Genomic DNA, 56,310 nt, shown 5'->3' on the forward strand with positions numbered 1-56,310 from the left:
TAATTGTTGCCCCCTTATCCTACGGGTGAGGGGGGCTGCTGCACCCGAAAGTGATCGGGTTAACAATGTGTTGTAAATACCTGGTTTTACCCCCCATTTCTACGTTTCAAAGTTGTTAAAAATGTCCCTGTGATCTAGAAACAAAATGTAACACCTCCTGTTTCACGCTAACGGACATCAACTATGAACAACTCAGGGAAATACCTCGTCTGGGCCATGCTCTCCGTAGTGGGAGCATTCGCGCTGGGCTACATCGCACTCAACCGTGGTGAACAGATAAATGCGCTGTGGATTGTGGTTGCCTCAGTCTGTATCTATCTGATTGCTTATCGCTTTTATGGCAAGTTTATCGCCCGCAATGTGCTCTCAGTGGACAGCACGCGCATGACGCCTGCGGTGCGGCACAACGACGGTCTGGACTATGTGCCAACCGACAAAAAAGTGTTGTTTGGTCACCACTTTGCCGCTATCGCCGGGGCGGGGCCGCTGGTGGGGCCGGTACTGGCCGCACAGATGGGGTATTTACCTGGCATGATCTGGATCCTCGCCGGCGTGGTACTGGCCGGTGCGGTGCAGGATTTTATGGTGCTCTTCGTCTCCACCCGTCGCGACGGACGCTCGCTCGGAGAGCTGGTTAAAGAGGAGATGGGGGCCACCGCCGGGGTGATCGCGTTGATCGCCACCTTTATGATCATGGTGATCATTCTGGCGGTGCTGGCAATGATAGTGGTAAAAGCCTTAACCCACAGCCCGTGGGGAACGTACACCGTCGCCTTCACCATTCCGCTGGCGCTGTTTATGGGGATCTATATTCGCTATCTGCGTCCTGGACGTATTGGCGAAGTGTCGATCATCGGTCTGTTCTTCCTGGTGTTCGCCATTATCTCTGGCGGTTGGGTGGCGGAGAGCCCGACCTGGGCACCGTACTTTGACTTTACCGGCGTACAGCTGACCTGGATGCTGGTGGGCTACGGTTTCGTGGCGGCGGTACTGCCGGTGTGGCTGCTGCTGGCGCCGCGCGATTATCTCTCGACCTTCCTGAAAATCGGCACCATCGTTGGGCTGGCGATTGGCATTCTGATTATGCGCCCGACCCTGACCATGCCAGCGCTTACCAAATTTATCGATGGCACCGGCCCGGTATGGACGGGTAACCTCTTCCCGTTCCTGTTTATCACTATCGCCTGCGGGGCGGTGTCGGGGTTCCATGCCCTGATCGCCTCCGGTACCACACCGAAGATGCTGGCCAATGAGAACCAGGCCTGCTTTATCGGCTACGGTGGGATGCTGATGGAGTCCTTCGTGGCGATTATGGCCCTGGTCTCTGCCTGCATTATCGATCCCGGCGTCTACTTCGCGATGAATAGCCCGATTGCGGTGCTGGCCCCGGCCGGTACGGCAGACGTGGTAGCCTCTGCGGCGCAGGTGGTGAGCGGCTGGGGCTTTGCGATCACGCCAGAAACCTTAACCCATATCGCTAATGAAGTAGGGGAGCAGTCCATCATCTCCCGCGCGGGCGGGGCACCGACCCTGGCGGTGGGGATGGCTTACATCCTGCATGGTGCGCTGGGTGGGCTGATGGATGTGTCGTTCTGGTATCACTTCGCCATTCTCTTTGAAGCGCTGTTTATTCTGACGGCGGTGGACGCGGGTACCCGTGCGGCACGCTTTATGCTGCAGGATCTGCTGGGGGTGATCTCACCCGGCCTGAAGCGCACCGATTCGCTGCCGGCGAACCTGCTGGCTACGGCGCTGTGCGTACTGGCGTGGGGCTACTTCCTGCATCAGGGGGTGGTGGATCCGCTCGGCGGCATTAACACGCTGTGGCCGCTGTTCGGTATCGCTAACCAGATGCTGGCGGGGATGGCGCTGATGCTTTGCGCAGTCGTCCTGTTTAAGATGAAACGTCAGCGTTACGCCTGGGTCGCGCTGGTGCCGACCGCCTGGCTGCTGATTTGTACCCTGACCGCCGGCTGGCAGAAAGCCTTCAGCCCGGATACGAAGATCGGTTTCCTGGCGATTGCCAATAAGTTCCAGGCAATGATCGACAGTGGTAATATTCCTGCTCAGTACACCCAGTCGCAGCTGTCACAGCTGGTGTTTAATAATCGTCTGGATGCCGGGCTGACCATCTTCTTTATGGTGGTCGTGGTCGTTCTGGCGTGGTTCTCTCTGAAGACCGCCCTGGCGGCGCTGAAGGTGGATACCCCAACGGCAAAAGAGACGCCGTATGAGCCGATGCCTGAAAACCTGGATGAGATCGTCACCCAGGCAAAAGGGGCGCATTAAACGAACCTCCCCCTCTCTCCGCCGGGGAGAGGGGTTAACAGAAGAGATATGGCATGTTCGACACCCTCTCCAAAGCAGGTAAATATTTAGGCCAGGCCGCCAAAATGATGATCGGCGTCCCGGACTACGACAACTACGTCGAGCATATGCGCGTCAATCATCCCGATCAGACGCCAATGACCTACGAGGCCTTTTTCCGCGATCGGCAGGATGCGCGCTACGGGGGCAAGGGCGGGGCGAAGTGCTGTTAACCCTCTTTCGGAAAGTAGAGGCTTATCTGCTCTTGTTTGCAGCCATAAATTGCGGCCAGTTTTTCGCGGGTGCGTTTTTGCGGGCGGGAATCAGGTGATTCAAGCTGTGAGACGGCAGACTGGCTGATGCCCAGTTTGTCGGCCACCTCCTGTTGGGATAACCCGCGCAGAATACGCCAGGCGGCCTGCAGACTGACATCCTGATAAGTCATGATACTGCATACCTCTGCGGGCAGTTCAACGTCATCATAACCGTCATGTTCAATTTCTATTTCTTCCAGATCGTCGTCGGTTTCATCGTCGATCTCTGCCATTTGTAAGCACATACGGAAGTATTCGTCATAGGGAATAACTGCGTACTGAGCGTTTCCTTCATCGTCCTTAATCAGTTGAACAGCCATAGGGCATATTCTCCTCGTGTGAATAAGTGGTCGTTGTACGACGCTTTACGGCAATCACATAGCAGTGCTTATCAGGTGTAAGCGCCTCTGCCGGGCGACAGAGGCTTACATCACTTGTGCGATCAGGCGTTCAACCCTCCATCCACGTCCAGACCCGTTCCGGAGATCTGCCCGGCGGCGGGACTTGCCAGGAAGGTGACCGCGGCGGCGACATCCTCCGGTTGGCCATAGTGACCCAGCGCAATGAGCTGGCGCTGCGATGCGGCCTGCTCGCCATGCTCCGGGTTCATATCACTGTTTGTCGGGCCAGGATGGACAAGATTCACGGTGATGCCGCGCGGCCCTAAATCGCGCGCCAGCCCGCGGGTCAGGGAGTTGAGCGCAGATTTGGTCATTGAGTAGACGGCAATGCCCGGCTGGGCGACGCGGTTTGCCAGGCAACTGCCGATATTGATAATGCGACCGCCCTCAGACATATGGACAAGGGCTTCCTGGATGGCAATCACCACGCCGCGAATATTCACGTTGATCAGGGCGTCGATATCCGCCAGGGTCATCGATTCCAGCGGGCCGCCGCGCGCAATACCGGCATTGTTGACCAGGATATCCAGCCCACCAAGGGAACGTGCTGCCTGAGTAACGGCTTCCTGGATCGCCTGCGCGTTGGCGCTGTCGGCCTGAATTGCCTCGCTGTGCCGACCTAGCCCCTTGATCTCATCCGCCACGGCCTGCGCTTTCTCGGCGGATTTTTCGTATGTGATAATCACATCGGCGCCGGCGCGCGCCAGCGACAGTGCGATGGCACGACCCAATCCACGGCTGGCGCCGGTAACCAGCGCCTTTTTACCTGTTAAATCGATCTGCATGATGACCTCGTTGCGAGAGTGGTGATAGCCATCATTAGTTATAGTCAATCTGTGCAACTATCGGTGGAAGGATTCGACCTTCTCAAACGCCGCGCGCAGAACCGCAGGGGTTAGCGCTACCGACAGATAATGAATCGACTCTACCGGACGCAGGGTGTGGGCGATCACCTTGTCCAGCGCGGCGGTATCGTTGATATCGACGTCCAGCTCACGCAGCGTGGTAGGCGGATTGAAGCGCTGATAGGCCGCCACCAACTGTGCCAGAACATCATCCTGGCCGAGCAGGGCGCTCTGCACCAGAATACCGTAAGCCACTTTTGTGCCGTGCAGATATTTGTCTGTTTGCGGCAGCACGGTCAGCCCGTTATGCACCGCATGCGCTGCCGCGACGCGGGTATAGCGCTCGCCCAGGCCGCCCACCATCCCGCCACCCGCAATGATGGCATCAACCACATCGCGAAAACGTTGCGTCTGCTCACCGCGCGCCTGGTCCGCCAGCGCCTGTTCGCTGCTTTCCAGTAACACATCGCGGATCGCCAGGGCGCCGTTGATGCCCAGCCGCACGGTTAACGGCAGGGTTTCAGGCTGCGGGGCCAGCACCACCGCCTCGTACCATTTCGCCAGCGTGTCGCCGATGCCCGCCAGCAGATACTCCGCCGGGGCATGAAGGATAATGTCAGGCTCGACCAGCACCAGGAAGTTAGCGTCGTCGAAAATCTCAAAGTGCAGGGCGGAACCTGCGTCGTTGTACCAGACCGAGAGCGGCGTCCAGGCGGCACAGGTGGCGGCGATGGTGGGAATGGCAACCACCGGCAGACCCAGACGTCGTGCCACGGCTTTCACCGTATCCAGCAGCGCACCGCCGCCAATGCCAATCACCACGCTGCGATCGTCGCCGGACTGTTTCACAAGATCTGCAACGTCGCGCTCACTGCAGTGGCCTTTAAACAGAATCTGCTTTGCCCCCTCAGCGTTAAAACTCTCTGGCAAGAACGGGCGTGCGCCTTCGATGGCACGTTCGCCATAAATCCAGACCGCCCGGGAGAGCTGTTCTGGAGTGAAAAAGTCGTGCAGGCGTTGCAGGCTGCCGTTGTGAGAGAAGTAATTGGCCGGACCCGGAACGACGCGAATATCGGTGTTACTCATGTTGTTATCCTTTTTGCGAAATGCTAACCTGATGTTATGTCTGGACATCTGGATGGCTAATAATATTTTGCTTTATCTTATGCCTTTTCCGTCGTTGTCAGTCAACCGTAGCTGTGAAAAATTCCATAAATCATAATATTAAAGAAGGATTTAACGCCGATGGTTTCAAGTCGCCTGGAGATGCGTGGCATTAGCCTGGCCTTTGCGGGCTTTCAGGCGCTGTCGCGTGTCGATTTCACCCTGATGGGCGGCTCTGTGCATGCCCTGACGGGCGCCAACGGTGCGGGGAAGTCCACGCTGATGGCGGTGCTTTGCGGCACCCACGACCATTACGAGGGCGAAATCAGCATTAATAACCAGGCGGTGACCATTCGCGAACCCCTGGATGCCAAACGGCTGGGGATTCATCTGGTACAGCAGGAGGTAGATGTCGCGCTGATCCCGGGCTTGAGCATTGCTGAAAATATCATGCTCGATCATCTGGCGCAGCCAGGGCACCGCTTTCGTTGGCGGAGTGTGCGCCAACAGGCGGAAGCGGCGCTGGCTCAGCTGGATGTTCAACTGGACGTACGCCGCCCTATCGACAGCTGTACGCTGGCGGAAAAACAGCAAATCTTGCTGGCGCGCGCCCTCTCGCATCACTGTCGTTTCCTGATCCTGGATGAACCTACCGCTCCGCTGGATGCGCATGAAAGCGAGCGCCTCTTTAGCGTGGTGCGCCGTTTACAGCAGCAGGGGATCGGCGTGGTGTTTATCTCCCACCGCATTCATGAGCTGAAGGCGATTTGCGATACCTTAACCGTGCTGCGTGACGGCAAGCTGATTGAGACAGGCCCGATGGCGGCCCTGAGCGTCGAAGCGATCGTTGAGAAGATGCTCGGCCATGAGCTGAGCGACATTTACCCGCCCGCCCGCCCGCGCGTCAGCGACGAAACCTTGCTGCGCATTGAGGGGCTGCATGATGACGCGCTGCTAAAAGATATCTCCCTGCATCTGCGCAAAGGCGAGATTTTAGGTATCGCCGGGCTCGCGGGCGCAGGCAAAACGGAACTCTGCAAGGCGCTGTTCGGCGCCAGTAAAAGCCGGGTTGACCGCGGTGAACTGAATAACCGGGCCTGGCGCCCCCGCGATCCCGCCGATTCGGTCCTGCGCGGGCTGGCGCTGGTGCCGGAAGAGCGGCGCAAAGAGGGCATCTTTATCGATGAGCCGGTGAGCATGAACCTGGCGGTCAGCGCCGATAACACCTTCTCTCGCTGGAGTCTGTTTGGCCATCGCCAGGCATGGCGCTGGGCGGAAGAGGTGATCGCCCGTGTGGGTGTGCGAGCGCGCGGGCCAGGACAGGTGCTGCGGCGACTCTCGGGTGGCAACCAGCAGAAGGTGGCGATCGGCAAATGGTTACGTGGCAACGCGCAGGTGCTCATTTTTGACGAACCCACCAAAGGGGTGGACGTGAAAGCCAAAACCGATCTCTTCCAGCTGATTGACGGCCTGGCGCGCGAAGGCAAAGGGGTGATCTACGCCTCTGGCGAATTTGCCGAGCTGGTCGGGCTTTGTGACCGCATCTGCGTCTTATGGGATGGGCGCATCGTGGCAGAGATTGCCGGGGCCGAGGCCCGGGAAGAGACATTACTTTACTATTCAACCGGAGGAACCGCGTCGTGAGCAAGGCCCTTTCAGTGAATGCGGCGGCGTCTGGCCGTCAGCAAATATTCGATTTTCTCTACAAATGGGGCATGTTGCTGACCGTTGTCGCCTTGATTGCGATATTTGGTATCGCATCAGACAACTTCCTCGATCCCTTTAACATTATCAATATCCTACGATCTATCGCCATTGTGACGGTGATTGCCATTGGCGTCTCCATCTCCCTGACCGTGGGCGGTTTTGACTTGTCGGTAGGCTCGACGGCCTCGCTTGCCAACGCGCTGGTCATTTCGCTCTTTGTCTGGCATGGCTTCGGCACCACGGAATCGATTCTGATCACCCTGGCGCTCTGTACGCTGGTAGGGCTGTTTAACGCCTTTCTGATCGTCATCCTGCGCATTCCGGACATGCTCGCCACCCTTGCGAGCCTGTTTGTGATCCAGGGGGTAGCGATGACATACAGTTACGGCGGATCGATTACCGAAAATATGGTGCTGCCGAGCGGAGATATGGCGGAAGGGACGATTCCGGCAGCTTTTGGCTCGCTGGGGCAGGTACCCACGATCGTGATCATCATGCTGGTGGTGACCCTGGTGGCGCAGCTGGCGTTGTCACTCACGACCCACGGCCGTCGCATGTACGCCATTGGCGGCAATCCGGAAGCCGCGCGTTTATCCGGAATTCGTACGACCCGCTATAAGGTCGCTGCCTACGTCATCGCCTCATTGCTGGCCGGACTGGGGGGTATTCTGCTGGCCTCGCGCATTGGCTCGTCACAGGTGAACGCCGGAGGCGGCTATTTGATGGATGCGGTGGCGGCGGCGTGGATCGGTTTCTCACTGGCAGGCTCGGGTAAACCCAACGCACTGGGTACGCTGGTGGGGGCGGTGATCCTCGGCGTACTCTCCAACGGACTGGTGATGCTTTCGGTCCCCTATTACGCCATGGACATTATAAAAGGGCTGGTGCTGGCAGCGGCGCTGGCGATCACCTACATACAAAAACGCTAATAATTCACAACAACACAACGGGATAACAGAATGAAAAAAATGGCGCGCTCTTTGGTGGCACTGGGATTACTTGCAGCCTTACCCGGCTTTGCCGCCACGCCGGCTCCGGTTCCGGCGGCGATTGCTAACCATGACGGGCAGATCCGCATCGCGGTGATCCGTAATCTCGGTTCGGACGACAACACCACCCAGTTTGTCTCCGGTGCGATTCAGGAAGGGAAAAAGCTCGGCTTCAAAGTCAGCACCTTTTTAAGTAACGGTGACGATGCCAAATTCCAGGACTTCGTTAACCAGGCCATCAGCCAGAAATATGACGGCATTATTCTCTCCCAGGGGCGTGACCCGTACTCCACGGGGCTGGTGAAAAAAGCGGTAGATGCCGGCATAAAAGTGTCGGTGTTCGACACCGCCGTAAAGGGCGATATCCCGGGCGTGACCGTCACGCAGCAGGATGATGCCTCCCTGACCCATCTCTCCTTCGGCCAGCTGGCGAAAGATTTCAACGGCAAAGCCAATATCATTAAGCTGTGGGTCGCTGGCTTCCCGCCGATGGAGCGTCGTCAGGCGGCGTACCAGGAATTACAGAAGCAGTATCCGGGCATTAAAGAGCTCGAATCTATCGGCGCGGTCTCGTCTGACGTGCAGGGCGACACCGCCAACAAAGTCGGCGCCGTGCTGGCGAAATACCCGAAAGGGCAGATCGACGCTATCTGGGGCACCTGGGACGCCTTTAGTCAGGGAGCCTACAAAGCCCTGAAAGAGAACGGTCGCACGGAGATCAAACTCTATAGCATTGATATCTCCAACCAGGATCTGCAATTGATGCGTGAATCCGGCAGCCCGTGGAAAGTGAGCGTGGCGGTGGATCCGAAGCTGATTGGTGCTACCAACGTGCGGCTGATTGCCAACAAGATTGCCGGGGAAACCACGCCAGCAACCTATGACTTTAAAGCGGCCGCCATCCCTCAGGCGCTGCTGACGGCGCAGCCTGGGGCAGTTAACGTGGCATCGCTTGGTAAAATCATTCCAGGCTGGGGCCAGACCCAGGACTTCATCGCCCCGTGGTTTGCTACGCTCGAAGCCAAAAATAAATGAGTACGCTTCCCACGCCTGAATACAGCCGCAATATGCGGCTGATTGGCCATAGCGATCAGGGCGGCCGCCCGGACGGGGTGCAGCTGATGGTGCACCGTGGCTTTGCCTATATTGGACATATGGTGTCGCAGGGTTTTTCGATTGTGGATGTGCGCGATCCCAAAAATCCTCGCGCGGCCGGGTATGTGCCCGCACCACCCGGCACCTGGAATGTCCACCTGCAGGCGCATGACGATCTGCTGCTGGTGATCAATGCCCGGGATCTCTTTGCCGATGCCCGCTTCGCAGACGAGAAGGTCTACTACACCCGACAGGTGGGGGAGACCGTTAGTGACGTGCAGGACAAAGGCTGGAGCGCCGGGCTGCGTGTGTTTGATATTTCGACCCCTGACAAACCACGTGAAATTGGCTTTTTGTCGCTGAACGGTATCGGTATTCACCGCATCTGGTATGTGGGTGGACGCTGGGCTTATGTTTCGGCGCTGATCGACGGTTTTACCGATTACATATTTCTCACCATCGATCTGGCGGATCCGCGCAGGCCAGAGGTGGCGGGGCGCTGGTGGCTGCCGGGCATGAATCAGGCTGAAGGCGAGAAGCCAACGTGGCCGGACGGTAAGCGCTATGCGCTACACCACGCGATTATCGCCGGCGATACCGCCTACGGAAGCTGGCGCGACGGCGGGCTGACGCTACTGGATGTGAAAGACAAAACCCAGCCGAAGCTGATCAGCCATCGCAACTGGAGTCCGCCGTTTGGCGGCGGTACGCACACGGCGCTGCCGTTGCCGGACCGGGATCTGCTGGTGGTGTTGGACGAAGCGGTACTCGACAATCAGGAGGATGGTGAGAAGCTCATCTGGCTTTTTGATATCCGCGAGCCGTCGAACCCGGTCAGTATTGCCACCTTCCCGCAGCCGGATGAGAGAGATTACGTAGCGAAAGGGGCGCACTTCGGTCCACACAACCTGCACGAGAACCGGCCTGGTAGCTTTGTTAGCTCGACGCTGATTTTTGCCACCTACCAGAACGCTGGTGTGCGCGCGTACGATATCTCGAATCCGTATCGTCCGGTGGAGACCGGGGCGCTGGTTCCGGCGGCGCCTGAGAGGATGATGGATACACGACCGAATCGCCCGCAGGTGATCCAGTCGTGTGATGTGTTTGTGGACGCGCAGGGGATTATCTACAGCACCGATTATAACGGTGGGCTGTCGGTGATTGAGTATTTGGGGTAAGTGCGGGTTGCTGCCCTCACCCCGGCCCTCTCCCACAGGGAGAGGGAGAAAATACCGGCCTCTCTTCTACAGGGAGAGGGAGAACTCAGCTGTACTGGCGCACCCGCGCCACCAGCTCTTCCGCGCTGTCGATGCGATCGGCAATCACAATCAGCGCTTTACCTAACTGAATGGCATGGCGCAGGCATTCATGGCGCATCGCCTCATCCTGAATGGTGTCGATATCCGCCACGTGCGACAGGCCGACACTACGGCGAATCAGCTCGGTGCCGCAGAAGCCAATGGCATCCTTCCAGACCTTTTTCAGAAATTCCGACGCATAGCCAGGTTCACGCAGGGCGGCATCGCGGGTTTTTTCGCTTGCCAGCGCCTGGAAACGCTCTGCGAAGGTATTCCACAGTGTCTGAATATCCCTCAGACGCTGTTCGCGGGCGGCGGCGGCATCGCGAATGCCCAGATGCCCCGGCAGGCCGCAGAAGTTAAGCAACAGGTTGCCGATGGCGGTGCCCACGTCAAAACCGATTGGACCAAAGTAGCCAAACTCGGCATCGATTGCCTTCAGGCTCTCTTCGGCGACAAAAATCGAGCCGCTGTGAATATCCCCATGCAGCAGCGCTTCGGCCTGCGAGAAGAAGCGGTGTTTCAGGGAGGCTACGGCAATTTTTAGCTGTCCATCGTTACGCAGGGCGGCAACATCATTTTCCAGCTCAGCCGGATAGTTGTTGCGCTCGTGCACCTGATACGGATCGTTAAAGAACAGATCTTCAGTAATCTCGCACATTTCCGGGTTGATGAATTTCGCCACCTGCGCTTTTTTATCGTGCGGGTGGAGGTAGAAATCGCTGGTATGGAACAGGGTATGCGCCAGGTACTCCCCAAGCTGGCGTGCGGCTTGCGGGTAGTCCACATTTTTTATCAATTCACCGCGCCAGATGCGGTGGCTGGAGAGATCTTCCATGACCATCACCGCCAGTTGCGGATCGTAATGGTGAATCTTTACCGTGTGCTGCGGGCTATGTTGATAGTGGGCAACCAGGGTTTCTGCCTCAAGACGCGCGCGATCCAGGGTTAATGGCCAGGATTCGCCCACGCAGCGTACGTATGGAAGCGCCTGTTTCACGATGATGCGACTGACGCCCTCGGTATCAAAAATTTTAAAGACCAGATTGAGATTGCCGTCGCCCACCTCTTTCGCCTCCACCAGCGATGACGGGTTATCGAGGCCGCCAAACTGTTGTGCGTACGCCACGGCGTCCTGAGCGGTAAAGGTACGGTATTGCGACATTGCCTGTTCCTCACTGATTCTGGTAATTAAGACATTTAGACGTCTATACATCTGAATTTTATCCTGACACAATGTTATACAACAACGCAACAGAGAATTAACGACATGCAGACATTACAGACGACCAGCCTGCGGGTGGTGGAAAATCAGTTATTTATTCTCGATCAACAGGCGCTTCCGCAGGAGAAACGCTGGCTGGATGCCTCCAGCGTAGAGGCGCTGGTCGGCCATATTCATGCCTTACGCGTACGCGGCGCGCCGCTGATTGGTCTGTCAGCCAGCCTGCTGTTGGCCCTGCTGGCCGAAGCGGGTAAAAACCGCGACGAGCTGGCGCAGGCGCTTGAGACGCTGCGCGCCTCGCGACCAACGGCGGTGAACCTGATGAATAATCTGGATCGCATGAAGCAGGCGTTGCAGCAGGAGAATTTTGTGCCAGCGCTGGTGACCGAAGCGTTACGCCTGATCGACGAAGATAAACAGCTGTGCGACGCCATTGCCCGCGCAGGCAGTCAGCTTGTGAAGCCGGGCAGTCGCCTGTTGACCCACTGTAATACCGGCGGGTTGGCAACGGCAGGCGTAGGCACGGCGCTGGGCGTGATTGCGCTGGCGCACCAGCAGGGCAATGTACGTAACGTCTGGGTGGATGAGACCCGTCCATTATTGCAGGGCGGCAGACTGACGGCGTGGGAACTGGGTGAATTAGGGGTGCCTTACCAACTGATCACCGATTCAATGGCCGCCAGTCTGATGGCGAAAGGGCAGGTGGATGCCGTCTGGGTGGGGGCTGACCGCATTGCCGCCAATGGCGACGTGGCGAATAAAATCGGCACTTACTCTCTGGCGGTACTGGCGAAGTTTCATGGGATTCCATTTTACGTTGCCGCGCCGCAAACGACGCTGGATCCGCACTGCCCAAACGGCGACGCGATCCCGATTGAACAGCGCGCCGCCAGCGAAGTCATGGGCGTGGCGGGAAGTTTTGGCGCAGTCCAGTGGGCCCCCGCGGATGCGCAGGTTTACAACCCGGCGTTTGACGTGACGCCAGCAGCCTTGATAAGCGGTTGGGTGCTGGATACGGGCGTGGTTACGCCGCAGCAGGTGGCAGAAGGGAAATTTTCCTGAGTCTTCGAAGGAACTGAAGCGGTAGTGCTTTTAGACCCCCTCTCCCCGGAAGGAAGAGGGGGAGATATCATGCGAGGCGTGGATAGCCGTCAGCAATCGCATCGCCCGTAAACTGTGCGATCCAGCCTTCGGGATTATCGAAAATACGAATGGCGGTAAAGTTCGGCTCCGAACCCATATCAAACCAGTGCGGCGTGCCGGCAGGCACCGAGATAAGATCGTTTTTCTCACACAACACCTGATACACCTGATCCCCGATGTGCAGGCAGAACAGCCCTGCGCCCTCGACGAAGAAACGCACTTCGTCTTCGCCATGGGTGTGTTCGTTGAGGAACTTCGCGCGCAGCGCCTCTTTTTGCGGGTTGTCGGCGCGCAGGCTGATCACATCCCAGCTCTGATAGCCTTTCTCTGCCACCAGTTTATCGATCGCATGCTGGTAGGCGTTGATCACCGCCTCCGGTGCCGGATCCTGGCCTAAATCACGATCCGCCGCCCAGCGTTCAAACCGCACACCTTTGGCGTTGAGCTGTTCGGCAATTTCGGCGGCATCGGTGCTGTGCCACTGCGGCTGGCTGGCGTCTTTATCAGAATAAATCGTTAATGCGCTCATGAAGGGATCTGCTCCGGGTTAATGTCGTCAAACTGGTGCACCTGATGGTGATGGCTCGCGCCGTCGTCATCGCCGCGAATCAGTTGCAGGGTGCGAAAACCGGCCTGCTCAGCGGCGTCCAGCTCCTGATGTATATCGGACAGGAAAAGGATTTGCGACGGTGCAACGCTAATCTGCGCCGCGATGTTCTGATAAGACTGAACGTCGCGCTTAGCGCCCACATGGGTATCAAAATAGCCGCTGAAGAGATGCGTAATATCACCCTCATCGCTGTAGCCAAATAACAGTTTTTGCGCAGCAACAGAGCCTGAGGAATAGACATAGAGATCAATACCCTGAGCTTTCCATTTCTCCAGTGACGGCAGCACGTCGGGGTAGAGGTGGCCGGTAAAATCACCGTTAATGTAACCGTCGTGCCAGATGATCCCTTGCAACGCTTTTAACGCAGTGGATTTGCGGTCTTCATCCATAAACTGCAACAGCGCGTCCGTTAGCTCGCTGGCGCTGGCCTGCGGTGCGCCGATTTCATCGCGTAGATTATCCAGAATGGATTTCACCGGCTCGGCGTATTGCTGGGCTGCGACAAACGCTGTCAGCCGCTCACGCGCGTAGGGGAATAACACATTATGGACAAAACGAATATCAGTGGTCGTTCCTTCAATATCCGTCACAATCGCGCGAATCATACTCTCTCCAGTTGGCGTAAACGCATTTCACATTCAAATAAGAATTCAAGACCTTCCAGGTGACGACGGGCCTCAGCCACGTCGCGTCCCCAGCAGGTTAAGCCATGGCCGCGCAGAAGAAAACCATAATTAAGAGGGCGCTCTTGTGCGTAGTGGGCGATTCGCGAGGCGAGGGCATCAATATCCTGATCGTTATCGAATACGGCGATGGCCAGCGTATCCAGATGCGTGGTCTGGCCGGTCAGGGATTTCTGCATTTCAAAACCGCTGATCTTCAGTTCTGCCGTTTTGACGAGACGTGACAGCACGGTGGCATTCACCGTATGGACATGTAGCACGGCGTTGGCATCAGGAAACAGACGGTAGATTAAGGTATGCAGACCTGTTTCCGCCGACGGCTTACGCCCGGAAGGGGCACGGTTCGTCGCGATCTCTACTTGCAGAAAGTCTTGTTCGGTCAGGCTGCCTTTATCTTTGCCCGATTCGCTAAGCCAGCAAAACTGCGCGTCCTGACGGACAGACATATTGCCACCCGTGGCAGGCGCCCAGCCTTTGGCGCCAATCCAGCGGCAGGCGTCGACCAGTTGAGTAAGTTGCAGGTTTTCTGTCATGTCCGTTCTACCTCTGTCTGTCAGTCAGGAAGCGTTATCTTATATAGACGTCTAAGCGTCTTGATTGCTAAAGACTAACATCGTGTTATAGTGGCAGCAACATAAGTATTACAAGCAGGCATAACACAATGAACGATAAACCATTGATTCCAGAGAGCAAACTCCCCAATCTTGGCACCACCATCTTCACGCAAATGAGCGCTCTGGCTCAGCAGCACAACGCCATTAATCTTTCGCAGGGGTTTCCGGATTTCGATGGCCCGGGCTATTTGCAGGCTCGGCTGGCGCATCACGTTGCCGCCGGCGCAAATCAATATGCGCCGATGACCGGCGTTCAGCCTCTGCGCGAAGCCATTGCCGATAAAACGGCTGAGCTCTACGGCTACACACCAGATGCGAATACAGAAGTGACGGTTACCGCCGGCGCGACCGAAGCGTTATATGCGGCCATTACTGCGCTGGTACGCGCCGGTGATGAGGTGATCTGCTTTGACCCGAGCTACGACAGCTACGCGCCCGCGATTGAACTGGCTGGTGGGGTCGTGAAACGCATTGCGCTGCAGCCGCCACACTTTCGCCCGGACTGGCAGGCCTTTGCTGCCCTGTTGAGTGACAAAACACGTTTAGTGATCCTGAATACGCCGCATAATCCGTCAGCCACGGTATGGCGCAAGGCCGATTTCGCCGCCCTGTGGCAGGCGATCGCCGACCATGAAATCTACGTGCTGAGCGATGAAGTCTATGAGCATATCTGCTTCGCCGAAGAGGGGCATGCCAGCGTGTTAAGCCATCCGCAGCTGCGCCAGCGCGCCATTGCGGTATCGTCCTTTGGCAAAACCTATCATATGACCGGCTGGAAAGTAGGTTACTGTGTGGCGCCGGCGGCCATCACCGCCGAGTTGCGCAAGGTGCATCAGTACCTGACCTTTTCGGTTAATACCCCGGCTCAGTTGGCGCTGGCGGATATGTTGCGCGCCGAACCGGGTCATTATCGCGAGTTACCGGCGTTTTACCGGACGCGCCGGGACTGTTTTGTTGACGCCCTCGGCAATAGCCGCCTGAAGCTATTGCCCTGCGAGGGTACCTATTTCTTGCTCGCTGACTATAGCGCCATCTCCGATCTCGATGATGTGAGTTTCTGTCAGTGGCTGACAAAAGAGGTGGGCGTGGCCGCCATTCCGCTCTCAGTATTTTGTGCCGGGCCCTTCCCACATAAGCTTATTCGGCTCTGTTTTGCCAAGCAGGAGTCAACGCTTCTGGCCGCCGCAGAACGATTAAATACGTTGTGAAACGCAGATAAAATAATGCGATTCTGATCCCGGTGTAATACCCGATCAGAATCGATTATTTTTATGGGCTAATTTGCGCAATAAAATGGGAGAAGCTGTTGCTGTTCAATGCGGAACGGTTATACATCATATGTATTTTCATTCGCGGCAGCTCAAAATCAGCATTGATCGCTCTCAATTCAAGAAAATCGGCATATCGCTGGAAAACAATTTCCGGGGCGATGCCAATCATATCCGAAGTGCTAACCATAGAGAGTATTGTCATATAGGAGTCGCTACGAAAAGCGACATTGCGATCCGGGAGCGCTTCCGCAATGGTTGACTGGAAGTTTTTAACTCCTGGCTCCTCGCTTAAAAAGGCGGTGAATTTCTCCAGCAGCAAGCTTTCGCGATCCGGGGCCTCTCCAATACGCGGATGATCTTTTCGGCAAAACAGAACGAAGGGTATCTCTCTGAAATCGGTACAGGTAATCGACCGGTTTTGTAATGGCGTGAAGGAGAAGATCAGGTCGGCTTTTCGGTAGGCCAGTAAATCTTCAGCCGACTCACGCGTCACCATCATGTCATGCAGTTCAATTTCATAATTATGTTCGCCTATCAGCAGCTTTAGCGGCTCCATAATCACTTTAGTGGTAATTATTTGCGGACAGTAGATGATGAAGTTTTTCTTCAACTTACTGTTGTGCATGATATTAATGGTCTGCTCCAGCTGGTTAAGATTCTGTTCCAGATGGATATGCAAATTGGTGCCAACCGTCGTGGGCGTAATACCTTTACCCGAGCGAATAAAAAGCGGATCGTTGAGTTGATTGCGCAACCGCTGTAATGACTGACTGACCGCCGAAGGGGTAATAAAAAGCGTTTCTGCCGCTTTGCTTATACTCAGATGCTGATAAATGCACTCAAATATCACCAGCAGGTTAAGGTCAAATTTCTTCAGATCATAAAGGTTAGCCATGTTTCTTCCTGATGTAGCTGTGCCGATAGCGCTTTTCGTATAAATGATAGCTATAGATTTAATTTAGCCATTTACAATCCATTTCAATGACTAGCTTAATTACGTTTGAACGTGAACTAAATATATCATGCCTGTGGATTTATTCGAGACGAAGATTTTTATTAAATTATCCACGAAAGGGGTGGTGGCGGAGAGAAATGGCCGCCACCGGGTAACATTATTGTTTACCCATCATCATATCCAATTGTTCTTTTTCGGGCAGCCCGGTCACTTGTTGTAATTCGTTGTCGCTGTTCATGTAATAAATGGCGGGGGTGGCGTTTGCTCCGAGGGCATCCATAATGGCCTCGTGATGCTTCAGCGTTTTAAGGTGTTCAGCAGAGGGGGAAGAGGGGACATCTAACGACAATTTGCCGCCTGAGCTTTCATACTCATGCCAGACTTTGGCCGGATCTTTCGCCGCCAGAATGGCCGCAGCGGTGGCTTTGCTCTCGGGTTTGATGACGCCTACCAGCAACGTACGAAGTTGTACTTTTCCTGCCTTTACCCAGGGCTGCGCTTGCTGCCAGAACTGTTTGCAGTAAGGGCAGAACGGATCGGCGAAGACATAGATAACGCGCGGTGCCGCTTTATCCCCCTCCAGGAGCCATTGTGCTTTCTCCATGCGCTGCCACAGCTCGCGGCCGGCGGGCGCATAGATCTCTTTCTGAATCACCTTTTCGCTAAGGTTGGTTCCTTTATCATCGTACATGTACCCGGATATAGCATGCTTGCCGTCTGGGGTCAGGTAGATGGTGACCCCCATATCCTGATATTTGCCCAGCCAACCCTTAACACCGCCGGGTGCCTCGAAGGGTTTGATAATGGTGATACCCTGTTTTTCAATAGCTTTAACAGGGGCGGGCAACTCCTCAGCCTGCACCAGAGCGGGAATGAGAGAGAGTAAAAGGGTACGTTTCAACATAAAAATCCTTATATATCAGAGGCCAGGCATCTGATTCGACAAAACCTATCGCAACCATAGGCACAAGTGCGGTGCCGGGTAATTGTCCTTTATCATACAGGATGGTGTAATCCATAGCGCTGTTACGACCTTGCTAAAGGTAATGTAGAGCGCAACACATCGCCAGCTTCGGCTGGCACTGAAGTTACCCACGGGTATTTCAGGTATCAGGGCCGCCCGTAAAGGCGGCCTTTTTACGTTTAAGGGTTGATAACCGGTTTCATGTGGGTTGTTAGGTATGGCTGATTGATTTGATAACGCCTACCCATTAGCCCCGATGAGCAAAGTTGGTTACCTTACACCTCAACGAAAACACGGAGGAAGTACAGATGTCTTTGATTAACACTAAAATTAAACCTTTCAAAAACCAGGCGTTCAAAAACGGTGAGTTCATTGAAGTAACCGAGAAAGATACCGAAGGTCGCTGGAGCGTCTTCTTCTTCTACCCGGCTGACTTTACTTTCGTTTGCCCGACCGAACTGGGCGACGTTGCAGACCACTATGAAGAGCTGCAGAAACTGGGCGTGGATGTTTACTCTGTCTCTACTGACACCCACTTCACCCACAAAGCATGGCACGGTAGCTCTGAAACCATCGCGAAAATCAAATACGCGATGATCGGTGACCCGACTGGCGCCCTGACCCGTAACTTCGACAACATGCGTGAAGACGAAGGCCTGGCAGATCGTGCAACCTTCGTTGTTGACCCGCAGGGCATCATCCAGGCAATCGAAGTTACCGCTGAAGGTATCGGCCGTGATGCGTCTGACCTGCTGCGTAAAGTGAAAGCGGCTCAGTACGTTGCTTCTCACCCAGGCGAAGTATGCCCGGCGAAATGGAAAGAAGGCGAAGCGACCCTGGCTCCATCTTTAGATCTGGTTGGTAAAATCTAAGTTTTACTACCCGTTCATCAATGGGCGCGCCCGCGCCCATTTATTTCAGCACCATGATGCAAGTTGCATTCAGGCGGCCCAAATAAGGCGGCTTGCATGATGACGTTTTAAGAGAGGGAAGAACAATGCTCGACACAAATATGAAAACCCAGCTCAAGGCTTACCTTGAAAAACTGACCAAACCTGTTGAGCTGATTGCCACGCTGGATGACAGCGCTAAATCGGCAGAGATCAAGGAACTGCTGGCAGAGATTGCCGAACTGTCACCGAAAGTGACCTTTAAGGAAGATAACGCGCTGCCAGTGCGTAAGCCCTCTTTCCTGATTACTAACCCTGGCTCTGTGCAGGGACCGCGCTTCGCCGGTTCTCCGCTGGGCCACGAATTTACCTCCCTGGTACTGGCGTTGCTGTGGACCGGTGGGCATCCGTCCAAAGAGGCGCAGGCGCTGCTGGAGCAGATCCGCGATATCGACGGTGATTTCGAGTTCGAAACCTATTACTCGCTCTCTTGCCATAACTGCCCTGACGTTGTGCAGGCGCTGAACCTGATGTCGGTGCTGAATCCGCGTATCAAACACACGGCTATCGACGGCGGCGTGTATCAGAATGAGATCACCGAACGTAACGTAATGGGCGTTCCCGCGGTCTTTATGAACGGTAAAGAGTTTGGTCAGGGCCGTATGACGCTGGCTGAAATCGTGGCGAAAGTGGATACCGGCGCGGAAAAACGCGCAGCAGACGAGCTGAACAAACGCGATGCTTACGACGTACTGATCGTGGGCTCTGGCCCGGCAGGTGCGGCGGCGGCGGTCTACTCGGCACGTAAAGGTATTCGTACCGGTCTGATGGGCGAGCGTTTTGGCGGCCAGGTGCTCGACACCGTGGATATTGAAAACTATATCTCTGTGCCGAAAACCGAAGGCCAGAAGCTGGCCGGTGCCCTGAAGGCGCACGTTAGCGATTACGAAGTGGACGTGATTGACAGCCAGAGCGCCAGCAAACTGGTTCCGGCAGCGGTAGAAGGCGGGTTACACCAGATTGAAACCGCCTCCGGCGCGGTGCTGAAAGCACGCAGCATCATCATTGCAACCGGTGCCAAATGGCGCAACATGAACGTGCCGGGTGAAGATCACTATCGCACCAAAGGCGTGACCTATTGCCCACACTGCGACGGCCCGCTGTTTAAAGGTAAACGCGTGGCGGTGATCGGCGGCGGTAACTCCGGCGTGGAAGCGGCTATCGACCTGGCGGGTATCGTTGAACACGTTACGCTGCTGGAGTTTGCCCCTGAAATGAAAGCGGACCAGGTCCTGCAGGATAAAGTGCGTAGCCTGAAAAACGTCGATATCGTTCTGAATGCGCAGACGACGGAAGTGAAGGGCGACGGTAGTAAAGTGACAGGTCTGGAATACCGCGACCGCGTGAGCGGTGATGTGCACGGCGTACAGCTGTCGGGGATCTTCGTGCAGATTGGGCTGTTGCCAAACACTAACTGGCTGGAAGGCGCCATTGAGCGTAATCGCATGGGCGAAATCATCATTGACGCGAAATGCGAAACCAGCGTGAAAGGCGTGTTCGCAGCGGGCGACTGCACCACCGTACCGTACAAACAGATCATCATCGCTACCGGCGAAGGGGCGAAGGCGTCACTGAGTTCCTTTGATTATCTGATTCGCACCAGGACGGCATAAAAAAAAGTAAGACTACACCTGCAAAGTGAAGAGGCTACCCCCAGGGTAGCCTCTTTTTTTACCTGACGACCAACACCGGAATAAAGGCGTGGCGGATGACGCTTGACGCGTTCGAACCCAGCAGGTGGGTGGAAATTGAGGGGTTGCGCGAGCCAATCACCACCACATCGGCATTGAGTTCGCTGGCGACTTCATTAACCACATCGCGCACATTACCAAAACAGACGTGCGTTCTGATCCTGGACGGGTCAATGCTGAAATGGCTGACCATGGTTTTCAGGCGCGTTTGTGCTTCGTGCTCAATGTGCTCTTCGAAGCGGCGAATGTCCGCGGCGAAACGATGCAGGCCGAAGCTGGATGATCCGGGCAGGACATGCAGTAAATGAATGATGCCATCCTGTTGTGCCAGGAATTCGGCGTGGCGAATCGCTTTATCACTCAGTTCCATTTCAAAAACATCCACCGGCATAATAATTGTCTGATACATGCGACTTTCTCCCTGTTTATTAACGCACTATCCATTCAATCACAAGAGAATGTCCGTTTCTGCCAGGCGGGTGGCACTTTTAATATCGTCTGAATAAATCTTTCAGGCAGAAAAGAGGGGCAAAAAAAGCCAATCGGGAGCGGGGAATTTATAGAGGTTAGTTACCAGTGCCGTTCAAGATAAAGCACAGCCATAATAATGACTGCCATTAACACCAGGAAAAAGAGTGAGATAACAAGCCCTTCGTTCATGACCGTCCCCGCGGCACTGAAACAAATTAAGCCTGGATTAACGGGAATTTACGCTCAATAGCACGAAAGTATGATTTTGCGGAAAGAGGATGCGCGGGCATCCTCTGTGCAAAGCGTCGGGACGCTTATTCAGAAAGGTTAACGCAGGTATTCACCGGCTGCTTCAGGTTGCCAGAGCAGTTCCAGCACCTCCAGATGCGTCGATGTGCCACCAGGTAATGCCCAGTTGATGGTATCTCCGGCGCGTAAACCAATCAGCGCTGCGCCAACCGGAGCCAGCACCGAAAGCTGGGTCGCGCTGTCGGTCATCTGCGCGGGATAGACCAGGGTGCGGACACGCACTTCCCCGGTGGTCAAATCGCGAAACTTTACCTTGCTGTTCATCGTCACCACATCATGCGGCATATTTTGCGGCGTGCACATCTGGGCGCGATCCAGCTCGGCATTGAGGGCATCAGCAACGGGCAGAGAAGCAAACGCCGGCTGCTCTAACAGGCGGTCGATACGTTCAGCATCGAGTTCATTAATGATGATTGTTGGTCGTGACATAATTTACTCCATGTCGTTAATGCTGCGACAACCGCAGAAAAGATCCCAAAAGAAAACCCTCGCCGTCTGGCAGCGAGGGTTTATCGTCTGATGATAATACTGACTCTGGCGCCATGTTTGAAGTGATCAAGCGCACATTCACAGAGGTGATTGTTCATAACCCGTCTCCCTGAGTCGTTTGTATGATTTTAGGCCCCGGCGCGTGATCCTTCGCCGTTTTGCATTATAGTTTTTAAGCGCCCGGATGGGGCGACTCAGGCAGACAGAAGACGGCCTGCCCGGGTGATAACGTCGTAAAATCTAACAGATTGCGTTACGCTGATTCTCCTGGGGGCAGGGGAATGAGCGAAGCGCAATTTACGCCCTGCCAGTCTCCATACTGTTCAGAGAGCGCTATGTACTTTTACCAACCTTCACAGGGGCACGGCCTGCCGCATGACCCGCTGAATGCCATCATTGGCCCGCGTCCGATTGGCTGGATCGCCTCTCGCAATGCGTCAGGGCAACACAACCTGGCACCCTACAGCTTCTTTAACTGCTTTAACTACCATCCGCCCATTATTGGCTTTGCCAGCAGTGGCTGGAAGGACAGCGTGCGTAACATCGTTGAGACCGGCGAGTTTGTCTGGAATCTTACGACCCGCACGCTGGCCAGCGCGATGAACGAAACATCCGCCAGCCTGCCGCGCGGTGAGGATGAGTTTATTCGTGCCGGGCTGACCAAGGCTGAAAGCCGGGTTGTACAGGTACCACGAGTGGCTGAAAGCCCGGTGAACTTCGAATGTCGCTTGTCACAATGTATTCAGCTCACCGCCGCGAATGGCGAAGCCATTGACACCTGGCTGGTGCTGGGGGAGGTGGTGGGGATTCATATCGATGAAGCGCTACTGCAGGACGGTATTTATCAGACGGCACGGGCGGAGCCTGTGCTCCGCGCCGGTGGACCGAGTGCTTACTTTGCAATAAGCGAAGACCAGCGTTTTGATCTGGTGCGCCCGGACGCGCGTAAGTAAGCGCTTAATATCCTACTTTATCGAGAACAAACTTTTTCCCACAGTTGCCCGGATGCGGCTGTGGGGCAAAGGATGAGGCCGCAAGCGGCGCGTTAATCTGGCTGGCCTGCAGCGAGATTTGCATCTCGGTGAGATAGGCAGGGTTGCCGTTACAGGTGAGCTTTACGGCTTTTACCGCCGGCTTGCCAAAGCTTTGGGCCACGGCCGCATCAAAAGCGCTGCGGCTGATGGTTTTGCCATAATTGGCGGCGAGGAACTGTCCCAGAGGGCTGCTTTTGACCTCCTGATTCATCCGCACCATAGTGCCAAAATAGGCGTCAGGATCGAATCCAAAACAGACGCCGTGCTTCGCATATTCATACCGTTCAAGGCAGGAGTTCCCTCCTGCGCCCGGCATGGACTCGCTCAGCTTTGCGGCCCCTGTAAGTGATAAACCCGTTTCTGCCGCGGCGCATTTCATCCCCGCTTTGGCTTCCGGCATGTTAGGAATCGGGCGAGTCGCGCAGCCGAAGCGCATCCAGCGGCGTTCATCCACACCACGCGCAGCAACCGACTTCGGCAGACCCGGCCACAGGCCATGGATCGTCAGGACCGCAGTTTTGTCCGTGCTCTCTTTTTGCAGGCGACACTCGTCCGGCTCGGCGCTCTTTCTGTCGCGCAGGCTCTGACAGAATCCCGACTGCCACGACAATGCCAGCACGTAGCGGTCAAAATCCCCGTACTGGGTTGCCTTCAGTGGCGTAGCTTGTGCGGCGCAGGCAAACATCGCCACGGCGGCGGCGCTGAGACGGTAAACGAAATCCTTCCTGAACATGTCAATTCCTGATAGTTGAAAGCAAATAATTACTTGCCGTAATTAAAACACAAAAAGCGCCAGACGGCGCTTTTTGCTGAGCGGCAGGTTAACCTGCTGCGGTGCCGGGCACCAGAATCTCGGTGGCGACAATCACAATCACTAGCCCCACCAGTACCGGAACTGAGGTGCGTTTTACCACTTCGAAAGGCGAAATTTTTGCCATACCGGCAACGGCAACCACCACACCAGAGACGGGAGAGATGGTACGGCCAAGATTGGAGGCCTGCAACATCGGGATCGAGAGATAGGCTGGGTTAATCCCCGATGAGTGCGCCAGTTTTGGAATCATTTCGACAAACGCATAAAACGGAGCATTGCCGGAGCCAGTGGTCATCGCGGCCAGCATGGTCAGTACCACCAGCACCAGCATCAGGATAATGCTTGCCGAGCCAAACGAGGTGGCGATAGAGATCAGGCTCTGAATAAAGCCTATGGTGCTCAGCCCCTGGGCGAAGACCCCGGCTGCCACCAGCAGCATCACTACGTTGGCAAAAGCATCGGCCATACCGCGCCACGCAACGTCGAGACCGCTAAAGACCTTCTGGATATTAAAACCCCGTACGAATTCCAGCACGGCGGCCACCAACATACAGATAATCAGGATGGTGATGATATGCAGCTGTGGGCCCCATTTGCCGTCGAAAATCAGGACGCCCACAATGGGTGTGAACGGCAGGATGGCATAAAACGACGGTGCCGTGGTGGTGATCTCGTTCACATCCATCATTTCGTGAGAGATGTTCTCTTTTTTATCGAGATAGCGCTGCCAGAAGAAGTGCGCGATAGCCATACCAATAATGGCCGCAATGGAGATGGGCAGGGTCGTTTTAAAGGCAAAATCAATCAGCGGCATTTCTGCGGCTTTCGCTGCAAGCACCACATCTCCGGAAGTAGGGGAGAGAATAATGGCTGCGGGGGAGGCGCAAATCGCCGCGGCGGCGCCACGACTGATCCCCACGTTTACCATTACCGGGAACAGCGTCGCCATCAGTAACACGCCCAAACCGGTGGCCGATGAAACTGCCAGCGACATCAGGCAAGCCACGAAATAGGCGGCAATCATCAACATATAAGGAGAGTTGATGTATTGAAGCGGTTTCGAGGCCAGCTTCACGACCATGTCGTTGGCACCGATGTGCGTCATGTAAGCGGCAAAACCGCATAACATCATGATCATCATACCGAGGTCGCCGCCGCGACTCATCAGCAGGATTTTGATGTACTCAACAATATCAGTCGCGGTGTAACCGGTGCTTTCCGCACTGGCAGGTAAAACCTGATGGCCCATCAGCGCGCTGACGATCAGCAGGGCCAGGCCCCCCACGAACAACACGCCGGTGGCTGAGTAGCCTTTGATGATATAGCGCGCGACGCCAACAATGACGACCACGCCGATAAGAAGCTCAATAACGGTAAGCATGTTTTCCCCTGTCCCCGACGCCCAGAGCGTATGGATAAAAGTAGTAAGAATCATAAGGTGTAAAAATGTGCCGAAATAATGGCCCAATATTGCTGACCAAAATCAATAAATCTACTACTAAAGGGGAGATCAGCGATATTTAGCAGGCCTGGTAACGAAAGCCGTCCGTGTAAGGCCTACGCCTCCACCTTCACGTCGGTTACGCACCGCCGTCAAGGTGCTGCGCAAACATCGTAAGCTAAAAATTTCTTTGCGGAGCAAGGTGTTATATTTATTCGCGAGGTTCGGTTGGAGGTGTTATTTTCCACTCGCTTTTATTCATTGTAGAAATATATTTTTACCGGCTGGTAAGTGGGGTAAATAATTATTATCGCTGAGTTAATAATTATGCAGATAACATATTATTTTTTTAGCCTGTCATTAGCAGACTCAGCGTGGGAGTGGCGTACAGCGTGCCTTGCCACCTTTTGAGCCTTTTTTAGCTGTATGTAGAGGATTATTAGCGTAATGGACAGGGTTATCCAGGATAAATCTTATTAGTAGTGATTAATAATTAAGAGTAGCGCTAATGTTGTTAAGGGTTCATTCAATTAAGCTATGCGAAGATAAGCGTTGAATACATAGCATGGTAATAGAATCGTGACAGTAATTAATAAATTTGCCCTGGTTTTTTTGTTTATTTTTGGTCAGCTTACACTCTCTTCCGCCGCGTTATCCGCTGAAAATGGAAGCGACAAAGGGTGGTTTTCAACGTTTAAGGATAACGTTGCGCAAACATGGAATGAACCCGAACATTATGACCTCTACGTACCGGCCATCACCTGGCATGCCCGTTTTGCCTATGATAAAGATAAGACCGACCGCTATAACGAGCGCCCATGGGGTGCTGGCTTTGGTCAGTCACGCTGGGATGAGAAAGGTAACTGGAACGGTATCTACCTGATGGCGTTTAAAGACTCCTATAACAAATGGGAGCCGATCGGGGGTTATGGCTGGGAAAAGACCTGGCGACCGCTGGCAGATGACAATTTCCACGTCGGATTGGGCTATACCGCTGGCGTCACCGCACGTGATAACTGGAAGTACATCCCCGTACCTGTATTGCTACCCCTGGCTTCCGTGGGTTACGGTCCGGCAACCTTCCAGATGACCTATATACCCGGAACGTATAATAACGGTAACGTCTATTTTGCCTGGATGCGCTTCCAGTTTTAACTGAGATAACTTTACATTTTGGTGAAAAAACAGTCAGTCATTGAATCGCAAAGGATAAAAAGGAAGTGGCAAAGATTAACGCGACTTTTGTCACTTTTTATAAAATCTCCGCTGGACAAAACGTCTCACAATTGATGTACTGATACCCGACACAGCATTAGTGTCTTTTTTTCATGTAAAGGTAATTTTGATGTCTAAGATTAAAGGTAACGTTAAGTGGTTTAATGAGTCCAAAGGATTCGGTTTCATTACTCCGGAAGATGGCAGCAAAGACGTGTTCGTACACTTCTCTGCAATCCAGAGCAATGGTTTCAAAACTCTGGCTGAAGGTCAGCGCGTTGAGTTTGAAATCACTAACGGTGCCAAAGGCCCTTCTGCTGCTAACGTAATCGCTCTGTAATCCAGACGAGACAGCAAGAATTTCAAAACCCGCTCACTGAGCGGGTTTTTTTCGTTTCAGCTTAGCTAAACAGATATAAATTCAGAAAGCTGGCGACGATAAGCAAACTCAGCATCACCATCCCCGCGCACATCATGTTCTCTTTCATCCCGGCACCCCTTCTCACAAGTTGGGCTCAGGGTGCCAGAGAAAAATTAAGACAACATTAACGCGCGGTTTCTATTGCGCGTTTGCGCCAGAAAAAAGCCAGAATGCGATCGCGGTCATCATCAGCGACCCCAGCAGGTTTAACGCGATATTCAATAACGCCCACGAAACACGGCCTTCCTGCAGCAAAAAGACGACTTCCGCCGAAAACGTTGAAAAGGTTGTCAGGCCACCACAAAAGCCGGTGGTGATCAGAAGCTTCCAGACAGGATCAATGTGCGTCATGCGGTTGAACCAGGCCAGACCCATACCAATGATAAACGCACCGATCAGGTTGGCGGCCAGCGTGCCCAGGGGAATGATCTGATGCAGTGGGTTGAAGCGCATGCTTAACAACCAACGCGCAACGCTGCCCGTTCCGCCGCCAATAAATACGGCTAAAAGTAGTTGAAACACGAACAATACCTGCTATTTGATGTGTAGAGGTTATGAGTGTAACGCCGTTTATGGCAGGGGGAAAATATGTATGTCGCGGTAGGGCAGTTTGCAGTAACGCCGGAATGGCAAAAAAATGCAGAAACCTGTGTATCGCTGATGGAGCAGGCCGCGGAGCAGGGGGCCTCGCTGCTAGTGTTACCCGAAGCGCTGCTAGCGCGTAATGATAACGACCCGGATCTCTCTGTGAAATCGGCTCAGCCGCTCGACGGTGGTTTTCTCACATTGCTACTGGCTGAGAGCGCACGCAATACTATGACAACCGTCTTGACGCTGCATGTGCCTTCCACTGCGGGCAGGGCGGTGAATACGCTGGTTGCATTGCGGGACGGCAAAATCGTTGAGCAGTACGCCAAGCTGCATCTCTACGATGCGTTCAGTATTCAGGAGTCGAGGCTGGTGGATGCCGGAACGATCGTGCCGCCGCTTATCGAGATCGAGGGGATCCAGCTTGGGTTGATGACCTGTTACGATCTTCGTTTCCCGGAGATGGCGATCAATCTGGCGCTAGCGGGCGCACAGGTACTGGTACTCCCTGCGGCCTGGGTCCGGGGCCCCCTGAAGGAGCATCACTGGTCGACGTTGCTGGCGGCCCGGGCGCTGGATACGACCTGTTATGTCGTGGCGGCAGGCGAGTGTGGGAACAAAAATATCGGGCAAAGCCGTGTCATCGATCCGCTGGGCGTGACCGTTGCCGCTGCGGCGGAGGCACCTGCGCTGTTAATCGCTGAAATCAACCCACAACGTATCGCCTATGCCCGGCAACAATTACCGGTGTTACGTAACCGCCGTTTTGCGCCACCGCAATTATTATGACGTTTTTTTCAACAAGGCTTGATTCACCTTGTTACAGATTGCTATTGTGTCAGCGCGCCAAATGACCGTTAATAAACTCGGGTTTTAAGGGCGCATTACGCAGCCTGTTTCAAGTCAAGAAGGTATCTATGGGTGAGATTAGTATTACCAAACTGCTGGTGGTAGCCGCACTGGTGGTCCTGCTGTTTGGTACTAAAAAGTTACGCACGCTGGGCGGAGATCTGGGTGCAGCCATTAAAGGCTTCAAAAAAGCGATGAACGACGATGATGTAACGGCAAAGAAAACGGCCGATGCAGACATCACCGCTGAGAAGCTCTCTCACAAAGAGTAATAGGCTCGCAGTAAACAAAAAAACCGGCTCAGGCCGGTTTTTTTATGGGGGAAATGTAAGCGGGTGTGATCCGCTTATTTCACCTCTTCCCCTTTCGCCTGCATATCGGCGTGGTAAGAAGAGCGGACAAACGGACCACAGGCTGCATGGGTAAAGCCCATTGCCATGGCTTCAGCTTTCATTTCATCAAACTCTTCCGGGCTGACGTAGCGCTGAACCGGCAGGTGGTGACGGCTTGGCTGGAGATACTGGCCCAGCGTCAGCATGGTCACGCCGTGACGACGCAGGTCGCGCATCACTTCAATAATCTCTTCGTTAGTTTCGCCCAGACCCACCATCAGACCCGATTTCGTTGGGATATCTGGATGCGCCTCTTTAAAGCGCTCCAGCAGCTTCAGAGACCAGTTGTAGTCTGCACCAGGACGTACCTGACGATACAGGCGTGGCACGTTTTCCAGGTTGTGGTTAAACACGTCTGGCGGCGTCGCGTTCAGGATCTCCAGAGCGCGGTCCATACGGCCACGGAAGTCAGGCACCAGCGTTTCAATTTTGATGTTCGGACTTTTCTCGCGAATCGCGGTAATGCAGTCGGCAAAGTGCTGTGCACCGCCGTCACGCAGATCGTCGCGGTCAACGGAGGTGATAACCACATAGCGCAGCGCCATGTCGGCAATTGTCTGCCCCAGTTTCTGCGGCTCATTCGCATCCGGCGCGACAGGGCGGCCATGGGCAACGTCACAGAACGGGCAACGACGGGTACAGATGGCACCCAGGATCATGAAGGTCGCTGTACCGTGGTTGAAACACTCGGCCAGGTTAGGACAAGAGGCCTCTTCACAAACGGAGTGAAGGCCGTTTTTACGCATCGCCGCTTTGATTCCCTGGATACGCGACGAGTCGGCCGGAAGTTTGATTTTCATCCATTCCGGTTTTCTTAACAGCGCTTCGCGCTCCGTAGCCACGTTTTTAACCGGGATAAGGGCCATTTTATCGGCATCGCGGTATTTAACACCGCGTTCCATCACAATGGGTTTACTCATAGCGTGCGTGTTCCAGTTGCGAAATTCGAGGGAAAGCGTTTCTATTCAAGGGAATGTTGCAATTATCAACTATATTTGAACGAACGACAGGCAGTATATCATTGATACGGACGATAAAGCAGCCTGAGCGGTCGCCAATTTGTAAAATAGTTGTTGGATTGTGCGATTTGACCTACCCGCGACAGGCGTCATGGGTAGTGTGATGACTCAAAACGTCTGACGGATCACGTTGATGACGTTTTCCAGTACCGGATCGCGCAGGCTCAGCTTGTTGTAATACAGCGATATCTCAGCCGTTTCTGCGTTGAGTTGCGCCAGAGGGATCTGCTCCAGCGGCCAGCAGTTGCGAAGCAGACTGAACATGCGCGTCGGCATGATACCAATCAAATCGCTGCTACCGATCAGGGCGGCAATCGTAAACATATTGTAACTACTAAAGCTCACCGGACGCTCCGGGAAGATCTCATTCACCCGCTGACGCAGGCCGTTCATACTTTGCCCTTCGGTAATTAGTAGCGTTTGCTCGTAATGGCGCAGATTTTCAATCGTGGCCGGCTGGCTCAGCGCCGGGTGATGCTTACGACACACCAATAACAAGGTGTCGGTAAACAGCACGGTATGGCTGAGCGCGCGTGCATTGAGCGTATTAGCATCAATAATCAGGTCGGTCTGAAATTGGGCAAGCTGGGCTTCCGCATCGGTAATCGGAATGTTGCGCAGCAGCAGTTGCGGTGCGTGAGTTTTGACGGCGTGGTAGATCTGTGGCATCAACAGTGCGCCGATGGAAGGCGTGGTACCGATGGTAATAGTACGCTGTTTGTCATAGCTGCCAGTCAGGTCCAGTGCCCCAAGGATCGACTCAAGCCCCTGACTAATATATTCATGCAGATGCGTGGCATACGCGGTAGGCGTAACCCCCTGGCCTTTACGAATGAAAAGCGGATCGGGAAATATGGCGCGTAACTTCTGGATAGACTGGCTTATAGCTGACGGCGTGAGATTAAGAATTTTCGCAGCATTAACGATTCCTTTGTGGACATATACTGCCTCGAATATTGTCAATAAGTTGAGGTCAATATTGCGTAAAGTCCGAAAAATTTGCGGTTTCGCATCTCCGCTCGGCTCACTAAGGCGTTTTTCTGGACGATTATTATAATCCACGCTTTCGCTCCATTCTTGTTCGCAATATAAATAATAGTTGAAATTAAATATTATGCTTATTGTTCTGATTGAACAGTTTTGCCGTAGTTACTTGCTGTTAGGAATCAAACGGTTGCTTGACTGCTGCGCAGGTAGTGACTTGCCACTCGGATGGCCGTGCCGGCACAGGCTATTATTTAGCGCTTATTGGCAGGGGCTTTGCAGGCTTTTTGAAAATATAGAAACTCGTGTTTATTGTAAAGTCAAAATGCGGGGAAATAAGGATGGCCCGACAAATAAGTGGGCCAAAAAGGAATAATTTTAAGCATCCATATATTCATGGGGTGGATAGTTTAGCAGTGCTAAAAAAGCATTAACTAAACGAGGGCGAACATTATCAATCGCTATATTATCGCTGAACTGACGCATTTGGGTCATTTCCATCCCTGCGTAACCGCATGGATTGATTCGATGGAAAGGCGAAAGATCCATATCGATATTCAGGGCCAGTCCGTGAAATGAACAGCCTTTGCGGATGCGTAAACCCAGTGAGCAAATTTTCATCTCGCCCACGTAGACGCCCGGTGCATCGGCACGTGGATGGGCTTCAATATTGAATTCTGCCAGTGTATTAACCACCGTCTCCTCAAGCAGTGTGACCAGCTCCCGCACGCCCAGCTTTCTGCGCTTCAGGTTAAGTAACACATACATTACCTGCTGGCCCGGGCCGTGGTAGGTGACCTGACCGCCGCGGTCGCTCTGGATCACTGGAATGTCACCCGGCATCAGCAGATGCTCGGCTTTACCTGCCTGGCCCTGAGTGAAGACGGGCGGATGTTCAACCAACCATATTTCATCCAGGGTGTTTTCATCGCGGGTATCAGTGAATTCGTGCATAGCAATGGAGACTGGTTCATAGGGCTGTAGCCCCAGATGGCGGACAAGAATTTTATCCTGATGCAAAACAACATCTCCGAAAACGAGAGGAAAAGTGTAGCGGGGAGTATATCACAGGGGGAAAACGGGTTACCCGGCAAACCGGGTAACCGAGAGGATTAGAGCACCATACGTACGATTTCGATGTTACCGAGCTCTTCGTACAGGGTTTCCACTTGCTCAATGTGCGTCGCGGTGATGGTGATTGAAACCGAGTGGTAGTTACCTTTGCTGCTCGGTTTGACCGACGGAGAATAGTCACCCGGCGCATGGCGCTGTACCACTTCCACCACCTGATCAACCAACTCAGGTTTCGCCAGACCCATTACTTTGTAAGTAAAAGGGGTAGGGAATTCAAGCAGTTCGTTAAGTTTGGTTTTCATGTCAGCTCCGGTATTGCATCAAAAAAAGAATAACTCCCACGCGGGTGGGAGTTATCAGGTTACATAGTATATGGGGACGGAAATCACACTTTCAAGTGTTCAGATTTCAACCAAACCAGTGGTGGAACATCAATTTAATGTAATCAATGATTTTGCCAAAGAAATTGCCTTCCGGAATTTCTTCCAGCACCACCAGCGGACGCTGATCGATGGTTTTGCCATCAAGCTGGAAATTGATGGTGCCGACAACCTGATTTTTCTGCAACGGTGCATGCAGCTCGCTGGAAGTCAGCACATAGCTGGCTTTCAGGTCTTTCATACGGCCACGGGGAATGGTGAGATAGAGATCTTTATCCACACCTAAAGAGGCGCGATCGTTGCTGCCAAACCAGACGGGCTCGGAAGCAAACTCTTTACCGGCTTTCAGCGGGTTCACGGTTTCGAAGAAACGGAAGCCCCAGGTCAGCAGTTTTTTGCTCTCAGTTTCGCGACCTTTATAAGTACGACCGCCCATTACGGCAGAGATCAAACGCATCTGACCTTCGGTGGCGGAAGCAACCAGGTTATAGCCGGCTTTATCGGTATGGCCGGTTTTGATGCCGTCTACCTTCAGGCTGTTATCCCACAGCAGGCCGTTACGGTTCATCTGGCGGATGCCGTTAAAGGTGAACTCTTTCTCTTTGTAGATAGAGTATTCGTTCGGCACATCACGAATCAGCGCCTGACCAATCAGCGCCATATCCCGTGCGGAGCTGTACTGCCCCTCTGCATCCAGGCCGTGTACCGTCTGGAAATGGCTGTTCTTCAGACCCAGCGCGTTCACATAGCTGTTCATCAGACCGACGAAGGCATCCTGGCTACCGGCAGCAAAATCGGCCATCGCCACGCAGGCGTCATTACCGGATTGCAGGTTAATGCCACGAATCAGCTGGGATACCGGAACCTGCATGCCTGGTTTCAGGAACATCAGAGACGAGCCTTTAAAGACCGGGTTGCCCGTCGCCCAGGCATCGTTACCGATGGTGACCAGATCCGTCTCTTTAAATTTACCCGCTTTCATCGCCTGGCCGATGACATAGCTGGTCATCATTTTGGTCAGGCTGGCCGGATCACGGCGCGCGTCAGCGTTCTGTTCCGCCAGCACTTTGCCGGAGTTGTAGTCGATCAGGATATAAGATTCCGCGTCAATCTGCGGAACGCCAGGGATCATGGTCTTAATGTTAAGGTCATCGGCGTGAGCGGCAGACAGTGTGGCTGCGCAAAGTGCCGTGGTGAGCGCCATGCGCTGCACAAAACGAGCGGAGAAAGTGGTCTTCATGGTCAGAACAACGACGTCCGTGATGAAATTAAAAAAAGTGCCTTACTATAGCAAAAGCTATACAGGCAGGCATCCGACTTTCAGCGTGAGAGTGTTAACCACTCTGACAAAAACTGACAATTCGGACACCGCCGATTAATCATTTTGCAACAGCGATAAAGGACTGCAGTTGCGCTTCATTTTGTAAACGTTGTTGCAGCGCTGCGGCTTCACTCTTGCTGGCAAACGGGCCTAACTGAATACGCCAGACGGCGCCATTTTGTTCCAGACGACCCGGTACACCAAACTTCTGGCTGAGCCCCTGCTGATACTGCTGGGCGCGAGCCTGATCGCTGACTGCACCAACCTGTACGACAAAGTTACCCGCAGCAGCAGGGGAGGCAGCAACGGCACCCTGGGTAGCGCCTGGCGCCGTGACCGGTGCTGTGTTTTGCGGTGCCGTAACGGGTGCAGCCGTTTGCGGCGCTGCAACCGGCTGCGGTGCTGGCGGCTCGCTACCTTCCAGCACGCCAGAAGCCAGCGTGGTTGGCGCACCGAGGAAGCCACTGCTGCTGACTGGCGCGCCCATGCTGTCTTCACTTTTCAGCGTATCGTTGCTGATAGCACGTACATCACCCTGGGGAACCGCAGGCTCAGCCGGGGAGGAGACGCTACCCATTCCGCCGCTTAAATCGGGGCGAGCAGGCAGAGCGTAGGTCTGTTTAGCGACCGTAGTGCAGGCCATACCCGGACCTGAAAGCGAACCATCCTGCGCCACGATGATAGGATCGATGCGCACTTTGGTATTGTTTGAGGTGTTCAGTCGGTCTGCCGCCGCGCGGGAGAGCGAAATAACGCGATCATTACCGTACGGGCCGCGATCGTTAATGCGCACCACAATCATCCGGCCATTGGCCAGGTTAGTGATACGGGCATAGCTCGGGATCGGCAGCGTTGGATGGGCGGCAGTAAGCTGCATAGGGTCGAACGCTTCGCCTGAAGCCGTCAGGTTACTGCCGGGCTCCGCATCATAAATCGCAGCCAGGCCTGCCTGACTGAAGCGCGAGGCATCCTGCACAATTTTATAGCTTTTGCCGTCACGCTCGTAATCCTGATTGGCGGTAGCGCTCAGCGGTTCAAAGCGTGGATCGGCACCACTAATCTCAACAATCGGACCATTACAGACCGCTGGCTGCGCGGGTGCGACGGTCGCTTGCTGCTGACCATCGTCACTTGTACAGGCTGCCAGTAAACTTACTGCGATGCAGATCCCAGGCCACTGCTTGCGCATTGCGCTCCCCTTATACGCTCTTTGACAACATTTTTCTGTGGGTATGGATCGACATGACGATACCAAACCCGGCCATCAGCACGATCAGTGCCGACCCTCCGTAACTTACCAGCGGCAGCGGTACGCCAACCACCGGCAGAATACCGCTCACCATACCAATATTTACGAAAACATAAACGAATAAAATCAACATCAAGCCACCGGCCATTACGCGACCAAAGGTGGTTTGCGCCCGCGCCGCAATCCACAGCCCACGCATGATAAGCAGCAGATAAAGCGCCAGCAGGATTAAGATGCCAACCAGCCCCAGCTCTTCTGCCAGTACCGCAAAGATAAAGTCGGTATGACGTTCAGGTAAGAACTCCAGCTGCGACTGGGTACCATGGAGCCAACCCTTTCCGCGCAGGCCACCGGAACCAATAGCAATCTTCGACTGTATAATATGATAGCCCGCCCCCAGTGGATCGCTCTCTGGATCCAGCAGCATCATGACGCGTTGACGTTGATAGTCGTGCATCAGGAAGAACCACAGGATGGGAATAAAGGCTGCCACCAGCACCACCGCGATGCCAATCAGACGCCAGCTCAGGCCGGAAAGGAACAGTACAAACAGACCGGAAAGGGCGATAAGAATCGAGGTTCCCAGGTCAGGCTGTGCCGCCACCAGCAGGGTAGGCAGGAAGATCAGCACCAGTGCGATAGCCGTATTCTTCAGTGAGGGGGGGCAGACGTCGCGGTTGATAAAGCGCGCCACCATCAGCGGCACCGCAATTTTTGCAATCTCTGAGGGCTGAAAACGCACTATCCCCAGATCAAGCCAACGCTGTGCACCCTTGGAAATGGCGCCAAACGCATCGACAGCGACCAGCAGAATGATACAAAAAATATAGAGATAGGGGGCCCAGCCTTCATAGACACGAGGCGGGATCTGCGCCATCACCACCATCACCACCAGGCCCATAGTGATCTGGCCGATCTTGCGCTCCGTCATACCCAGGTCCTGGCCGCTGGCGCTCCAGATAACCAGCGCGCTATAAACCAGCAGCGCCAGCAAAATCAGCAGCATGGCCGGATCGATATGGATTTTGTCCCACAGCGATTTTTTATTCGGATTATCCGTCACGATTATTGGTCCTCCGCGGCGGCGGTAGCCGGGTTTTCATTTGGCAATTCGGTGTTGTTATCACCCAGCATGATGTGATCGAGGATCTGGCGCATGATGGTACCAACCGCCGGGCCGGCGCCGCCGTTTTCCAGAATAATCGAGACGGCAACCTGCGGGTTGTCATAAGGGGCGAAGCCGATCATCAGTTTGTGGTCACGCAGACGTTCGGCAATTTTATGCGCGTTATAGGTTTCGTTAGCCTTCAGGCCGAAGACCTGCGCAGTACCGGATTTAGCCGCAATTTTATAAGGTGCGCCCGCAAAGTATTTATGCGCCGTACCGTTCGCACGGTTCGCAACGCCAAACATCCCGTCTTTGGCGATTTCCCAATAACCGGAATGAATATCGCCCACCGGCGGCTCGTGCGGCTGAATCCAGGGAACTTTCTTGCCATTTTCAACGGTGCTCATCAGCAGGTGCGGCACTTTTACCACCCCGTCGTTAATCAGCGTCATCAGCGCTTTGTTCATCTGGATCGGCGTAGCGGTCCAGTACCCCTGACCGATACCCACCGGAATGGTATCGCCCTGATACCAGGGTTTTTTGAAGCGTTTTAGCTTCCATTCGCGGGTTGGCATGTTACCGGAGCGTTCTTCCGAAAGATCGATACCGGTGTAGTGGCCATAGCCAAATTTCCCCATCCACTCGGACAGCCGATCGATACCCATGTCGTAAGCGACCTGATAGAAGAAGGTATCGGCAGACTCTTCAAGCGATTTGGTGACATTCAGATGACCGTGACCCCATTTTTTCCAGTCACGGTACCGCTTTTCAGACCCTGGCAGCTGCCACCAGCCGGGGTCAAAGAGGCTGGTGTTACGGGTGATCACCCCAGAACTGAGGGCAGAAACGGCCACATACGGCTTCACGGTGGACGCTGGCGGGTAGACGCCCTGGGTGGCGCGGTTAATTAGCGGGGTGTTCGGGTCGTTCAGCAGGCCGGAGTAATCCTTGCTGGAGATCCCATCCACAAAGAGGTTCGGATCATAGCTTGGCGTTGAGACCAGCGACAGAATGCTGCCGGTACGCGGGTCGGTAACAATCACCGCCGCACGGCTGCCAGCCAGCAGGGTTTCGATATATTGCTGCAGCTTCAGATCGAGGGTCAGGTAGATATCATGCCCTGCCTGCGGCGGCACCTCTTTTAACTGGCGGATGACGCGGCCACGGTTGTTAACTTCAACCTCTTCATAGCCCGTCTGGCCATGCAGCACGTCTTCATAGTAACGCTCAATCCCCAGCTTGCCGATATCATGGGTCGCCGCGTAGTTAGCGAGTTTGCCATCTTTATCCAGGCGTTCGACGTCTTTATCGTTAATTTTAGAGACGTAGCCAATAACGTGGGTCAGGGCCGAGCCATAAGGGTAGAAGCGGCGTTTATAGCCTTTCACCTCAACGCCAGGGAAACGGTACTGGTTTACAGCAAAGCGGGCAACCTGGACTTCGGTCAGGTTCGTTTTCACCGGAATGGAGGTAAAGCGGTGTGAGCGTGAGCGCTCTTTTTTAAAGGTCGCGATATCTTCGTCATTCAGGTCCACCACGCTGCGCAGGGCTTCCAGCGTCTGCTGAACATTATCGACCTTCTCAGGCATCATTTCGATTTGGTAGATCGTGCGGTTCAGCGCCAGCGGCGTGCCGTTACGATCGTAGATAATGCCGCGACTCGGCGCGATGGGAACCAGTTTGATACGGTTTTCGTTAGAACGCGTCTGGTAGTCGGTAAAACGGACGACCTGCAGATTATAGAGGTTGGCAATTAGCACGCCAGTAAGCAGCAAAATCCCCAAAAAGGCGACCAGCGCCCGACGCACAAACAGCGCGGACTCAGCCGAATAGTCGCGAAAAGAATTCTGTAGTTTCATCCGCTGCTTAATTTATCCAGAACGTAATCATTACTCACGGTGATAAGGATGGTTGGTTGTGATACTCCACGCGCGGTAGAGGCTCTCGGCAACCAGCACCCGCACCAGAGGGTGGGGAAGTGTCAGCGCGGAGAGAGACCAACTCTGTTCTGCTGCCGCTTTGCAGGCAGGGGATAACCCCTCCGGGCCGCCAATCAACAGGCTGACGTCGCGACCATCCTGCTTCCAGCGTTCGAGCTCGTGCGCCAGTTGGGGCGTATCCCAGGGTTTCCCCGGAATATCGAGAGTGACGATGCGGTTTTTACCTGCTGCAGCCAGCATCATCTCACCCTCTTTATCCAGAATGCGTTTGATATCCGCGTTTTTGCCACGCTTACCCGCCGGAATTTCGACCAGTTCAAACGGCATATCCTTAGGAAAACGGCGCAGATATTCAGTGAAACCGGTTTGTACCCAGTCGGGCATTTTGGTGCCAACGGCGACCAGCTGCAGCTTCACGCATTAACCCCAGAGCTTTTCCAGCTCATACAGGCGACGACTCTCTTCCTGCATGACGTGGACAATAACATCGCCTAAGTCAACCACGACCCAGTCAGCGGTCGCTTCGCCTTCCACGCCCAGCGGTAACATACCTGCCGCGCGAGACGCCTGAACCACATGGTCAGCAATAGACGCGACATGGCGCGTGGAGGTACCGGTGCAGATGATCATGCAGTCGGTGATGCTTGATTTGCCCTGAACGTCAATGGCAATGATGTCCTGACCTTTCAGGTCATCAATTTTGTCGATAACAAAATCCTGGAGTGCTTTACCCTGCAAGTGTTCCCCCTGGGGTGAGTGAGATTGAGCAATATTAAATTCGTAGCCAGACAGTATACCTGAACTGACGGCGGCGTCGGGACAATTGTCACCGGACGGGCGTTTGGAGGCGGGTATCATCCCACCCCCGGTCAGAGATTGCATCGCCATTTTTGTAAAACAGTTTTTGTAAAAGCATGCCTGGCATCGCCTGGCTGCGGAGGATATCAGCCTGGATGGGGCTGTCAATGGCGAGAGCGTGAATGGACGGCTTTTTCAGCCTTTCAGCGCGTCGTTGTCGGTTTTCTGGTACAGACCCTGCTGCTGAATGTAACGAAGTACCGCTTCGGGTAACATTTCTGCGCAGGATTGACCGTTCTGCAGGCGCTGACGAATCTGGGTGGCAGAGATATCAAACCACGGCGTTTCAGCCAGATAGATTTTACCGGCAGGCAAGGTATGCAGATCGTCAACGTGGGGCGTCAGGTGCGCTTCAAGCCACTGCTGGTGCACCTCTTCTTTCATCGTTAAAGGATAGCCCGGGCGACGGCAGACAATAAGATGGCTGTTATTGAGGATGGTGTCGTACTGATACCAGGAGGGAAAGCTGAGTAACGAATCCTGCCCAATAATAAAGGCCAGCGGTGCGTCCGGGCCTTGCTCTTCTCGCCATGCCTGCAAGGTTTGCGCAGTCCAGGAGGGAGTATCCCGACGGAGCTCGCGCTCATCGAGGCGAAAAAGGGGTTTATCGGCAATCGCCAGCTCAAGCATGGTTTTACGCTGTTCGCTGGTCGCCTCCGGCTGAGGGCGGTGAGGGGGCACATTATTGGGCATGATGATAACCCGCTGCAGCCCAATCAGGTTTGCCAGTACCTCTACCGGCTTCAGGTGCCCATAGTGAACTGGGTCGAAAGTGCCGCCATACAGCGCCTGTAGCGTTTTCATATCAGCCTTCGATAAAAACATCAGCCAGTGCTTTATGGCACAGCAATAACGACAAGCTCTCCAGCTCTGACCATATCGACTGGCCGTAATCCTGTTTCAGCGTGAGTTCAGCGCGGGTCAACAGTTGCACGGCCTGGCGCAATTGCTCCGGGCTGAGGCGGTTCAGCGCCTCGGTGGTCATCCCCCGGCGGTTTTGCCAGACGCGGTGCTTATCGAACAGCGCGCGCAGCGGCGCGTGGGCCGACTGACGTTTCAGGTTAACCAGCAGCAACAGTTCGCGCTGCAGGGTTCTGAGTAGGATCACCGGCTCGCTGCCCTCAAGACGCAGCTGCTGCAAAATGTGCAGGGCACGTTTACTTTTGGCGGCCAGCAGGGCATCTACCCAGTGAAACGGGGTAAAGTGAGCGGCATCGTTCACCGCCTGCTCCACGCGGGGCAGGGTCAGTTTGCCATCCGGCCAGAGCAGAGAAAGACGCTCCAGCGCCTGGGCGAGGGCCAGCAAATTCCCTTCGTAACAGTAACAGAGCAGCTGGTTGGCGGCATCGTCGAGCTGAAGGTTGTTCTGCCGGGCGCGGGCGGCCACCCATTTGGGTAGCTGCGCCTGTTCCGGTGTCTGGCAGGTGACCAGCACGGACTGGTTTGCTAACGCGGCGATCCATGCGGCATTTTCTTGTGCTTTAGTGAGCTTATTGCCTCGCACTATCAGCAGCAGATCGCTGTGCAGCAGGCTTACCAACGTAGCGAGTTGCTCGTTGATGGCGGCGTTAGGGCCGTTTTCGGGTAGCTGGATCGTCAACGTCTGTCGCGTGGCGAACAGGCTCATCGCCTGGCAAAGCGAAAAAATCTCCTGCCAGTCGGTGCTGTTATCCAGCGTAAAGCTGTGGTGTTCGTCGAACCCCTGGGTCGCGGCTATCTGACGCACCGCGTCATGGCTCTCTTGTAACAGCAGCGGATCGTTTCCGAGTAACAGATACGCCGCGCGCAGCCCCTCTTTGAGCTGCGCGCGGAGTTGTTCAGGGTACAACCTGATCATCAGTTACCCAGCGTCGTGGAGACGCGAGGCGTGGTCGTAACGGGCGTCGCTTCTGCCGTCTCTTTTTTATCCGCAGCCTGGATACTCGGCAGCTTACGGATCAACTGTTCAGCCGCTTTGTCGTACATTTCGTTGACGATAATGGTGCGTTCAGCATCTTTTGCCAGCGCTGCCTGCGGGTTATCGAAGAACGAACGGTACACTTTAGTACTGATCGGATAGATATCATGGCCCGGAATCAGTACTGCCGCGCTCACCTGCATGACCATCTGGTATTCCGCGGTACGACCATCCTGGAAGATGGAAGCGGTATCCTGGCTCAGGGATGAGCGCAAGACACGGAACGATGGCACATCCTGACGCAGAGAACCTTTTTCGATCAGTTCAACGCCGTTAAGGCGCAATTGGTTACGGATGGCACGGCTAAGCGGGCCATTCGGATCCCCGGAATCGAAGATCATGGTTTTCATCTGATCCGGCACCGCGGTGGTATTACGCAGGTGCCAGCCACAGCCAGCGGTGACAAGCACCGCCAGAGATAACAGTAATGTTGCCAGTTGTCGCACGCTTCCTCCTGCGCTTAGCCAACGACCAGATTCAGCAGTTTACCGGGTACGTAGATCACTTTACGTACGGTAACGCCGTCAAGGTACTTCGCCACCAGAGGCTCCTGAGCTGCACGTTCACGTACCTGCTCTTCAGAAGCATCCACTGCCACGGTGATTTTGCCACGCACTTTGCCGTTAACCTGCACCACCACCAGCGTGGTGTTTTCAACCATGGCTGCCTCGTCGGCAACTGGCCACGGCGCGTTGTCGATATCGCCTTCGCCGTTGAGCTCTTTCCACAGGGTAAAGCTGGCGTGCGGGGTGAACGGGTTCAGCATACGAACTACGGCCAGCAGCGCTTCGCGCATGACGGCACGATCCTGCTCGCCCTCCTGCGGAGCTTTCGCCAGTTTGTTCATCAGTTCCATAATAGCCGCAATTGCGGTATTGAAGGTCTGACGGCGACCAATATCGTCCGTAACTTTGGCAATCGTTTTATGCACATCACGGCGCAGTGCCTGCTGATCTTCCGTCAGAGCGTCAACCTTAAGATCCGCGACGTCGCCCTGTGCAAGGTGTTCATAAACCAGTTTCCAGACGCGTTTCAGGAAGCGGTTAGCCCCTTCAACGCCTGATTCCTGCCACTCCAGCGTCATATCTGCCGGTGAAGCAAACATCATAAACAGACGCACGGTATCCGCGCCGTAACGCTCAACCATCACCTGCGGGTCGATGCCGTTGTTTTTCGACTTGGACATCTTGCTCATGCCGGTATAGACCAGTTCATGACCTGCGGCGTCTTTCGCCTTAACAATACGGCCTTTCTCGTCGCGCTCAACAATCGCATCTACCGGGGAAACCCAGTTACGCTCGCCGTTCGCGCCCACGTAGTAGAAGGCATCTGCCAGCACCATACCCTGACACAGCAGCTGTTTGGCTGGCTCGTCAGAGTTAACCAGGCCTGCGTCACGCATTAATTTGTGGAAGAAGCGGAAATAGAGCAGGTGCATGATGGCGTGTTCGATACCACCAATGTAGATATCGACCGGCAGCCAGTAGTTTGCTGCTTCGGAATCCAGCATGCCTTCCTGATACTGCGGGCAGGTATAGCGCGCGTAGTACCAGGAGGACTCCATAAAGGTGTCGAAGGTGTCAGTTTCACGCAGCGCAGGCTGACCGTTCACGGTGGTTTTTGCCCATTCCGGATCGGCTTTGATTGGGCTGGTGATACCGTCCATGACGACGTCTTCCGGCAGGATCACCGGCAACTGGTCTTCTGGCGTTGGCATTACGGTGCCATCTTCCAGCGTCACCATAGGGATTGGCGCACCCCAGTAACGCTGACGGGAAACGCCCCAGTCTCGCAGACGGTAGTTCACTTTACGCTCGCCAACGCCCATGGCAGCCAGCTTGTCGGCGATAGCGTTAAAGCCCTCTTCGAAGCTCAGACCGCTGAATTCGCCGGAGTTGAACAGGGTGCCTTTTTCGGTCAGCGCCTGTTCGGACAGGTCAGGCTCAGCGCCATCTGCCGCCAGGATAACCGGCTTGATGGTCAGGCCGTATTTCTTAGCAAACTCGTAATCGCGCTGATCGTGTCCCGGAACCGCCATCACAGCGCCGGTGCCGTACTCCATCAGTACGAAGTTAGCTGCCCAGACCGGCACGGCTTCGCCCGTCAGCGGGTGGATAGCGTTGAAACCGGTCGCAACACCTTTTTTCTCCATGGTCGCCATGTCGGCTTCGGCCACTTTGGTGTTACGGCATTCATCAATGAAGGCAGCCAGCTCTGGATTGTTTTCGGCGGCTTTCTGCGCCAGCGGGTGCCCTGCGGCTACGGCCAGGTAGGTCGCACCCATAAAGGTGTCCGGACGCGTGGTGTAAACGGTCAGGGTCTGATCGTAGTTTTCTACGTTAAAGGTGATTTCCACCCCTTCAGAACGACCGATCCAGTTACGCTGCATGGTCTTCACGGTATCTGGCCAATGATCCAGATTATCCAGATCGTTCAGCAGCTCGTCAGCGTAAGCGGTAATTTTAATAAACCACTGCGGGATCTCTTTACGCTCAACTTTAGTGTCGCAGCGCCAGCAGCAGCCATCGATAACCTGTTCGTTCGCCAGTACGGTCTGGTCGTTCGGGCACCAGTTAACGGCAGAGGTCTTTTTATAGACCAGCCCTTTTTTGTAGAGCTCGGTGAAAAACTTCTGCTCCCAACGGTAATATTCCGGGGTACAGGTGGCCAGCTCGCGGCTCCAGTCATAGCCAAAGCCCAGCATTTTAAGCTGGTTTTTCATGTAAGCGATGTTGTCATAGGTCCACGGCGCAGGGGCCGTGTTGTTTTTCACCGCCGCCCCTTCAGCCGGCAGACCGAACGCATCCCAACCAATTGGCTGCAGCACGTTTTTGCCCAACATGCGTTGGTAGCGGGCGATCACATCACCGATGGTGTAGTTACGCACGTGGCCCATGTGTAGTCGACCAGAAGGATAGGGAAGCATCGACAGGCAGTAATACTTCTCTTTGCTCTCGTCTTCGGTGACTTCAAAGGTGCGCTTCTCGTCCCAGTGTTGCTGGACGTGGGATTCTATCTCTTCCGGGCGGTATTGCTCTTGCATGGCAGCCAGTGGTCCTGTGTTCAATACAGCTACAAATGTAGCCAATGTAAGTGGTATTCCAGATCCGCATAGCATAGCCCAAACGCCCGCGTCAAAACAGCCTTTAGCATAAAAGCGGCGGACATGAATTTACGCTATCTGTGGCAGAACTGACAAAGCGCTGAATAAATAAGGTCTATTATTAGAGACAGTTACTCACCCAGGAGGCAAAAAGATGAACAAGGTTGCTCAATTTTACCGTGAACTGGTCGCCACGTTGACTGAACGTCTGCGTAACGGCGAGCGCGATATCGATGCGTTGGTAGAGCAGGCGCGTCTGAGGGTAATCCAGACGGGGGAGTTAACGCGGACAGAGGTTGAAGAGCTGACCCGGGCTGTGCGCCGCGATTTAGAAGAGTTTGCCCGTAGCTATGAAGAGAGCCAGGGCGAGGTGGCAGACAGCGTATTTATGCGAGTAATTAAAGAGAGTCTCTGGCAAGAGCTGGCGGATATCACCGATAAAACGCAGCTCGAATGGCGCGAGGTGTTTCAGGATCTCAACCATCATGGGGTCTATCACAGCGGCGAAGTGGTGGGGCTGGGGAATCTGGTTTGCGAAAACTGCCACTACCATCTGGCGGTTTATACCCCGGATGTGTTGCCGGTCTGCCCGAAATGCGGTCACGATCAGTTCCAGCGCCGCCCCTTCGAGCCGTAACCGTTTTGTGAACGAGTGAGAGGGGACGTGACGTTCCCTCAACCCTGGGTCGGCGCGCTGAATCTGCAAAATGAGAGCGATGTCTCGGGGGTGTCCCACACCAGAATAAGCTGCAGCACAGGAGAATCTGACGGCTGCGGTGGAATATCGATCAACGACGTAATATATCCCCTGGCAATAAGCGCATTCTGTAGCGTGCGTGAAAAGAGCCGTACCCCTTCAACCCCAAGACATTTATTGACGGCCTGCTGAATAATCCCGCCCAAGAGCGTATACGCCAGCTGTGGGTTATCCGTATCAAATGTTACGTGAGTAATTTTTCTGCACGTGGTCTCGTGGGGAAAAAGGATCCGGTTCGGGCGTCGCTGAGGAGGCGCTGGGGCATATTTAGGCCTGTCCCAGCTGAAAGTCTGCTTTCGGTTATGACTTTGTCCGTGGAGATCCGGGATGCTGTTGGCAACGCTGGCGTGAGCAAACTGACAGCCAAATAAGAGAAACAGCAGGCCGGTGAACAGGCCATTGAAAATCATTGTCATGAAGCAACATCCATTTTGATTCTTTCACTGAGGTATAACGACGATCGTCACATCGCAAGATCCCTTCTCGCGAGGTTATAGCTTTGTCGTAATGGTGAAACAAAGCAAATAATGTCTGATTTAAGAAGCGCTAATTATGTCGGGGACGAATCAGGGCCGGATTGACTAACCCGGCCGCGCAGGGTTATTGCTGATAAAAAGCCAGTCGCTCTGCCAGCAGATCGACAAACGCCTGACGATCAATATCCAGCATCACTTCAGTATTCGGCGCGTTGCCGCTGAGGAAGTAGTAATCGACCACGGTCATGCCTTGCGTATATTTGCCCTGCGTCTCAACGCCGACCCAACGTGTTACGGTAGTGAAGATCTCCGGCTTCAACAGCCAGGCGATGGTACAAGGGTCGTGCAACGGCGCTCCGTTAAAGCCCCATTTCTCGGTTTTATGATATTCCATAAAGAAGTCGAGGAGCTCGGCGACCGTGGTGGCGACGGGGTTGCCAATGCTGCGAAAACGTTCGATATCGGCGGCCATAATCTGCGCCCGATGGGTGACATCAAGCCCGGCCATCACCACCGGAATTCCGGACTGGAAGACAATTTCGGCCGCTTCAGGATCGACGAAAATGTTGAATTCCGCGCTGGGCGTCCAGTTGCCGAGCGTCATTGCGCCGCCCATAATCACGATTTTCGCGATCCTGTCATGCAATTCAGGGTGGCTGTTAAGCAGCAGCGCCACGTTAGTCTGCGGGCCTGTGGCAACCAGGGTGACGGGCTCGCTGCTTTCACGTAGCACCTTCGCCATCAGCTCAACTGCGGTGCAATTTTGTGGCGCAAAGCTGGGTTCCGGCAGCGCCGGGCCATCCAGTCCACTTTCGCCATGGACGTTGTCGGCAATAATCAACTCACGCATCAGCGGTTTTTGCGCGCCGCCGGCAACCGGAATATCGGTGCGCTGTAGCAGGGTGAGCATCCGCAAGACATTGCGCAGCGTTTTATCCGGGGTCTGGTTTCCGGCGGAAGAGGTCACCGCTTTGACATCCAGTTCGGGGGAGGCGAGGGCAAGAACAAGCGCTATCGCGTCATCATGACCCGGATCGCAGTCGAGGATTATTGGCTGTGCCATAGGACTCTCCGTTTCTCAGTGTAGTTTTGTGACAAGGCTAACGCTTACGCCATGAGCAGACGAGAACAAGAGAGTAAAAGCGTGAGGAGGTGCGCAATCCTGCGATTGCGCACCCTGGGTTTAGTGCAGAATTTTGGCGAGGAAGTCTTTCGCGCGGTCAGACTGTGGATTAGCAAAGAACTCTTCTTTGGCGGAGTCTTCGACGATCTTCCCTTCATCCATAAAGATGACGCGGTTAGCCACCTTGCGGGCAAAGCCCATCTCGTGGGTAACCACCATCATGGTCATGCCTTCGTTGGCCAGCTCAACCATTACGTCCAGCACCTCGTTGATCATCTCAGGGTCGAGCGCAGAGGTCGGTTCATCAAACAGCATAGCGACCGGATCCATGCACAGGGCGCGAGCAATGGCGACGCGCTGCTGCTGGCCGCCGGAAAGCTGCGCCGGGAATTTATCAGCATGCGCCGAAAGCCCAACGCGCTCCAGCAGCTTCAACCCTTTGTCACGAGCCGCCGCTTTATCGCGCTTGAGAACTTTCACCTGCGCCAGGGTTAGGTTCTCAATGATCGACAGGTGAGGGAACAGCTCAAAGTGCTGGAACACCATGCCCACCTTCGAACGCAGCTTCGCCAGATCGGTTTTCTTGCTATTTACCACGGTACCATTGACCGTGATCTCACCCTGCTGCACGGGTTCAAGGCCGTTCACCGTTTTGATAAGTGTGGATTTACCGGAACCCGATGGACCACAAACCACCACCACTTCGCCTTTCTTCACTTCCGTAGAGCAGTCGGTCAGCACCTGAAAGTGCCCATACCATTTAGAAACATTTTTCAGGGAAATCATTACACTGTCCTTTTCTTCAGCCAGCTGACCAACAGCGACGCGCTTAAACTAATGACAAAATAGACCGCACCTGCAAACAGGATCATCTCGACCTGCGTACCGTCACGCTCACCAATCGTGGAGGCGGTACGGAAGAAGTCCGCCAGACTGAGTACATACACCAGCGAGGTATCCTGGAAGAGAACGATACCCTGAGTGAGCAGCAACGGAACCATGGCGCGAAATGCCTGCGGCAGAATGATCAGTTTCATCGACTGCCAGTGGGTCATCCCTAACGCCAATGCCGCACTGGACTGCCCGCGTGAAATACTCTGGATCCCGGCGCGGATAATCTCGGAGTAGTAGGCCGCTTCAAACATCGAGAAGGCCACCATCGCCGAGATCAGGCGAATATCGGACTTCGGCGAAAGCCCCAGAACATCCTGCAAGAATCCAGGAACGATCAGATAAAACCACAGCAGCACCATCACCAGCGGAATGGAGCGGAACACGTTTACGTATGCGGTCGCGAACCAAGCGACTGGCTTAAAGCTCGACAGACGCATGACTGCCAGCAGAGTGCCCCAGATAATCCCGACGATCACCGCCGTGATGGTAATCTTCAGGGTAATGACCAGACCGTCCAGCAGGTAGGGCATGGAGGGAACAATAGAACTCCAGTCAAACTCGTACATTATTTGCCCCCCAGGTTGCCCGGCAGGCGTACTTTACGTTCGACCAGGTTCATCACCAACATGATGATGGCGTTAATCAGCACATAGGCCAGCGTAATCGCGGTGAAAGATTCCCAGGCGTGCGCGGAGTAATCCAGCAGTTTCCCGGCCTGTGCCGCCATATCCACCAGACCAATGGTTGAGGCGATGGCCGAGTTTTTCACCAGGTTCATCATCTCCGAGGTCATCGGTGGAACAATCACCCGATAGGCATTCGGCAGCAGTACATAGCGGTACGCTTGCGGCAACGTTAGCCCCATCGCCAGCGCGGCGTTTTTCTGCCCACGGGGCAGCGACTGAATGGCGGCGCGTACCTGCTCGCACACGCGCGCAGCGGTAAACAGCCCCAGACAGAGCATCGAGGAGACAAAGAACTGAATGTTAGGATCCAGTTCCGCCTTGAACCACATGCCGATATCTTCCGGCAGCAGTTCTGGCACCACCAGGTACCAGGTAAAGAACTGAACGATTAATGGGACATTTCGGAACAGCTCCACGTAGAGCGTGCCGATTGATGAGAGAAAGCGATTCGGTACGGTGCGTAAAATACCGAACAGGGAGCCAACGAAGAAAGCGATGATCCAGGCCGTAATCGACAACGCGACGGTAACCTGAAAGCCGCTCCACAGCCAGCCAAGATAGGTGGTGTTGCCGAACGGGGCTTGTTGCAGAAAAATGCCCCAGTTCCAGTCTATTGACATAATAAACTCCAGAAAAAAAAGGGTAGCAGCGCTACCCTCGAAGATTGGTGAGAAGCTCATTTTTCGCGCTGAGTGGGGAACGACCACTCAACGTATAGTCTGTCCATGCTTCCCGACAATCGAGAGGGCAGGAGATCCCGCCCCTGTTGTTCTAATTAGTTAAGAGCCTTGTCGTTTGGTGATTTGAACAGCGCTTTCATGTCGTCAGACAGTTCAAAGTTCATATTCAGATTTTTTGGTGGGATAGGGTTCTTGAACCATTTATCGAACCATTTTTCCGCTTCGCCGGACGTCTGCACCTGAGCGATGGTGTCATCGATCAGTTTCTTAAAGTCCGCGTCATCTTTGCGCAGCATACAGCCGTAGGCCTCTTTCGACTGCGCCGTGCCGACGATTTCCCAGTTGTCTGGTTTCTTCGCCTTCGCACGTTCGCCCGCCAGCAGGGCATCATCCATCATGAACGCCACCGCGCGGCCGCTCTCCAGCGTACGGAAAGAGTCGCCATGGTCTTTGGCGCTGATGATACGCATATCCATTTTTTTCTCGTCGTTCAGCTTGTGCAGCAGAACTTCGGACGTGGTACCGGACGTCACGACAACCGCTTTCCCTTTCAGGGCAGCGAAGTCTTTAATCTCACCGCCTTTTTTGGTCAGCAGGCGTGTACCTACGACAAAAATAGTGTCAGAGAAGGCGGCTTGTTTCTGGCGCTCCAGGTTGTTGGTGGTGGACCCACACTCAAAGTCGAAAGTCCCGTTCTGCAGCAGCGGAATACGGTTCTGGGAGGTGATTGGAATCAGCTTCACCGCCAGGTCAGGCTTGTTCAGCTTCTTCTTCACCGCTTCAACGATGGCGTTGGAATAGTCCTGTGAGTAACCCACGACTTTTTGCGTGTTGTCGTAGTATGAGAACGGGACAGAGGATTCACGGTGGCCGACCACGATAACGCCGTTTTTGGCAATCTTGTCGAGCGTGCTGCCCGCTGCCGGCGCAGCGTCTTCAGCGTGCACCACGCCTGCGGACATTCCCATCACCAGCATTGCTGTGGCCAGTTTACGTAATTGCATACCCAACTCCTTTCTTATCAGCGCCAGAGACGCATTGATACCCATTGTGATGTTGTTATATCTCGCGCTATGCGAGTGCAGTGTTATGCAAGCTTGTTAACATTTAGTCTGGCTTAATGTAAAGATTTTGCTGCGTTATTGTTTATTTTTGCGAAGCGCGCCGCACCATTCAGAGGCAAAAATCCCTCGTTGCACCGTTTCGGTGCTACCGCTGAACTACGGTGGTGCGACCAGGTTGTACATCAAGCCAGATTGCGTTTGCTTGAATAAACAAAGCAATAGCCGTGCCAGAATTGGCAGGTTTACGGTCAGAGAGATAAATAGCGAAGACTAGGGGAGAAAGGAGGCGGAAACAGCCTCTCTCCCCGGTGAGGAGAGAGGCCTTCAGGCTTACTTACGACGCTGACGCAAGCTCATCAGCACCGCACCAAAGCCAAACAGGGCGGTGATAATCCATACTGGCCAGTTGCCGGTACGCGCATACGGCGTCAGGCCCGTCGTTGGCGTAACGCTGGCGGTCAGCACCTGGCGGGTAAACTGCGGGATCATCGCCTGAATCTCGCCCTGCGGGCCAATAACAGCGGTGATGCCATTGTTGGTGCTACGCAGAAGCGGGCGGGCCAGCTCCAGCGAGCGCATGCGCGCCATCTGGAAGTGCTGCCACGGGCCGATAGACTTACCGAACCACGCATCGTTAGAGATCGTCAGCAGATAATCCGTATTTGCACGGAAATTATCCCGCACCTGTTCGCCCAGGATGATTTCGTAGCAGATGGCAGGCGTCAGCAACATGCCGTGCGCATTCAGCTGAGGCTGCACGTACGGGCCACGGCTGAATGATGACATCGGCAGATCGAAGAACGGTGCCAGCGGCCGCAAAATTGACTCCAGCGGCACGAACTCACCAAACGGCACCAGATGGTTCTTGTTGTAGCGGTTGGCCGATTCGTAGTTGTAGGCGTTATCTTTGCCCAGCGTGATGATGGTGTTATAGGTGTCGTAGCGGTTCTGTTTATTCAGTCGCGCATCGACGATACCGGTAATAAGGGTGCTGTTATGCTCGCGCATCAGGTCATCGACCCGGCGCAGGAACTGCTGCTGATTAATCTCCAGATCGGGGATGGCAGATTCTGGCCAGATGATCAGCTGCGATTTGCCCATCTCTGGCTCAGAGGCCTCAAGATAGATCTTGAGGGTATTAAGCAGCTGGTTTTCATCCCATTTCAGTGCCTGGGGAATATCACCCTGCACCATAGAGACCTGCATGGTGCGCTCGGGCTCGGGGGTAAACCACTGAATAAAACGTAGCGGGAAGGGGAGCGCGAATAACACCACGGCGGCAGCCAGCGGGCGCCAGTTGCGCTGCACTAGCGCCAACACCAGCAGGCCGCTTACTACCATCAGCAGGAAGTTGATGGCCTCAACGCCCATCACCGGTGCCAGCCCCTTTAACGGGCCGTCGATCTGGCTGTAGCCAAACTGCAGCCATGGGAAGCCCGTCAGCACCCAGCCGCGTAAGAACTCGGTCAGTTGCCAGACGACCGGAGCCGCAATCGCCACGCGCCATACGTTGGCCTTTGGCCACAGGCGCGCCAGCACCCCGGCAAACAGGCCGGTATAGAGCGACAAATACGCGGCCAGCAACACAACCAGGAAAACGTTGACCGGGCCAGGCATGCCGCCAAAGGTGGCGATACTGACATATACCCAGTTTATACCGGTGCCAAATAGCCCCATGCCCCAGGCGTAGCCAATGGCTGCGGCCTGTACCGGACGTCGGTTCAGGGTAAGCCCCTGTAGCCCCATCAAAGAGAGCAGGGCCGCGGGCCAGATGTCATAAGGAGAAAAAGCCAGCGTTCCGCTGGCTCCGAGAATTAGCGCCAGCAGCAGACGTACGCGCTGGCGTTCAAGCAATGGGGCAAATGCCATTTAAATCATTCTTCCATTGTGGGTTGCGGAGCATCGTCCGGCATTCTGACATGAACCTGAATAATACGACGACTGTCGGCCATGGCGACCTTAAACTGGTAACCGTCTATTTCAACCGTCTCACCGCGAGCCGGGAGATGGCCAAACGCCTGCATCACCAGACCGCCGATGGTATCCACCTCTTCATCACTGAAACGCGTGCCGAAGGTATCGTTAAAGTCTTCGATTGGCGCCAGCGCGCGGACGGTCCAGGTGTGGCGGCTCAGCTGACGGAAATCGATATCCTCTTCTTCGTCATATTCGTCTTCGATTTCGCCGACGATAAGCTCCAGAATATCTTCAATGGTCACCAGGCCAGACACGCCGCCAAATTCATCGATAACAATCGCCATGTGGTAACGCTGAGAGCGGAACTCTTTCAGCATGCGGTCAACCCGCTTACTCTCCGGAACAACCACCGCCTGACGTAACACTTTATCCATGCTAAAGGCTTCGGCATCGCTGCGCATAAACGGCAGCAGATCTTTCGCCATCAAAATCCCTTCGATGTGATCTTTGTCCTCGCTGATGACCGGGAAGCGCGAGTGTGCCGATTCGATGATCACATCGAGGCACTCGTCCAGAGGCTGGTTGCGTTTCAGGGTAATCATCTGCGAGCGGGGGATCATAATATCGCGAACGCGCTGGTCGGCGATGTCCATTACCCCTTCGAGCATTTCGCGCGTATCTTCGTCGATAAGGTCGTTCTGCCCGGAATCACGGATCAGCTCCAGAAGTTCATCACGGTTTTTGGGTTCGCCGTGGAACAGCTGGCTCAGAATAAGGGAGAAAAATCCCTTTTTGCTGTTTGTCGTGTCGCTACTGTGTGAATTGTCGTCGCTCATGGCGTTTGTTAAGGGTTCTCTTGTTAGTTAAATAATAACCGCCGCGCTATCTCCTTACGCGGCGGCATGATAGTCAGCCTGTGACCGACTACTCTTTCTCGGCAATGTACGGATCCTCATAGCCCAGAGCAAGCATTATCTCTGTCTCGAGGGACTCCATCTCTTCCGCTTCCTCATCTTCAATATGATCGTACCCCAGCAGATGCAGGCTGCCGTGCACCACCATATGGGCCCAGTGGGCCTCGAGCGGCTTCTGCTGCTCTTGTGCTTCCTGCTCAACCACCTGACGGCAGATGATCAGATCGCCCAGCAGCGGCATTTCAATACCCGGAGGGGCTTCGAAGGGGAAAGAGAGCACGTTAGTCGGCTTATCTTTCCCGCGGTAGGTCAGGTTAAGCTCATGGCTTTCTGCTTCATCCACCAGGCGAATCGTCACTTCTGATTCTTCCTGAAACTGAGGGACAACGGCATCCAGCCATTTCTGAAATTGTGCCTCTTCTGGCATGCCGGAATTATCTTCACAGGCCAGCTGTAAATCGAGGATCACCTGACTCATTTATGTTCTTGCTCCTGCGCTTCGCGCTTACGTTCTGCGGCCAGTTCGGCCTTGCGCTTCTGATCGGCCTCTTCCCAGGCCTCATAAGCGTTAACGATGCGGGCAACCACCGGGTGGCGCACCACATCTTCACTGTGGAAGAAGTTAAAACTGATTTCATCGACTTCTGCCAGCACTTCGATGGCGTGGCGCAGGCCAGATTTAGTGTTGCGCGGCAGGTCAATCTGCGTGATGTCCCCTGTGATGACGGCTTTCGAGTTAAAGCCGATACGCGTCAGGAACATCTTCATCTGTTCGATGGTGGTGTTCTGGCTTTCATCAAGAATGATAAACGCATCGTTCAGCGTGCGGCCGCGCATATAGGCCAGCGGGGCAACTTCAATCACGTTACGTTCAATCAGCTTCTCGACCTTTTCAAAGCCGAGCATCTCGAACAGGGCATCGTAAAGAGGACGCAGATAGGGGTCGACCTTCTGGCTTAAATCGCCCGGCAGGAAGCCCAGTTTTTCACCGGCTTCCACAGCAGGACGGGTAAGCAGAATACGGCGGATCTCCTGACGCTCCAGGGCATCTACCGCAGCAGCCACCGCCAGATAGGTTTTACCCGTACCTGCCGGGCCGACGCCGAAGGTGATGTCATGATCAAGGATGTTCGCGATGTACTGTGCCTGGTTAGGCGTACGCGGCTTAATCACACCCCGTTTGGTCTTGATATGGATAGCTTTGCCATAATCCGGCACGCTTTCGGCGCTCTGTTCCAGCACGCGGGCTTCTTTAATGGCCAGATGAATCTGTTCAGGTTCGATATCCTGCGTTTGACCGCGCATCGGCGCGGTGTCGACATAAAGCGTGTGCAGAATATCCGCAGCGGCATTAACGCAAAGTGTGCGGCCGGTGAGTTTGAAGTGATTATCGCGACGATTGATCTCGATACCCAGACGTCGCTCCAGTTGTTTGATGTTGTCATCAAACGGCCCACAGAGGCTCAGCAGGCGAGCGTTGTCTGCAGGCTCAAGGGTAATTTCACGCGTATCTATATTCAAACCGTTCCTCTTGATGTCTCGCATCCCCGAAAAAGGGGGCTTTGATGGAATTATTTACGCCACAGAATAAAGGCGCAAGCATTGCGAAGGATATTGGGGGCGGAAGCAGGAAATACAAGGCCTGCCAGAATTGGCAGGCCTGTTGAGGTCAGGGCTGATAAACACCTACGCCCAGGTCGTTCTCTTTACGGGTACGTGCCATTACGGACTCAGGCGTTTGCGCTACGCGCAGACCCATCTCATCTTCAGTCCGTACCACTTTGCCGCGCAGGGAGTTCGTCAGCACTTCCTGAATTTCGATATCCACGAACTTGCCGATCATATCTGGCGTACCTTCGAAGTTCACCACGCGGTTGTTCTCGGTACGACCGGACAGCTGCATGATGCTCTTACGTGAAGTGCCTTCAACCAGTACGCGCTGAACGGTGCCGATCATACGACGGCTCCAGGCGTTGGCCTGCTGGTTAATACGCTCTTGCAGGATATAAAGACGCTGCTTCTTCACCTCTTCTGGTACGTCGTCCACCATGTCGGCGGCTGGCGTACCCGGACGGGCAGAGAAGATGAAGCTATAACTCACGTCGAAATTCACATCGCCGATCACCTTCATCGTCCGTTCAAAGTCTTCATTGGTTTCGCCAGGGAAACCGACGATAAAGTCAGAACTGATTTGAATGTCCGGGCGCGCTTCACGCAGCTTACGGATAATCGCTTTATACTCCAGCGCGGTGTGGGTACGGCCCATCAGATTCAGTACGCGGTCAGAGCCACACTGAATCGGCAGGTGCAGGAAGCTCACCAGCTCAGGCGTATCGCGATAGACATCAATGATGTCATCGGTGAATTCTATCGGATGGCTGGTGGTAAAGCGGATACGGTCGATACCGTCAATGGCCGCCACCAGACGCAGCAGTTCAGCAAAGCTGCCGGTGCTGCCGTCAAAATTCTCGCCGCGCCAGGCGTTCACGTTCTGGCCGAGCAGGTTCACTTCACGTACGCCCTGGGCCGCCAGTTGGGCTATCTCATACAGGATGTCATCGCACGGACGGCTCACTTCTTCGCCGCGGGTATAAGGCACCACGCAGTAGGTACAATATTTGTTGCAGCCTTCCATAATGGAGACAAAGGCTGTCGGGCCATCTGCGCGCGGTTCCGGCAGACGGTCAAATTTTTCGATTTCCGGGAAGCTGACGTCGACGACCGGGCTACGATCGCCGCGAACCTTATTGATCATCTCTGGCAGGCGGTGCAGGGTCTGAGGGCCAAAGACGATATCCACGTAAGGGGCTCGCTGGCGAATCAATTTCCCTTCCTGCGACGCAACGCAGCCGCCCACGCCGATAATCAGCTCCGGATTTTTTCGTTTCAGAAGCTTCCAGCGACCTAACAGGTGAAAGACTTTTTCCTGCGCTTTTTCACGAATTGAACAGGTATTCAGCAGCAGCACATCGGCTTCTTTCGCATTTTCAGTCAGCTGGTATCCGTGGGTAGCATCCAGCAGATCGGCCATCTTTGATGAATCGTACTCGTTCATCTGACAGCCCCAGGTTTTTATATGGAGTTTTTTAGTCATCGACATGCTCATGCTCAGGATTGCAGGGCGCGTATTGTAATGCTTTGGTCCGGTTGTGACCAGTATGAAGGTTGTCGGCCTCATGGGGAAAAAAATCCGGTAAACTTAAGGGATTCTCCAATAAGGACAAATGACCATGACTATCCAACAAGCCGGAGTCGCCGTCGTCGGCGGCGGTATGGTCGGCGGGGCGCTGGCGCTGGGGCTGGCGCAACAAGGGTTCGACGTTACTGTAATTGAACAGGCTGCGCCGCCTGCATTTGACGCCGCCGGGAAGCCGGACGTGCGTATCTCTGCGATTAGCGCCGCCTCGGTGGATCTGCTGCGCGGGCTGGGCGTATGGGAGGCGGTGCTGGCCATGCGCGCTCATCCCTGGCGTCGCCTTGAAACATGGGAGTGGGAAACTGCCCGCGTCCAGTTTGATGCAGCAGAGCTTAAGCTGCCCCTGCTGGGCTATATGGTTGAAAATACGGTTCTACAGCAGGCGCTCTGGCAGGCGCTGGAAGCGCATCCCGGTGTGACCCTGCGGGTGCCGGCGTCGATTGAGGCTATCCATCGCCATAACGATCATCATGTGCTGGCGTTGAGCGAAGGTGACGAGCTGGCGGTAAAACTGGTGATTGGCGCGGACGGGGCGAATTCCAGGGTCCGGGAGATGGCCGGAATTGGCATTCATGCGTGGGCGTATCCGCAATCCTGCATGCTGATAACAGTGCAATGCGAGAGCGAACCGGGTGATTGCACCTGGCAACACTTTACGCCGACGGGGCCCCATGCTTTCCTGCCGTTGTTCGACAACTGGGCCTCGCTGGTGTGGTACGACACGCCCGCACGCATTCGCCAGCTGCAAGGGATGACGATGGAACAGCTGGGGCGTGAAATTGCGCACCATTTCCCGCAGCGCCTCGGCAAGGTCACACCAGTGGCAGCGGGTGCCTTCCCCCTGGCCCGGCGTCATGCGCTGGACTATGCGCGCGAAGGATTAGCGTTGGTGGGCGATGCGGCGCATACCATCCATCCGCTGGCGGGGCAGGGCGTGAACCTGGGATACCGTGACGTTGAAGCCTTACTGGACGTAGTGGGTAATGCGCGCGCTCACGGCGAAGCCTGGGCGAGCCAGCAGGTATTGAAGCGTTACCAGATGCGACGTATGGCGGATAACTTCATCATGCAGTCAGGGATGGATCTCTTTTATGCCGGGTTCAGTAACGACCTGGGGCCGGTGCGGATCCTGCGCAATATTGGTTTGATGGCGGCGGAACGCGCCGGTGGCCTGAAACGTCAGGCCCTGAAATATGCGTTAGGTCTGTAAGCATTACACTGACGATTCCCTCACCCCTGTGGGTGGGGGCTCAGACCGCGCTGAAGACAAAAACAAAAAAGCCCGCAGAGCGGGCTTATTTGTTTTTAAATGGCTGGGGTGCAGGGATTCGAACCCCGGAATGCTGGTATCAGAAACCAGTGCCTTACCGCTTGGCGACACCCCAATTGCGTTAAACAAACTGCTTAACGACTTTTTAAAA

Annotated in this window: 58 protein-coding genes and 1 tRNA gene (1 of these 59 cut by a window edge); 18 read left to right on the forward strand and 41 right to left on the reverse strand. The window is 54.6% G+C overall.

All coding sequences use genetic code 11. The features are described from left to right. The 3 genes from entH to B2Q93_RS11040 all read left to right on the forward strand — a co-directional run. Positions 1-3: the 3' portion of a proofreading thioesterase EntH gene (gene entH, locus B2Q93_RS11030; protein ID WP_286809717.1), read on the forward strand. It extends 411 nt beyond the left edge of the window; 3 of the gene's 414 nt are visible here — the last part of the coding sequence; its start codon lies off the left edge, out of view; its stop codon occupies positions 1-3. Between the two features lie 180 nt (positions 4-183). Then, complete coding sequence (gene cstA, locus B2Q93_RS11035; protein ID WP_286932986.1) at positions 184-2,289, forward strand: pyruvate/proton symporter CstA; 2,106 nt, start codon at positions 184-186, stop codon at positions 2,287-2,289. A 53-nt stretch (positions 2,290-2,342) separates the two neighbouring features. Further along, positions 2,343-2,540 (forward strand): YbdD/YjiX family protein, encoded by a 198-nt coding sequence (locus B2Q93_RS11040; protein WP_014169079.1) that lies wholly within the window; start codon positions 2,343-2,345, stop codon positions 2,538-2,540. Here B2Q93_RS11040 and B2Q93_RS11045 read toward each other — a convergent pair. From B2Q93_RS11045 to B2Q93_RS11055, 3 genes are all read right to left on the reverse strand, one after another. Further along, positions 2,537-2,941, reverse strand: a complete 405-nt coding sequence (locus tag B2Q93_RS11045) for a helix-turn-helix domain-containing protein (protein ID WP_286932989.1) — start codon at positions 2,939-2,941, stop codon at positions 2,537-2,539. The two genes, B2Q93_RS11040 and B2Q93_RS11045, sit on opposite strands and share 4 nt — an antisense overlap. Before the next feature lie 122 nt (positions 2,942-3,063). Beyond that, positions 3,064-3,807, reverse strand: coding sequence for an SDR family NAD(P)-dependent oxidoreductase (locus tag B2Q93_RS11050; RefSeq protein WP_046884319.1), 744 nt, complete (start codon positions 3,805-3,807; stop codon positions 3,064-3,066). 57 nt (positions 3,808-3,864) lie between these two features. Then, positions 3,865-4,953 (reverse strand): oxidoreductase, encoded by a 1,089-nt coding sequence (locus tag B2Q93_RS11055; protein ID WP_286932992.1) that lies wholly within the window; start codon positions 4,951-4,953, stop codon positions 3,865-3,867. Between the two features lie 159 nt (positions 4,954-5,112). On the opposite strand from B2Q93_RS11055, the gene B2Q93_RS11060 reads away from it, so the two are divergent. The 4 genes from B2Q93_RS11060 to B2Q93_RS11075 are packed head-to-tail and all read left to right on the forward strand — an operon-like array spanning position 5,113 to position 9,940. Then, entirely contained in the window at positions 5,113-6,615 is a 1,503-nt protein-coding gene (locus B2Q93_RS11060) for a sugar ABC transporter ATP-binding protein (RefSeq protein WP_286932995.1), read from the forward strand. Then, complete coding sequence (locus tag B2Q93_RS11065; protein ID WP_046884316.1) at positions 6,612-7,607, forward strand: ABC transporter permease; 996 nt, start codon at positions 6,612-6,614, stop codon at positions 7,605-7,607. The genes B2Q93_RS11060 and B2Q93_RS11065 overlap by 4 nt, the downstream gene beginning before the upstream one ends. A 30-nt stretch (positions 7,608-7,637) precedes the next feature. Next, the gene (locus B2Q93_RS11070; RefSeq protein ID WP_286932997.1) at positions 7,638-8,702 is read left to right on the forward strand and encodes a sugar ABC transporter substrate-binding protein; all 1,065 of its coding nucleotides are present in this window, start codon (positions 7,638-7,640) and stop codon (positions 8,700-8,702) included. Then, positions 8,699-9,940, forward strand: a complete 1,242-nt coding sequence (locus B2Q93_RS11075) for an LVIVD repeat-containing protein (RefSeq protein ID WP_286809713.1) — start codon at positions 8,699-8,701, stop codon at positions 9,938-9,940. The genes B2Q93_RS11070 and B2Q93_RS11075 overlap by 4 nt, the downstream gene beginning before the upstream one ends. A gap of 85 nt (positions 9,941-10,025) precedes the next feature. Here the strand turns inward: B2Q93_RS11075 and mtnK are convergent, their stop codons facing one another. Continuing rightward, on the reverse strand, positions 10,026-11,225 hold the full coding sequence (gene mtnK, locus B2Q93_RS11080) for an S-methyl-5-thioribose kinase (RefSeq protein WP_046884314.1): 1,200 nt from the start codon (positions 11,223-11,225) through the stop codon (positions 10,026-10,028). A gap of 105 nt (positions 11,226-11,330) precedes the next feature. Between mtnK and mtnA the strand changes: the two genes are divergently transcribed. Then, on the forward strand, positions 11,331-12,347 hold the full coding sequence (mtnA, locus tag B2Q93_RS11085) for an S-methyl-5-thioribose-1-phosphate isomerase (RefSeq protein WP_286933000.1): 1,017 nt from the start codon (positions 11,331-11,333) through the stop codon (positions 12,345-12,347). Positions 12,348-12,414: 67 nt separating this feature from the next. Here the strand turns inward: mtnA and B2Q93_RS11090 are convergent, their stop codons facing one another. Genes B2Q93_RS11090 through B2Q93_RS11100 form a run of 3 tightly spaced genes read right to left on the reverse strand, consistent with a single transcriptional unit; the run spans position 12,415 to position 14,254 of the window. Beyond that, the gene (locus B2Q93_RS11090) at positions 12,415-12,957 is read right to left on the reverse strand and encodes a 1,2-dihydroxy-3-keto-5-methylthiopentene dioxygenase (RefSeq protein ID WP_286809710.1); all 543 of its coding nucleotides are present in this window, start codon (positions 12,955-12,957) and stop codon (positions 12,415-12,417) included. Beyond that, on the reverse strand, positions 12,954-13,643 hold the full coding sequence (gene mtnC / locus B2Q93_RS11095; protein ID WP_286933004.1) for an acireductone synthase: 690 nt from the start codon (positions 13,641-13,643) through the stop codon (positions 12,954-12,956). Before mtnC ends, B2Q93_RS11090 begins: the two co-directional genes overlap by 4 nt. Next, complete coding sequence (locus B2Q93_RS11100; RefSeq protein ID WP_046884311.1) at positions 13,640-14,254, reverse strand: methylthioribulose 1-phosphate dehydratase; 615 nt, start codon at positions 14,252-14,254, stop codon at positions 13,640-13,642. The genes mtnC and B2Q93_RS11100 overlap by 4 nt, the downstream gene beginning before the upstream one ends. 128 nt (positions 14,255-14,382) lie before the next feature. On the opposite strand from B2Q93_RS11100, the gene B2Q93_RS11105 reads away from it, so the two are divergent. Beyond that, the gene (locus tag B2Q93_RS11105) at positions 14,383-15,543 is read left to right on the forward strand and encodes a pyridoxal phosphate-dependent aminotransferase (RefSeq protein ID WP_286933007.1); all 1,161 of its coding nucleotides are present in this window, start codon (positions 14,383-14,385) and stop codon (positions 15,541-15,543) included. A 61-nt stretch (positions 15,544-15,604) separates the two neighbouring features. On the opposite strand, the gene citR is transcribed toward B2Q93_RS11105, so the two are convergent. Then, a complete protein-coding gene (gene citR / locus B2Q93_RS11110) occupies positions 15,605-16,501 on the reverse strand; it encodes a DNA-binding transcriptional repressor CitR (RefSeq protein WP_286933010.1) in 897 nt (298 codons plus the stop codon). A 217-nt stretch (positions 16,502-16,718) separates the two neighbouring features. Next, positions 16,719-17,465 carry a thiol:disulfide interchange protein DsbG gene (gene dsbG, locus B2Q93_RS11115; protein ID WP_286933013.1) on the reverse strand — a complete coding sequence of 249 codons (747 nt, stop codon included), beginning with the start codon at positions 17,463-17,465 and terminating at the stop codon, positions 16,719-16,721. Between the two features lie 368 nt (positions 17,466-17,833). Between dsbG and ahpC the strand changes: the two genes are divergently transcribed. Both ahpC and ahpF read left to right on the forward strand, forming a co-directional pair. Then, positions 17,834-18,397 carry an alkyl hydroperoxide reductase subunit C gene (gene ahpC / locus B2Q93_RS11120; protein ID WP_006818993.1) on the forward strand — a complete coding sequence of 188 codons (564 nt, stop codon included), beginning with the start codon at positions 17,834-17,836 and terminating at the stop codon, positions 18,395-18,397. A gap of 125 nt (positions 18,398-18,522) precedes the next feature. Beyond that, positions 18,523-20,088 (forward strand): alkyl hydroperoxide reductase subunit F, encoded by a 1,566-nt coding sequence (gene ahpF / locus B2Q93_RS11125; protein WP_046884307.1) that lies wholly within the window; start codon positions 18,523-18,525, stop codon positions 20,086-20,088. A gap of 58 nt (positions 20,089-20,146) precedes the next feature. On the opposite strand, the gene uspG is transcribed toward ahpF, so the two are convergent. The 3 genes from uspG to rnk all read right to left on the reverse strand — a co-directional run bounded on the left by uspG (position 20,147) and on the right by rnk (position 21,375). Continuing rightward, complete coding sequence (gene uspG, locus B2Q93_RS11130) at positions 20,147-20,575, reverse strand: universal stress protein UspG (RefSeq protein WP_046884306.1); 429 nt, start codon at positions 20,573-20,575, stop codon at positions 20,147-20,149. A 161-nt stretch (positions 20,576-20,736) separates the two neighbouring features. Further along, positions 20,737-20,826, reverse strand: a complete 90-nt coding sequence (yldA, locus tag B2Q93_RS21270; protein WP_353960801.1) for a small membrane protein YldA — start codon at positions 20,824-20,826, stop codon at positions 20,737-20,739. A 138-nt stretch (positions 20,827-20,964) separates the two neighbouring features. Next, positions 20,965-21,375, reverse strand: a complete 411-nt coding sequence (rnk, locus tag B2Q93_RS11135) for a nucleoside diphosphate kinase regulator (RefSeq protein WP_207293208.1) — start codon at positions 21,373-21,375, stop codon at positions 20,965-20,967. A gap of 395 nt (positions 21,376-21,770) precedes the next feature. Here rnk and B2Q93_RS11140 point away from each other — a divergent pair, with 395 nt between their 5' ends. After that, a complete protein-coding gene (locus B2Q93_RS11140) occupies positions 21,771-22,388 on the forward strand; it encodes a flavin reductase family protein (protein ID WP_286933017.1) in 618 nt (205 codons plus the stop codon). A gap of 4 nt (positions 22,389-22,392) precedes the next feature. Here B2Q93_RS11140 and rna read toward each other — a convergent pair whose 3' ends face one another. Next, positions 22,393-23,202 (reverse strand): ribonuclease I, encoded by an 810-nt coding sequence (gene rna, locus B2Q93_RS11145; RefSeq protein ID WP_286933020.1) that lies wholly within the window; start codon positions 23,200-23,202, stop codon positions 22,393-22,395. 88 nt (positions 23,203-23,290) lie between these two features. After that, positions 23,291-24,664 carry an anaerobic C4-dicarboxylate transporter DcuC gene (gene dcuC, locus B2Q93_RS11150; protein WP_286933023.1) on the reverse strand — a complete coding sequence of 458 codons (1,374 nt, stop codon included), beginning with the start codon at positions 24,662-24,664 and terminating at the stop codon, positions 23,291-23,293. Positions 24,665-25,303: 639 nt separating this feature from the next. Between dcuC and pagP the strand changes: the two genes are divergently transcribed. Then, positions 25,304-25,879: a lipid IV(A) palmitoyltransferase PagP gene (pagP, locus tag B2Q93_RS11155; RefSeq protein ID WP_212476873.1), complete on the forward strand. Its 576-nt coding sequence runs from the start codon at positions 25,304-25,306 to the stop codon at positions 25,877-25,879. Positions 25,880-26,069: 190 nt separating this feature from the next. Continuing rightward, complete coding sequence (gene cspE, locus B2Q93_RS11160; RefSeq protein ID WP_002439184.1) at positions 26,070-26,279, forward strand: transcription antiterminator/RNA stability regulator CspE; 210 nt, start codon at positions 26,070-26,072, stop codon at positions 26,277-26,279. Positions 26,280-26,498: 219 nt separating this feature from the next. Here cspE and crcB read toward each other — a convergent pair whose 3' ends face one another. After that, entirely contained in the window at positions 26,499-26,882 is a 384-nt protein-coding gene (gene crcB, locus B2Q93_RS11165; protein WP_046884302.1) for a fluoride efflux transporter CrcB, read from the reverse strand. Positions 26,883-26,948: 66 nt separating this feature from the next. Here crcB and B2Q93_RS11170 point away from each other — a divergent pair, with 66 nt between their 5' ends. Both B2Q93_RS11170 and tatE read left to right on the forward strand, forming a co-directional pair. Further along, on the forward strand, positions 26,949-27,737 hold the full coding sequence (locus tag B2Q93_RS11170) for a deaminated glutathione amidase (RefSeq protein WP_286933030.1): 789 nt from the start codon (positions 26,949-26,951) through the stop codon (positions 27,735-27,737). Between the two features lie 128 nt (positions 27,738-27,865). After that, a complete protein-coding gene (gene tatE / locus B2Q93_RS11175; RefSeq protein ID WP_040076588.1) occupies positions 27,866-28,069 on the forward strand; it encodes a twin-arginine translocase subunit TatE in 204 nt (67 codons plus the stop codon). Between the two features lie 74 nt (positions 28,070-28,143). Here tatE and lipA read toward each other — a convergent pair whose 3' ends face one another. The 14 genes from lipA to leuS form a co-directional block, all read right to left on the reverse strand. After that, a complete protein-coding gene (lipA, locus tag B2Q93_RS11180; protein ID WP_046884300.1) occupies positions 28,144-29,109 on the reverse strand; it encodes a lipoyl synthase in 966 nt (321 codons plus the stop codon). A 207-nt stretch (positions 29,110-29,316) separates the two neighbouring features. Further along, the gene (locus B2Q93_RS11185; protein WP_040076586.1) at positions 29,317-30,270 is read right to left on the reverse strand and encodes a YbeF family transcriptional regulator; all 954 of its coding nucleotides are present in this window, start codon (positions 30,268-30,270) and stop codon (positions 29,317-29,319) included. A 300-nt stretch (positions 30,271-30,570) separates the two neighbouring features. Next, positions 30,571-31,212, reverse strand: a complete 642-nt coding sequence (lipB, locus tag B2Q93_RS11190) for a lipoyl(octanoyl) transferase LipB (RefSeq protein WP_286933033.1) — start codon at positions 31,210-31,212, stop codon at positions 30,571-30,573. Positions 31,213-31,304: 92 nt separating this feature from the next. Then, positions 31,305-31,568, reverse strand: coding sequence for a DUF493 family protein YbeD (gene ybeD / locus B2Q93_RS11195; protein WP_003858718.1), 264 nt, complete (start codon positions 31,566-31,568; stop codon positions 31,305-31,307). Between the two features lie 106 nt (positions 31,569-31,674). Beyond that, the gene (gene dacA / locus B2Q93_RS11200) at positions 31,675-32,886 is read right to left on the reverse strand and encodes a D-alanyl-D-alanine carboxypeptidase DacA (protein WP_046884298.1); all 1,212 of its coding nucleotides are present in this window, start codon (positions 32,884-32,886) and stop codon (positions 31,675-31,677) included. Positions 32,887-33,025: 139 nt separating this feature from the next. Then, a complete protein-coding gene (gene rlpA / locus B2Q93_RS11205) occupies positions 33,026-34,156 on the reverse strand; it encodes an endolytic peptidoglycan transglycosylase RlpA (protein WP_207293216.1) in 1,131 nt (376 codons plus the stop codon). 10 nt (positions 34,157-34,166) lie between these two features. Further along, positions 34,167-35,279, reverse strand: coding sequence for a peptidoglycan glycosyltransferase MrdB (gene mrdB, locus B2Q93_RS11210; RefSeq protein WP_032617027.1), 1,113 nt, complete (start codon positions 35,277-35,279; stop codon positions 34,167-34,169). 2 nt (positions 35,280-35,281) lie between these two features. After that, complete coding sequence (mrdA, locus tag B2Q93_RS11215; RefSeq protein WP_046884296.1) at positions 35,282-37,183, reverse strand: peptidoglycan DD-transpeptidase MrdA; 1,902 nt, start codon at positions 37,181-37,183, stop codon at positions 35,282-35,284. 30 nt (positions 37,184-37,213) lie between these two features. Then, positions 37,214-37,681 carry a 23S rRNA (pseudouridine(1915)-N(3))-methyltransferase RlmH gene (gene rlmH / locus B2Q93_RS11220; RefSeq protein WP_040076580.1) on the reverse strand — a complete coding sequence of 156 codons (468 nt, stop codon included), beginning with the start codon at positions 37,679-37,681 and terminating at the stop codon, positions 37,214-37,216. Positions 37,682-37,684: 3 nt separating this feature from the next. Then, the gene (gene rsfS, locus B2Q93_RS11225; protein WP_040076579.1) at positions 37,685-38,002 is read right to left on the reverse strand and encodes a ribosome silencing factor; all 318 of its coding nucleotides are present in this window, start codon (positions 38,000-38,002) and stop codon (positions 37,685-37,687) included. Between the two features lie 255 nt (positions 38,003-38,257). After that, positions 38,258-38,926, reverse strand: a complete 669-nt coding sequence (nadD, locus tag B2Q93_RS11230) for a nicotinate-nucleotide adenylyltransferase (protein ID WP_046884295.1) — start codon at positions 38,924-38,926, stop codon at positions 38,258-38,260. A gap of 1 nt (position 38,927) precedes the next feature. Further along, positions 38,928-39,959 (reverse strand): DNA polymerase III subunit delta, encoded by a 1,032-nt coding sequence (gene holA / locus B2Q93_RS11235; protein WP_286933041.1) that lies wholly within the window; start codon positions 39,957-39,959, stop codon positions 38,928-38,930. Further along, positions 39,959-40,525: an LPS assembly lipoprotein LptE gene (gene lptE, locus B2Q93_RS11240; RefSeq protein WP_046884293.1), complete on the reverse strand. Its 567-nt coding sequence runs from the start codon at positions 40,523-40,525 to the stop codon at positions 39,959-39,961. The genes holA and lptE overlap by 1 nt, the downstream gene beginning before the upstream one ends. A 14-nt stretch (positions 40,526-40,539) precedes the next feature. Then, positions 40,540-43,122: a leucine--tRNA ligase gene (leuS, locus tag B2Q93_RS11245; protein ID WP_052452769.1), complete on the reverse strand. Its 2,583-nt coding sequence runs from the start codon at positions 43,120-43,122 to the stop codon at positions 40,540-40,542. Between the two features lie 214 nt (positions 43,123-43,336). On the opposite strand from leuS, the gene B2Q93_RS11250 reads away from it, so the two are divergent. Then, the gene (locus B2Q93_RS11250; protein WP_040076574.1) at positions 43,337-43,819 is read left to right on the forward strand and encodes a zinc ribbon-containing protein; all 483 of its coding nucleotides are present in this window, start codon (positions 43,337-43,339) and stop codon (positions 43,817-43,819) included. A gap of 38 nt (positions 43,820-43,857) precedes the next feature. Here the strand turns inward: B2Q93_RS11250 and B2Q93_RS11255 are convergent, their stop codons facing one another. From B2Q93_RS11255 to miaB, 11 genes are all read right to left on the reverse strand, one after another. Then, positions 43,858-44,355 carry a POTRA domain-containing protein gene (locus tag B2Q93_RS11255; protein ID WP_233801211.1) on the reverse strand — a complete coding sequence of 166 codons (498 nt, stop codon included), beginning with the start codon at positions 44,353-44,355 and terminating at the stop codon, positions 43,858-43,860. 184 nt (positions 44,356-44,539) lie between these two features. Beyond that, positions 44,540-45,478, reverse strand: coding sequence for a pyrimidine-specific ribonucleoside hydrolase RihA (rihA, locus tag B2Q93_RS11260; RefSeq protein WP_207293223.1), 939 nt, complete (start codon positions 45,476-45,478; stop codon positions 44,540-44,542). Between the two features lie 120 nt (positions 45,479-45,598). Then, complete coding sequence (locus tag B2Q93_RS11265) at positions 45,599-46,324, reverse strand: amino acid ABC transporter ATP-binding protein (protein ID WP_040076571.1); 726 nt, start codon at positions 46,322-46,324, stop codon at positions 45,599-45,601. Beyond that, positions 46,324-46,998: a glutamate/aspartate ABC transporter permease GltK gene (gltK, locus tag B2Q93_RS11270; protein WP_046884289.1), complete on the reverse strand. Its 675-nt coding sequence runs from the start codon at positions 46,996-46,998 to the stop codon at positions 46,324-46,326. The genes B2Q93_RS11265 and gltK overlap by 1 nt, the downstream gene beginning before the upstream one ends. Next, positions 46,998-47,738, reverse strand: a complete 741-nt coding sequence (gene gltJ, locus B2Q93_RS11275) for a glutamate/aspartate ABC transporter permease GltJ (RefSeq protein WP_040076569.1) — start codon at positions 47,736-47,738, stop codon at positions 46,998-47,000. Before gltJ ends, gltK begins: the two co-directional genes overlap by 1 nt. Positions 47,739-47,893: 155 nt before the next feature. Next, positions 47,894-48,802: an amino acid ABC transporter substrate-binding protein gene (locus B2Q93_RS11280; protein WP_286933047.1), complete on the reverse strand. Its 909-nt coding sequence runs from the start codon at positions 48,800-48,802 to the stop codon at positions 47,894-47,896. Positions 48,803-49,192: 390 nt separating this feature from the next. Then, positions 49,193-50,731, reverse strand: coding sequence for an apolipoprotein N-acyltransferase (lnt, locus tag B2Q93_RS11285; protein WP_046884287.1), 1,539 nt, complete (start codon positions 50,729-50,731; stop codon positions 49,193-49,195). 5 nt (positions 50,732-50,736) lie between these two features. Further along, positions 50,737-51,615, reverse strand: coding sequence for a CNNM family magnesium/cobalt transport protein CorC (corC, locus tag B2Q93_RS11290; protein WP_040076566.1), 879 nt, complete (start codon positions 51,613-51,615; stop codon positions 50,737-50,739). Between the two features lie 88 nt (positions 51,616-51,703). After that, complete coding sequence (gene ybeY, locus B2Q93_RS11295) at positions 51,704-52,171, reverse strand: rRNA maturation RNase YbeY (protein WP_040076565.1); 468 nt, start codon at positions 52,169-52,171, stop codon at positions 51,704-51,706. Next, the gene (locus B2Q93_RS11300; protein ID WP_046884286.1) at positions 52,168-53,214 is read right to left on the reverse strand and encodes a PhoH family protein; all 1,047 of its coding nucleotides are present in this window, start codon (positions 53,212-53,214) and stop codon (positions 52,168-52,170) included. Before B2Q93_RS11300 ends, ybeY begins: the two co-directional genes overlap by 4 nt. Positions 53,215-53,362: 148 nt before the next feature. Next, positions 53,363-54,787, reverse strand: coding sequence for a tRNA (N6-isopentenyl adenosine(37)-C2)-methylthiotransferase MiaB (miaB, locus tag B2Q93_RS11305; RefSeq protein WP_040076563.1), 1,425 nt, complete (start codon positions 54,785-54,787; stop codon positions 53,363-53,365). Between the two features lie 136 nt (positions 54,788-54,923). Between miaB and ubiF the strand changes: the two genes are divergently transcribed. Next, a complete protein-coding gene (gene ubiF, locus B2Q93_RS11310) occupies positions 54,924-56,099 on the forward strand; it encodes a 3-demethoxyubiquinol 3-hydroxylase (protein ID WP_286933051.1) in 1,176 nt (391 codons plus the stop codon). Positions 56,100-56,199: 100 nt separating this feature from the next. On the opposite strand, the gene B2Q93_RS11315 is transcribed toward ubiF, so the two are convergent. After that, positions 56,200-56,274, reverse strand: a tRNA-Gln gene (locus B2Q93_RS11315). Between the last annotated feature and the right edge of the window lie 36 nt (positions 56,275-56,310).

The organism is Leclercia sp. UBA5958 (genome assembly GCF_002430365.1).
In the GTDB taxonomy this organism is placed as follows: Bacteria; Pseudomonadota; Gammaproteobacteria; order Enterobacterales; family Enterobacteriaceae; genus Enterobacter; species Enterobacter pneumoniae.

Coding starts and splice junctions, on each gene's coding strand:
- cstA (WP_286932986.1), top strand. CDS start 184: ATGAACAACTCAGGGAAATACCTCGTCTGGGCCATGCTCTCCGTAGTG.
- B2Q93_RS11040 (WP_014169079.1), top strand. CDS start 2,343: ATGTTCGACACCCTCTCCAAAGCAGGTAAATATTTAGGCCAGGCCGCC.
- B2Q93_RS11045 (WP_286932989.1), bottom strand. CDS start 2,941: ATGGCTGTTCAACTGATTAAGGACGATGAAGGAAACGCTCAGTACGCA.
- B2Q93_RS11050 (WP_046884319.1), bottom strand. CDS start 3,807: ATGCAGATCGATTTAACAGGTAAAAAGGCGCTGGTTACCGGCGCCAGC.
- B2Q93_RS11055 (WP_286932992.1), bottom strand. CDS start 4,953: ATGAGTAACACCGATATTCGCGTCGTTCCGGGTCCGGCCAATTACTTC.
- B2Q93_RS11060 (WP_286932995.1), top strand. CDS start 5,113: ATGGTTTCAAGTCGCCTGGAGATGCGTGGCATTAGCCTGGCCTTTGCG.
- B2Q93_RS11070 (WP_286932997.1), top strand. CDS start 7,638: ATGAAAAAAATGGCGCGCTCTTTGGTGGCACTGGGATTACTTGCAGCC.
- B2Q93_RS11075 (WP_286809713.1), top strand. CDS start 8,699: ATGAGTACGCTTCCCACGCCTGAATACAGCCGCAATATGCGGCTGATT.
- mtnK (WP_046884314.1), bottom strand. CDS start 11,225: ATGTCGCAATACCGTACCTTTACCGCTCAGGACGCCGTGGCGTACGCA.
- mtnA (WP_286933000.1), top strand. CDS start 11,331: ATGCAGACATTACAGACGACCAGCCTGCGGGTGGTGGAAAATCAGTTA.
- B2Q93_RS11090 (WP_286809710.1), bottom strand. CDS start 12,957: ATGAGCGCATTAACGATTTATTCTGATAAAGACGCCAGCCAGCCGCAG.
- mtnC (WP_286933004.1), bottom strand. CDS start 13,643: ATGATTCGCGCGATTGTGACGGATATTGAAGGAACGACCACTGATATT.
- B2Q93_RS11100 (WP_046884311.1), bottom strand. CDS start 14,254: ATGACAGAAAACCTGCAACTTACTCAACTGGTCGACGCCTGCCGCTGG.
- B2Q93_RS11105 (WP_286933007.1), top strand. CDS start 14,383: ATGAACGATAAACCATTGATTCCAGAGAGCAAACTCCCCAATCTTGGC.
- citR (WP_286933010.1), bottom strand. CDS start 16,501: ATGGCTAACCTTTATGATCTGAAGAAATTTGACCTTAACCTGCTGGTG.
- dsbG (WP_286933013.1), bottom strand. CDS start 17,465: ATGTTGAAACGTACCCTTTTACTCTCTCTCATTCCCGCTCTGGTGCAG.
- ahpC (WP_006818993.1), top strand. CDS start 17,834: ATGTCTTTGATTAACACTAAAATTAAACCTTTCAAAAACCAGGCGTTC.
- ahpF (WP_046884307.1), top strand. CDS start 18,523: ATGCTCGACACAAATATGAAAACCCAGCTCAAGGCTTACCTTGAAAAA.
- uspG (WP_046884306.1), bottom strand. CDS start 20,575: ATGTATCAGACAATTATTATGCCGGTGGATGTTTTTGAAATGGAACTG.
- yldA (WP_353960801.1), bottom strand. CDS start 20,826: ATGAACGAAGGGCTTGTTATCTCACTCTTTTTCCTGGTGTTAATGGCA.
- rnk (WP_207293208.1), bottom strand. CDS start 21,375: ATGTCACGACCAACAATCATCATTAATGAACTCGATGCTGAACGTATC.
- B2Q93_RS11140 (WP_286933017.1), top strand. CDS start 21,771: ATGTACTTTTACCAACCTTCACAGGGGCACGGCCTGCCGCATGACCCG.
- rna (WP_286933020.1), bottom strand. CDS start 23,202: ATGTTCAGGAAGGATTTCGTTTACCGTCTCAGCGCCGCCGCCGTGGCG.
- dcuC (WP_286933023.1), bottom strand. CDS start 24,664: ATGCTTACCGTTATTGAGCTTCTTATCGGCGTGGTCGTCATTGTTGGC.
- cspE (WP_002439184.1), top strand. CDS start 26,070: ATGTCTAAGATTAAAGGTAACGTTAAGTGGTTTAATGAGTCCAAAGGA.
- B2Q93_RS11170 (WP_286933030.1), top strand. CDS start 26,949: ATGTATGTCGCGGTAGGGCAGTTTGCAGTAACGCCGGAATGGCAAAAA.
- tatE (WP_040076588.1), top strand. CDS start 27,866: ATGGGTGAGATTAGTATTACCAAACTGCTGGTGGTAGCCGCACTGGTG.
- lipA (WP_046884300.1), bottom strand. CDS start 29,109: ATGAGTAAACCCATTGTGATGGAACGCGGTGTTAAATACCGCGATGCC.
- ybeD (WP_003858718.1), bottom strand. CDS start 31,568: ATGAAAACCAAACTTAACGAACTGCTTGAATTCCCTACCCCTTTTACT.
- dacA (WP_046884298.1), bottom strand. CDS start 32,886: ATGAAGACCACTTTCTCCGCTCGTTTTGTGCAGCGCATGGCGCTCACC.
- rlpA (WP_207293216.1), bottom strand. CDS start 34,156: ATGCGCAAGCAGTGGCCTGGGATCTGCATCGCAGTAAGTTTACTGGCA.
- mrdA (WP_046884296.1), bottom strand. CDS start 37,183: ATGAAACTACAGAATTCTTTTCGCGACTATTCGGCTGAGTCCGCGCTG.
- nadD (WP_046884295.1), bottom strand. CDS start 38,926: ATGAAAACGCTACAGGCGCTGTATGGCGGCACTTTCGACCCAGTTCAC.
- holA (WP_286933041.1), bottom strand. CDS start 39,959: ATGATCAGGTTGTACCCTGAACAACTCCGCGCGCAGCTCAAAGAGGGG.
- leuS (WP_052452769.1), bottom strand. CDS start 43,122: ATGCAAGAGCAATACCGCCCGGAAGAGATAGAATCCCACGTCCAGCAA.
- B2Q93_RS11250 (WP_040076574.1), top strand. CDS start 43,337: ATGAACAAGGTTGCTCAATTTTACCGTGAACTGGTCGCCACGTTGACT.
- B2Q93_RS11255 (WP_233801211.1), bottom strand. CDS start 44,355: ATGACAATGATTTTCAATGGCCTGTTCACCGGCCTGCTGTTTCTCTTA.
- rihA (WP_207293223.1), bottom strand. CDS start 45,478: ATGGCACAGCCAATAATCCTCGACTGCGATCCGGGTCATGATGACGCG.
- B2Q93_RS11265 (WP_040076571.1), bottom strand. CDS start 46,324: ATGATTTCCCTGAAAAATGTTTCTAAATGGTATGGGCACTTTCAGGTG.
- gltK (WP_046884289.1), bottom strand. CDS start 46,998: ATGTACGAGTTTGACTGGAGTTCTATTGTTCCCTCCATGCCCTACCTG.
- gltJ (WP_040076569.1), bottom strand. CDS start 47,738: ATGTCAATAGACTGGAACTGGGGCATTTTTCTGCAACAAGCCCCGTTC.
- B2Q93_RS11280 (WP_286933047.1), bottom strand. CDS start 48,802: ATGCAATTACGTAAACTGGCCACAGCAATGCTGGTGATGGGAATGTCC.
- lnt (WP_046884287.1), bottom strand. CDS start 50,731: ATGGCATTTGCCCCATTGCTTGAACGCCAGCGCGTACGTCTGCTGCTG.
- corC (WP_040076566.1), bottom strand. CDS start 51,615: ATGAGCGACGACAATTCACACAGTAGCGACACGACAAACAGCAAAAAG.
- ybeY (WP_040076565.1), bottom strand. CDS start 52,171: ATGAGTCAGGTGATCCTCGATTTACAGCTGGCCTGTGAAGATAATTCC.
- miaB (WP_040076563.1), bottom strand. CDS start 54,787: ATGACTAAAAAACTCCATATAAAAACCTGGGGCTGTCAGATGAACGAG.
- ubiF (WP_286933051.1), top strand. CDS start 54,924: ATGACTATCCAACAAGCCGGAGTCGCCGTCGTCGGCGGCGGTATGGTC.